Here is a 57,054-nt window from a genome sequence, read left to right on the forward strand (position 1 = left end):
GCAATGGCCTGGTGAAGAGAGCAGTTCCTCTGCAGGAGATTATAAGGTAAAAATTTCTATATTTCAATTTTCATAGCTATATTGGACATTCCATTATCGGGGAAGCGCTGTTTCCAAAGAGTGAATTTTATCGTCTTAGAGAAAGCTGCTCTGGCGATCTCCGCTTCGGGACGCCGGTACTGACGTTTGGAAAAAGCGAGAGAGAGACGTTTAAACAAAAGAGTGAAATGTCTAAGGGGGAGCCAGGACAACTCGGTAGAGAGCAAGCTCAAGAGAGCAGACTTTGCCTGAAGAGCCGGACCGGTCAGAGGTGGCAGCGACGCAACAGGCGTTAAGGAAGCGTTTCCCCTACCTTGCTAGCAGTCAGAGCTGGAGCAAGCGTTATCTCATGCTCATAAAGGAGGAAAACAAGCAGGATGCAAGCACCGCTGCTCGAAGTGCGCCAGCTCAGCCGGCGCTTCGGCACCTTCACCGCCGTCGATAGCGTTTCATTCGCGGTACCGGCGGGCCAGATTGTCGGCCTCCTTGGCCCCAACGGCGCCGGCAAAACAACCCTGCTCTCGATGCTCGTCGGCTTGCTGCCACCCACTACTGGCACCATCCTTCTCAATGGCGAAGAGCTTCAGCGCGTGCCCCCGCGCAAGAAGTCCTTCTTTGGCTTTGTCCCCGACTCCCAGGAAGTGATCGATCACCTGACGGGCCTCGAATATCTTCAGTTTCTACGCCGCATCTATCGTCTCTCTGAAGAACAGTGGAGCCTGGTCGGGGAATATCTGGCCCTGCTGCGCCTTGAAGAGAAGGCTCACCATCTCCTGGAGACCTATTCACACGGCCAGCGTAAAAAGCTGCAGATCATTGCCGCTTTGCTCCATCAACCACGTCTGCTCTTGCTCGATGAGCCGCTCTCGGGCCTTGATCCCGAGATCACCATTCTGGTCAAGCGTCTGTTGCGTCGTCTGCGAGAACGCGCAGTAGGCGTGCTGGTCTCCACACATGACCTGCTCATGGCTCAGGACCTCTGCGATGAGGTGATCCTGCTCCATCGGGGCCGGGTGGTGGCCCAGGGGGCGCCGCAGTCCTTGCTGGAGCACTATGCTGTTGCCAACCTGGAAGAGGCCTTTCTGCAGGCCCTTGGCCTGGGCCAACAGGATGAGGAGCTTGATCATGTTCTGGCACGTTTCTAGGTTAGTGATAACAACCTGGCGCCATCGCCTGGCCCAGCTGCTGCGCCGCATGCCAGGACTATGGCTGCTCCTCCCTCTCTTGCTGCTGGCACTCCCTTTAACTGGTTTGCTGGCTTATGGCTTCTTCCATGAGCTTGGTGAAAGCTTGCTGGTGGGTGATGGCCTGGTGCAGCAACTGAGGCCGCTGGTCATGCTCAGTCTGTGTAATCTCTTCCTCGTATTCTCCTTTATGATTCTGTCCCTGGTGATCATGCTGTCGCCCGACGATACGCGGCTGAGGCGCATGATGCTGCCGCTACCGCTCTCCTCGCTGCAGCTGCGTGTTGGTCTTCTGCTGCCCGGTCTGCTGATGCTGATGGTCATCCAGAGTCTGCTCTGGGGACCGGCATGGCTGGCGTTGGTGAACCTGGGTCTGATTACGCCTCTACAGCTGGTGCTGGCGCTCGTGCTCGCCCTTCTCTGCTATGATCTCCTGACGCTGGCTTTCCATCAGGCCATGCTCTATGGGGCGCTGCGCCTCTTCGGTAGAGAGCGTCCTGGCATACGCCTCAGCATACTCGGGCTGGGCCTGGTCGTGGGTCTGGTACTGCTGGATCTGCCCCTGTTCACGTTGACTTCGGTCCCGCCGGAGGGCCTGCCTGCCTGGACGCTGCTCCTGCCAGTTCGATGGATGGCGCTTGTGCTAGAGCCGCACCCGGAGGCGGTCCTCGCTGGTGTGGGCCTGCTATTGACGGGGGCGCTGTTGACAGGGGCGCTCTATGGCCTCCTACTGGTGCGCTGTGAGCGGTTAACGACGGGCACGCGAGGCCAGTGGGCGCCCTTGCGCTGGCTGCCCTTTACCCCACGGCTGTGGTGGGCGTCCTGTGCCTACGAGCTGAAAAGTCTCTGCCGTTATGACTACCTGGTGATCGATAGCGTGACGGTCTTCGGGATCTGGCTGGCCGCGCTGGTGGGTCTCCTGCTGACGCGCACGGCGAATCCTCTCCTCTTCTTGCTGCTGGCGCAGGTGGCCCCTCCCGTGTTCTTACCGTTACTGGCTAGCTTGAGCCAGACCTCGTGGGGGCGCGATCGTCAAGCCTATCGTGTGCTGGCAGCGACACCGCTAGAGCTGCACCTTTTGCTGTCCGCCAAGTTCTGGACTTGCCTGGTGCTCACCTTCGTCCTCTGGTCACTGGCGACGCTGGTGCTGCTGCTGGTAGCCGGGCACCCTGATCTCATGCTGCTCTGGCTGCCGCCTGCTCTCTTGCTACCGCCGCTCTGCTTCGTCATGGGAATTCTCTTGCCTTACTCGACTGATGATCCGCTGAGCACGCTGACAGTAGGAGCGGTACTTTTACTGATAGATGTGCCCCTCTCAATGTTATATCTCCATATACAGGAGATGTTGCATAGTCTGCCGGGTGGAACCATAGTCCAGATGCTGATCGAGATCGCCGCTGCCCTGCTTCTGGTGCTGGCGCTCTACAGAGGCAGTCTCTGGCTGGGAACTGCCCGCCTGCGGCAAGAGCGCGGTTGAAATCCGATGGCCGGAGTACAGGCTCTGGCCAAATCCTCGTGCGGAAGCTGATGAAATTTCTTATAGCTTTGCTGTGCTTGAGCTGGTCCACTGGACTGGCGCAAAGGAGATACTTGCAATGGTCATCCGGCTTGTCAGGTATTCGCTTGAGTGCCTCCTATTCGGGGTCTTCATGGCCCTGCTCCTGCTGCTCCTGGGAGTGGGTGGGCTGATCGTCTATGAGATCCTCACGGCCCAGTCGCTACATCTAGCACTCTTCTCGCTGCCGCTTGCAGAGCTGGAGGGAGGCCAATCTTTCCAGCTGGCGCTGCAGTTGAACAACATCTTACCCCTCGGGATCGTGTTGGCCCTCCTCTGTGCCTGCCTGGCCTGGCTCCTGGGGATCAGGAAGCGGCTTACGGGAGGCAGCACCAACTCAGATAGCTAGTTGCTCGCACCTTCGTGGTGGTCCTCTTGCGTTCTCCCGGCTGCAGTACGGGCTAACTGTACTGCAGCTTCCGCTGCGAGGGCTGGACTGGGCTTTGAGAAGCCCAGCCGAGACCGGGCCTCATCTTACTCCAATCCATTGCCCATTGCATCAACATGAGACGATAGTATACAATCTGTCACAGAATGAAGCCGTGGCCCCTCTTCATCAGTTACTGCCTCTGAGGCCAGCAAGGGCGCCATGACCAGGGCCGTCATCTGTGGCGATAAATGACTGGCCCAGGCAGTAGGACCCTCTTCAAAGAAGAAAGGGAGTAAGCATCATGAGCGACAGCCATCCTCCTATCAAGGAATTTCGCCTTGAACTGAGCGCTCTCACCTACACCGGTCACGATCTTGTTCGCCCCGAGTCGATCATCGCCCAGCCGGACGGCACCCTCTGGACCTCGGACGGGCGCGGCGGTGTCATGCGCATTGCTCCCGATGGCAGCCAGCAATTCTTCGGCGGGCTGGGAGGTGAGCCGAATGGTCTGGCGATGGCCCGCGATGGCTCACTCTACATCGCCAATATCGGCAACGGTCGCATCCAGCGCCTCTATCCCGATGGTCACAGCGAGGATGTCCTGACCGAGATCGATGGGGTGCCCACCACCTGCGCCAACTACGTCTTCATCGATAGCAAAGATCGCCTCTGGCTGGCCTTCTCGACGCGGGAACAGCAGTGGTGGCCCGCCGCAGCACAGCCGCGCCCCGATGGCTATATTGTGCTGCTAGATGAGAAGGGACCCCGTATCGTCTACGATGGCATCTATTTCACCAACGAGATCCGTCTCGACGCCAAAGAGGAGTTTCTCTATGTTGCCGAGACCATGAAGAACCGCATCCTGCGCTTCCGCGTTCAGCCCGATGGTAGCCTGACCGACAAGGAGGTCTTTGGCCCCGATGGCCTCGGCGTGGGGGCCGTGGTCGATGGCTTTGCCTTTGATGCCGAGGGCAACGTCTGGGTGACGACCCCGCTGCGCAACGGCCTGGGCATTATCACCACCGACGGCGACTATCACGTTGTCTTTGAGGAGGCTAACGAAGAGGTCCTCTCGACGTTCGAAGAGAAAGTGGCCAGCGGTACAGCCACCCCTGCCGACATGGCCGCCTGCGCCGGGCAGACGCTGCAGTCGCTGACCAGCATCACCTTTGGAGGGCCTGACCTGCGGACCGTCTACATAGGCTCGCTAGTGATGTCGCGCCTGCCCACCTTCCGCTCACCCGTACCTGGACTGCCGATGCGCCATTGGACAAGCTAACGGCACATACCTGCGCGCTGGCTAAGGTGACGGCTCGACCGCTCCCCGCTACAGAGCTGGCTGCCTGGAGCCAGCGCTGAGCGAAACAGAGAGAGCGTAGCGTGAGAGCCGGGAGAGGTGTGAGTGGTTGCTTAGACACTGGCCTCCCGGCCCTCGCGGGCAAAGATTTCTTTGAGGAACTGGCCGGTGTAAGAGCGCTCCTGCATGGCCACCTCCTCGGGCGTTCCCTCGGCGATTACCTCACCTCCGGCCTCGCCGCCCTCTGGTCCCAGATCGATGATCCAGTCCGCACATTTAATCACGTCGAGGTTGTGCTCGATCACCAGTACTGTATTGCCGGCGTCCACCAGGCGCTGGAGGACATTCAGCAGACGCTCGATATCGGCGAAGTGCAGGCCAGTCGTTGGTTCATCCAGTAGATAGAGGGTCCGGCCCGTAGCGCGGCGCGACAGCTCCGTCGCCAGCTTCACGCGCTGGGCCTCGCCGCCGGAGAGGGTCGTCGCTGGCTGACCCAGGCGGATATAGCCCAGACCAACATCGTAGAGCGTCTTTAGCTTGCTGTAGACCGTCGGCACGTGCTCGAAGAAGTGCATGGCGTCCTCGACGGTCATATCCAGCACTTCGGCGATGTTCTTCCCCTTATAGCGGATCTCCAGCGCCTCGCGATTATAGCGCTTCCCCTGACAGACCTCGCAGGGCACATAGACATCGGGCAAGAAGTTCATCTCGATGCGCACAATGCCCTCGCCCTTGCAGGCCTCGCAGCGTCCCCCCTTGACGTTGAAGGAGAAACGACCCGGCTGGTAACCGCGCAGACGCGCCTCGGGTACCTGGGCGAACAGATCACGGATGCCCGTAAAAGCATTCGTATAGGTTGCCGGATTCGAGCGCGGTGTGCGTCCGATCGGCGACTGATCGATGTCGATCACCTTGTCCAGGTATTCGATGCCCTCGATACGATCGTGGGCCCCCGGCTTCTCGTGGGCCCGGTTGAGCGCCTGCGCCAGTTTACGATAAAGAATATCGATCATCAGCGAGCTTTTGCCGGAGCCGGAGACGCCGGTAATGGCTACCAGCTTGCCCAGCGGGATGCGCACTGTAATATTCTTCAGGTTATTTTCGCGAGCGCCCACAATGGTCAGAAAGTGGCCATTGCCAGGCCGCCGTTGGGTGGGAGTGGCGATGCGGCGCCGGCCCGAGAGGTAGGCGCCTGTCAACGATTGCGGATGAGCGGCCACCTCGTCGAAAGTGCCTGCTGCCACAACCTGGCCACCGTGTTCGCCCGCGCCTGGGCCGATGTCGATAATGTAGTCGGCGGCGCGCATCGTATCCTCATCGTGCTCAATGACCAGCACCGTGTTGCCCAGATCGCGCAGGCGTAAAAGCGTCTGGATCAGACGATGGTTATCGCGCTGATGGAGACCGATGCTTGGCTCATCCAGGATATAGAGCACACCCATCAGCCCTGAACCGATCTGGGTCGCCAGGCGGATACGCTGGGCCTCGCCGCCCGAGAGGCTCATCGCTGTGCGGTCCAGAGTCAAGTAGTCCAGGCCCACGTCGACTAAAAACTGCAGGCGCGCGCGGATCTCCTTGAGGATCTGACGGGCGATCAACCGTTCGCGCTCGCTCAAGCGCACCTTGACCAGCGGCTCATTGGGAGGGATCGGGGCCAGTGGATCTGGCGCGCGCGGCTCGCCGTCCTCGCTGTGACCGCCAGTCAACGGCTGTACCCCCAGGGAAGGGGCCGGACCGGCATCCAGCTCCAGGAAGAAGCGCTGAGCCTGCTTCACCGAGAGGCGCGTCACCTGCACAATATTGCGCCCGCCGACCGTCACCGCCAGTGCCTCCGGCTTCAGACGGGCTCCCCGGCACTCGGGGCAGAGCCGCGTCGACATATACGATTCGATCTCCTCGCGGATCAGCTCGCTCTCCGTCTGACGATAGCGGCGCTCCAGCGTGGGGATCACCCCCTCAAAGGTCACCGTATACGAGCGCGTCTGGCCGTGCTGGGGCGTATAGCGAATCGTCAGAGGCTCCTGGGTACCGTAGAGGATCAATTGCTGCTGCTCGGGCGGTAGCTCGCGCCAGGGGCAATCGAGATCGATCTGAAAGCGCTTCGCCAGCGCCTCCAGCTTGGCCGACTCCCATTGGCTACCATTGATCATCTTGCTCCAGAGGGCAATGGCGCCCTCGTGGATTGTCAGGTCGGGATTCGTCACCAACAGCTCGGCGTCCAGCTCGCGCTGTGTTCCAAGGCCCGTGCAGGCCGGGCAGGCGCCGTGCGGGCTGTTGAAGCTGAAGGTGCGCGGCTCGATCTCTGGCAGGCTGATACCGCAGTAGACGCAGGCGAAGCGCTCTGAGAAAAGCACCTCCTCACCGCCGACAATGGAGACCAGGGCCACGCCGTTGCCCAGCTTGAGGGTGGTCTCCAACGAATCGGTCAGGCGCTGGCGGAAAGCCGCATCCACCTCATCCTGCTCGGCCAGGGGCGCCGCCTCCTCTTCTGCGGGAGCCGTTGCCTGCGCAGAGCCTGGCCCGCCCTCCTTGCCATCCTGGTCTACAGGGGAGCGCGAAGGCAAGGCATAGGGGACCGCTTCCTCAGCCACGCGACGCAGCGCTGGCCGCTCGCTTGTTGAAGGAGCCAGGAGCGCCTCCGACTGGCTATCTGTCTGACTGGAGGTCAGCAGGCTCGGGGCGGGGCGTCGTCCCGCCTTGCGAATTACCAGGCGATCGACCACCACCTCGATCGTGTGCTTCTTCTGCTTATCTAGCTCGATGTTCTCGCTTAGATCATAGATAGTGCCATCGACGCGGACGCGCACGTAGCCCGAGCGGCGCATCTCTTCGAAGATATGCTTATACTCGCCCTTGCGTCCCTGCACCAGCGGGGCCAGCAACATGATGCGCGCCCCGTCGGGCAGCTGCAAGATCGCGTCAACAATCTGCTGGACGGTCTGGCGGCTCACCTCGCGCCCGCAGCGCGGGCAATGAGGATGCCCGACGCGGGCATAGAGCAGGCGCAGATAGTCATAGATCTCCGTCACCGTGCCGACCGTCGACCGTGGGTTGTGGGTTGCCCCCTTCTGATCGATTGAGATCGCGGGTGACAGCCCATCAATGTGGTCGACATCGGGCTTATCCATCTTATCGAGGAACTGGCGAGCATAGGCCGAGAGCGACTCGACATAGCGGCGCTGGCCCTCGGCAAAGATGGTATCGAAAGCCAGGCTGCTCTTGCCGGAGCCTGACAACCCAGTGATGACCACCAGCTTGTCGCGAGGAATAGTGAGATCGATATTCTTCAGATTGTGTTCTCGTGCGCCACGGATAACAATCTTATCCACTGTTGCGATCCCCAAGCTTCTCTTTTCTTTTCTTTTCTCTGTGTTGTCTCTTTGGATGTAAAGTTGCCTGACTGTATCTTCAACAGATCGACTGCGCTGCGGTTGGCTCAAGAAGTCCTGTCCTGGGGAATGAGGTCCTGGTCCTGGGCAGGCGGGCGGGGGCTACGAGCCATTGGACTAAGACAAACGTTCCATATTGCTATCAGGGTACAACACAGGACCTGCTGCGTCAAGTCAGAAGGACCTGATCGTTTTTCGTCAGGGCGGCCTGGAAGCGGTCTGGCTCACGGCCCAGTTTTCTTCTTGGGCAGCCATTGATGACATGGTGTGAGGCCGTGGGTGGTAGCCAGAAATTCTCTTCTGCAGGCTGGCCAGGATATGCTATAATAACGCCCGTTGCGCAACCTGTCGCACAAGCCAGCTTCTTCGAGATGCAGCGCTTCGATGCGCTGAAAACGCAGAGAAGCGGCGGTGATTTCTATGAGGAATGGGGGTGTGCTATGTCTCGACCCGCCTGCTCCGCCTGTCGACGACGACTCATTCGCGGCCACGCCAGCCATGTGCCTCTCTCTCTTCTCATCTCCCTGGTAGCCCTTGCTATGATAGTAGTCGCCTGTGGAGGAGGGAGCAATAGCTCCGCTGCCGCCACACCGGGTGCAGGGGCGCGGGCCAGCGCCAGCCCGACTGCTGGTCTGATCACGGTGCCTGGAGGGGTGCAACTCAGGCTCTACCAGGGCGACGGCTTCAGCATCGGCTATCTACCAGAGTGGCAGGTCAGTCCCGCTGGCAGCAGTGTTGAATTCAGCCACGAGGCCGACAGCGCAACACTTTCAGTGCAGGTCGTTCCCAATCCCAATGCAGCCACCTCGCCAGAAGAGACCGTCAGCGTGAGCCTGGACACCTTTGAGAAAAGCGGCCTCTACAAGAACTTCAAGAGGGTGAGCCTGGCACCCACTGCTACTGTCGGAGGCCAGACCTGGCAGCAGCAGGGAGCCACGGGCGATGTCCAGATCCTGGGGCAGCAGATCCGCATGGAGATTGTTTTGCTGGCAACCAACCATCCCGCTCATGCAGCGCAGACCAGGCTCTTCAGCATCTACATTGTCGTGCCAGAGGCGCGCTATCAACAGCTCTCTCGGAGCGCATTTATCCCAATGCTCCAATCTTTTCACTTCCTCAACTAAAGGACCAACCAGCGTTGGGCCGCTCTGGCCTGCTGCCTGCCAGGCACAGCGGTGATCTCTCTGTCCAGGGGCATAGCCCGAAAGGAGGAGGGAAGATGATCAGGAGCAGAGTCGGGCGGGAGAGCCTGTCACGGCCTCTCACCTTGCGGGAGGGCGCTCCCGTACTCTAGAGTTGGCCATCACGGTGCCTTATAATAGTACTGGCTGAAATACCCTGAGCACACTGGCGTGTCTAGCGCCGGGAGTTCGCATGAATCCGGAGCTTGATTTCGAGAAGCGCTGGCGTCTGGTCCGTGAAGTGATCGAGACCCTCGTCCTCACGGGGCTGATGTTCTTCATCATTCGCTTTGCTATCCAGAATTTCTACGTTGAAGGCATGAGCATGGAGCCGAACCTCCATGACAAAGAGCTGATCCTCGTCGATAAGTGGTCGTACCTCTTCCATGCGCCAGCGCGCGGTGATGTGATTGTCTTCGTTGCCCCTCCCAATCCCAGTCAGGATTATGTAAAGCGTATCATCGGCATCCCAGGCGATGTGATCACGATTCAGGGAACAACGGTCATCGTCGACGGTGTGACCCTCCATGAGACCTACGTTGATCCGCGTCGGCAGGGCAACCCCTATCCTTCCTTTTCTAATCGTGTTGTGCCGCCCGATAGCTACTTTGTGTTAGGGGATAATCGGGCGGGCAGCTCGGACTCGCGCGACTGGGGGTTCGTGCCGCGTAAGAATATCATCGGACGCGCGGCCCTCGTCTACTGGCCCCTGGGACAGGATAATAATGGTTTCCTTCCCGATGTCTCCTCGGTCTTTGCCGAGGTCCACCAGCGCCAGAGCGCCAGCCAGCTGCCCCCGGCAGCGCTGACGCGGCTCTCTGCCTCCTCCCACCCCGTGCCAGTGCAGCCAGATCAGTTGCTGCTATCGCTGTTGCTCTTCCCCATGCCGCCTATCCTCGGACGTGGGCGACGGCGAGGAGGATGGGAGCAGGCGAACCATTGGCGCTGGAAGGGGGACCAAGGAGCAGGTCGACGGCGTGATTTTGGAGCGCGACGGCCAGCACCGGATGATGTAGACGCTGTTGGGCTGTGGCCAGGTGCTGGTTGACGATCGTGGTGAGATCGTCGTCGGAGAGAATCCAGCTGATGGGACCCTGGATGTGGAGGTCGCTGACGTGTAGCTGACCAGCGCTAACCTGGGGTACGGCGCTAATGCTGTTGGCCTGACCATAGAGCGTAAAGTTGAGGGTAATGGCGCTGGGAGTGACAGTAAAGTGAGCGTCCTGCATAGGGCTGCTGGGCGAGTGAGCCAGAGTGAGCAGGTTGTTAAGGAGGGTCTCGCTAAGACGTACAGGGCCGCCAGGCAGCTGGGCGGTGCGCGTAGGGTCGATCTCTTGAACGGCGTTATCGAGCGCCGTATTGATCTGCTCCCTGGCCAGCCGGTTCAGGGTGGGGCGAATGAGGAAGGCCCAGGAAGCCAGAAGCAGAATGAGCAGGATAGCAAGCGTGCCGAGACAGCCGAGGAGCCAGCGTCTGCCACGATGCCGCCGGCGTGCGGGAGTAGCGGCGGCGCCACGGCTGGCCAGTTGCTGCGGCACCCAAGCTGGAGCCGGTTCGCCGCCAGGGAAGGCGGGTTGAGGGCTGGCTGGCATGGCCAGAACGGCGCCGCAGGTGGGGCAGAACTGCGCTGCCGGGGCGATGGGAGCGGAACAATGCGGACATTGCACGGTGTTCACCTCGTCTCGGTTTTCGGCGTGACGGCGCATCGAGTTGCCTCCTCTGCTTGCCATCACTCCTCTCGCATAGAGCATATCATATCGAGTCTGTACCGACGAGGGCTAGGAGGAGGCACCCCCCTCCTTCTGATCAGAGTTGGGAGGAGTCGAGCGGCTGCCCAAAAAGTCCAGGCGTAGAATCTCGTCCATCGTCGCCAGCGTCCGCGCACGCAGGGCCGGGTCAGCTTCCAGCATGGCCCGCACCTCGGCGATGAGCGCCTGCTCCTGTTCTGCTGGTAGACGGTGATAGCCGTAGAGCTGGTGCACGGCGGCGGCAGCGGCACGGCGTAGCTTCTCCGCCTCATCCATCGCCGGCAATGGCTGCCGCTCGGCCACTGGCTGGTCTGTCAAACCTGGGGGAAGCTCGCCCAGGGCCGTCAACGGCTCCAAGCCATCGGCAAAAAATTCGGCCTCCTGACCGATCAGATGGGCCGCGTTAGGTGTCGCCCGCTCAATCCGCATCCTTACGGTCTGACGCTCCTCGTCCAGAGCGGTAATCGTCCCGGCTAGAAAAATCACCTCGACGCTCCCCCAATAAACCGCCTCGCCCAGATGAAGAATCATAACAGCTACTCCTCTCCGCAGTGTGCCATTTCGTCAGAGCACTGCCAGTGATGGTGCAATGCTCTCTTCTCTATACACTCGTCCGGCTATAGCCAGGGAGACGGAACAAAAAGCCTCTGGAGATTAGAAACGTCAGAGGACCGCCTCTTTCCAGCGAGAATGAGAGGAGGAGCGGGTGCCTCCCTGCACCCTACCCCGGGCGGCGAGCGTTAAAGCCCAGGTGCCAGGCTCAGTCGTTGTCGCCGCCGTTTTCCTGCACGGTCACTGTGAAATGCTGGCTGGGGAACTGCTTGCAGGCGATCGTATAGGTCCCTGCCTCCTTGAAGAAGATCAGCTGATGTTCATTGCGGCGCAGCTCCACGTTACCCATGCCCGGATCAGGTTGAGCAAAGAAGGTCAGATCGTAGTCGGAGAGGTTCGATAGTATAATGCTTTGCCCCTCTTTCAGGGTGACCGCGGTGGGCACGAAGAAATAGGTGTCGCTCGCGCGCGTATAGTCCGCATCAAAGCTGACTGTCGCCACCGGTTCGAAACCGCAGGTGACTCCAGGCGTCATCGAGACCTGCACGGTCAGCTGAGCTGAAGGGTGCTCCTGCGAGGAGAGGGTGAAGGTGCCAGCCTTGGGGAAGGGCACATACTCTGTTTCTCTCGGGTCAACCACGGTGAAGCGTATGCCAGCATCCGGCTTGCTCGTTAAAGTAAACGTCTCCTGCGTCTTATTGACGATTGTGAGCGTATCACCCATCTTGAGCGAGACACTGCGCTGATCGAAAGTGCCGTTGCCTTGAATCATCACACTGACCGGCTGATCGCACGTCCTACTGACATTGGCAGTGCTTGCTGCCTGAACCGGGATGCCATCATTGGGATAAGGGGTCACCCTGCTCCCTGGAGCGGCATTTACGACGATCGCCTGGTGCATACCAGCCTCATAGTGACCGCCGTAATGACAGCTGAATTCAAGCATACCCGCAGGGGCGGTGTGATCAAAGGTAAAGTCGAGCGTTTTGCTCTCGCCAGGGGCGATATTGTAGATATAGACCAGGGCACGCTGATAGACTTCATCCATCACCATCGTCTCGGTGTTCATGGGATGCATGATGAGAAAGTCGTGGTGATGCTGGCCCTGGTTGGTCACCACAAAGTGGTAAGGAACCCCAGTCACAAAGGTGGTCTGCGGCGAATGCACAAAGAAATCGCCGATGGTAATCTTGATGGTCTGGGGCCCTGGAGAGTTTGAGGAACTTGTGCCAGAGGTGGCTCTGCCACAGGCAGCCAGGAATACCAACAGTAGCGGCAGACAGAGTACCAGGAGACGCAAGAACCCATGTTGTTTCATCATCGACCCTCCTGTGAACTCGCCGTCTCTCAAGAAGAGCAAGGCCCCAACTCAGCGTCGAGCGCAGGAGATGCAGGCGTCCTCGTTGGCGTTCCACCTGTATCGAGGCGGGCAACTCCGCACTGAGAAACGTCTTGAGAGATAGCTAGCTAAATCTATGTATGAAAATATGTAATTTTACTAATACCAATTCTATCCAAAGATTCAGCTTCTACCGTGTGAAAAGGGGCTTCATGGTGGTAAAGTACCAGGGGCTGGTGAAGAAAAGAGCAGAGGAGACTCTGACGGGGGGCGCTCTCGCCCCTTGGAGCTGATAGTAGCGGTGGAGGTGTCAGCGACTTCTGGCTCGGGCTGGAGGGACGCAGGAGGGGCGGGGGGATCTGCCGGGCTGCCGGGTACTGCGGTACCGGGCATAGTTTCGCCGTTCCCTCGTGTTTGTATGGTATGGTATGCTAAAGCCATCTTATTTTTTTGACGCCCCGGTTCAGTACTGATTACCCTGACCTGCTCGTACAGAGGTGGAAAGAACAGGGAAGCGGTGCACTGGGGGCCGACATCAAGAGAACTCATTATCAGCGAGTATTGACAGGTATCCGTAGGCATCTATGCACGAAAAAAGTATTCAGACGCTTGAATATCCCAAAATTCTGGAGCGAGTAGCCCGGGAGGCCAGTTTCTCCGCCAGCAAAGAGCTGGTGCTGGCCCTGCAGCCAGCGACCAGTCTCGAAGAGGTGCGGGAACGGCAGGCCTACACCAGCGAAGCGGTGCGTCTGCTCGACGTCCAGGCCAATGCCAGTGTGGGGCCGGCGCGTGACATCCGGGCGCTGATTGCGCGCGCTGCTCGTGAGGGGGTACTGACGCCCACCGAACTGGTGGAGGTGCTCAATACCCTGCGCAGCGCGGCCCAGGTGGCGCGTCTGCTGGAGAAGCTTGATCCCGACGAGTTCCCGCTTCTGCGGAGCCTGGGGGAGGCCATTCCTGAGCGGCCTCACCTCATCCGGCGCATTGAAGAAACCGTCAACGAAGACGGTGAGATCCTCGATAGTGCCAGCCCTCTGCTGAGACGCCTGCGCTTCGACATTCGCAGCGCCACCCAGCGCCTGCAAGAGCGGCTGCGCACCATTGTCAACGAACTGGCGCCCGCTCTCCAGGAGCCGATCATTACCATTCGCAACGAGCGCTACGTCGTCCCAGTCAAAGTCGAAAACCGCAATCTCGTGCGGGGCATTGTTCATGACCAATCGAGCAGTGGCGCCACGCTCTTCGTCGAGCCGCTGGTCATCGTCGAAATGAACAACCATCTGCGCCAGTTGCAGATCGAAGAGCGGCAGGAGATCGAGCGTATCTTACGCACACTCTCTCACGAGATTGGGCGTGAGGCCGAGGCACTGACGGCGATGGTCGAGCGCCTGGCAGAATTCGACCTGCACCTGGCCAAAGCCCGCTACAGTCGCCAGCTGCGCTGTAGCGAGCCGCGCCTCAACAATGAGGGGCGCATCGAGCTGCGCGGTGCCCGTCACCCGTTGCTGAGCGGGCGTGTTGTCCCGATCGACTTCCGCATTGGGCGCGACTTCTTCATGGTCGTCATCACCGGGCCGAATACCGGCGGCAAGACCGTTGCCCTCAAAACGGTGGGTTTGCTGACCCTCATGGCTCAGGCCGGGCTGCATATTCCTGCCGAAGACGGCTCCGAAATTGCCGTTTTTGAGGAGGTCTTTGCCGACATTGGCGACGAGCAGAGCATCGAGCAGAACCTGAGCACCTTCTCCTCGCACCTGAGCCGAATCATCGAGATCATCCGCCAGATCGAAGACTGGCATGAGCGCAGCCGGCCCGCTATCGGCGGCAAAGGCGCGCATGAGCTGATCGCCAGCAGCGTCGGAGGCAGCGAGCAGGTGCCGCCCATTTTGGTCCTGCTCGACGAGGTGGGGGCTGGCACCGATCCCAGCGAAGGCTCGGCTCTGGCCCGGGCCATCCTCAGCTTCCTTTTGGAGCGACGCATCACCACGGTAGCCACAACGCACTACACCGAGCTGAAAGCCTTCGCCCATGAGCAGCCTGGGGCTGTGAACGCCTCGGTCGAATTTGACGTCGAGACGCTTTCGCCGACCTACCATCTCAGTATTGGCCTACCGGGCCGCAGCAATGCCCTGGCCATCGCCAGTCGCCTGGGCCTCGATGAGGAGATCATCGCGCGGGCGAGGGAATTCCTGGGCAGCGCCGGCGTGCGCATGGAGACGCTGCTAGAGGGCCTGCAGCACGAGCGCAAGGCCGTGGCCGATGAGCGCTTCCGTCTGAGCATGGAGCGTGCTGAGGCCGAGCATCAGCGCCGTCAGCTTGAAGAGGAGCGCCGTCTCCTGGAACGCGAGCGCGTGCGCATCCTCAATGAGGCGCGGGCCCGCGCACGGCGTGAGGTCGAGGAGGTACAGGCTCAGCTGGCGCGTATCAAGCTAGACGTGCACCGCGTCAATCTGACGCGCGAGCGTCTCGATCAGGCGCGGCGCCAGGTGCGTCAGCTGGACGAGAAGCTGGAGCTGCTTCCCGAGCCGGCTCAGAGCCAGCCGCGAGAGGAGCGGGAGGAGCTAAGCGAGGGACCATTGCAGGTTGGTGATCTGGTGCGGGTGCTCAATTTCGGTCAGAATGCCGAGCTGGTGAGCCTGGCGCCCGAGCGAGGCGAGGCTGAGGTTCAGATGGGAGCTTTGCGCTTCCGCGTGCCGCTGGAGAACCTGCGGCGTCTCGGCGGACGGCAGGCGGCTGAGCATCAGAGCCGTCGTCAGGCTCCGGCAATCGTACTGCCGCGCGCCGAGGACCGTTCCGAGGTCTCCATGCAGCTGGACATCCGCGGCTGGCGCGTCGAGGAGGCGCTGGAGCAGCTGGAAAGCTACCTCAACGATGCCGCCCTGGCTGGCCTGGGGGCGGTGCGCATTGTCCACGGCAAAGGGACCGGCGCTTTGCGCTCAGCGGTGCGTGAGCGCCTGGCCAAGCACCCGCTCGTCAAGTCCTATCAGCCGGCGCCGGCGCGCGAAGGCGGCGATGGCGTGACGATTGTCAGCCTGAGCGCCTGAGTCAGCGGTGCCCGGCGCCAGCTGGCATAAGGGCAGACAGCGGGCAGTCCGTCCCGTTCTTAGCTGGTTGCAGCGCCGAAGTGCTGCAGCAGGGCCGTGAGCAGCTTCTCCGGGCCGAAGCGCAGCACATCGGTGGTTGGCAGGCCCGTTTCATCTTCGGTGCGGCGGATGGCCTCCTCGGCCTGCTGCAAGGAGAGGCCGCGCGTAATCAGGGAGATACCCACCACTTTGCTGTTGTGCTGACGGTGCAGCCAGTTGACTACCTCTTCGTTCATCTGAATCAGGCGCGACAGAGGCGGCAACGGGCAATGCGGATAACCCTCGATCGTGGTAGCTCCGGCCTGGTGGCAAAAGATCATGGCGTCGGGGAGCGAGCCATGCAGCAGGCCCAGCGTCACCGGTGAGTAGCCGGGGTGGTTGATCGAACCCTGGCCCTCCACAAAGACCCAATCGTGTTGAGCCGCCAGTTCCAGCGTCATTTCCTCGACCATGCCGGCGATAAAATCGCTGATGATGCGGTCGACGGGCAGGCCGCGCCCGGCGATCATAATCCCTGTTTGTCCGGTGGCGAAGAAGGCGCTGTTTAGCCCACGGGCGCGGGCGGCGCGATCGAGTTCAATAGCGACAGTCATCTTGCCAGTGGCGCAGTCGGAGCCAACGGTGAGCACCGTGTGGCTGCCGGGGCGATGCGGCTTGTAGGCGGCTACAACTTTCTTATCAGGCGGGCGGCGCACATCCCAGATGGTCACGCCGCGCCGTTCGGCGGCGGCTCGCAACTCGGGGTCGTCGGCGATGAAATAATGGAGGCCGCTGATGATCTCCAGGCCAGCCTCAATGGCGGTGAGCAGCTGAGCGCGCCAGGCCCGCGGCAGGTCACCCCCGATCGGAGCTACGCCGATGATGAGCGTTGTGGGCTGGTAGCGCAAGGCTTCGTGGATATCTTGCACCACAGGAATGCCGCGCCCGAGGTCTCCACCCAGCGCCTGGGCGGCATCTTGTCCGGCCCGTGTGCTGTCAATCACAGCTACCACCGGGTCCTGGCTGTAGCGGATGATGCCCGTGGCTGTCTTACCATAGTGCCACTCGAAATGGCCCTCGGCCATGATCACGATGCGTCGCGTCGGAGACATAAGGGGACTCCTTGCTGTCGTTAGGATAGGCTAGCGTAGAAGCGCGTGCCGAGACCGCTTGCTCTCCATTATATCAGAGGAGGTCGCCACCGGTCGCCCTGCGCGCTCTCACGCTCTCTGGCTGCCTATCTGTCTGTCAGCCTGCCTGCACTGGAGAGAGCGCCAGCCGGCCAGAAGGCAGGAGAGGGCTGGCAACAACCTCTAGACTCCTTTGCCCGAGCATGGTATCATGTCCTCTGATATCTGCTGATATCTGCGCAGCGCAGCGAACTCATTCTTCGCTCGGAGCAGAAGGGAGCACGATGAATTTTAACCTGATTAGCTGGCTCTTCACTGATCCCTGGACGGCGGGACAGAACGCTGGCCTGGGAGGCCCCGAAGCCTTCCATTTCTATGTGCCCTGGCTCATTTTCTGTACCGCCGGCCTGCTGATCTGCTTCTACTACGCAGTCGAGGGCCGCAAGCGCTTCTTTAAGAACCAGGCCGTGATCAAGTATATGCTGGACCGCTATTTGAGCTGGTTTGCGGCCATCTGCCTGGTTGGCTATCCGCTGATCTTTGCCCGTGCTTATCTGGATCAGTACTTCTTTGCCTGGCGTGTCTGGCGCTATCTCTGGCTGCTCTGGCTGGTAGGCTGGGCGATCTGGTGGGTGGTCTATCTGGTGCGCAAGTTCCCCCAAGAACAGGCGAGTTTTTTGGCCTATCGACAGCGCCAGCAGTACATTCCGAAGAGCAGCCGCCGCAAGGCCAAGGCGCGCGCGGCCTCTCGCTGAGGAGTGCTGCGCTGAGTGACGGCCAACGCCAGCGCCTTTTTGCTTCGCTTGCTCACTCGCTTGTGAGTTAGTTTGCTCGCCAGCGTAATAGAAAGCCACCGCATCGGGCCTGCCCTCGTGCTCTCGCCACGGCTGGGCGTGGGCTTGGGGGAGGCTTTTTTTGGCTGGAAAGCTATGGAGTCCGGGCCGACCTGGAGCAACCCGCCATGACCTATGCCCACCTACTGATGATGAAGAAGCTGCGTCCTGCCGTGCCTCAACGAGCCTCTGCGCCCAGCCAGCCAGCCGCGGCCTGTCTGATCCTGGCCGGCGGGCGCAGTCAGCGCATGGGATATGACAAAGCCCTGCTCCCGCTGCCGGCGGCTGAGGCGAAAGGCCAGACTTTCCTCGGGCGCCTGGCTCATCTGGCTCTGACGCAGACACCGGAAGTGCTTGTCGTGGTGCGCGATCAAAGCTCTGCCGCGCGCTATGCTGACCAGCTCCCAGCGGCGGCGCGTCTGGTTGTCGATCTTGTCCCCGATCAGGGTCCCTTGATGGGCCTCTATAGCGGCCTGCTCGCTATGCAGGCTCCGCAGGCTGTGGTGCTGGCCGTCGACCTGCCACTGCTTCATCCTCAGTTGCTGACCTGGCTGCTCGGCCTGCCTGCTGATGACGAACGGCTTGCTGTTCCCCTGGTGGGACAGCGTCCGCAGGTCTTGCTGGCACGCTATCCTCGCTCCCTGGTGAGCACCATCGCCGCCCTGCTGGCCCGGGGCCAGCGCAATCCCCGCAGTCTGCTCGCTGTTGCCCCTGTGCGCTGGCTTAGCGAGGAAGAGCTGCGGCCCCTCGACCCCGAGCTGCGCTCGTTCCTCAACGTCAACACTATCCAGGACTGGCAGATCCTCGAAGAGCGGCTGAGCGAGGGCCGCGGCCAGTGAGTCAGTGGAGGCAGGGGAGAGCGCAGGCAGACGGCTACAGCCTCGCTGTGCGCAAATGTGGCTCGCTCAGCTGTGGCCATCGACTGACGAGGGTCGCTGACGCTCTTCCGGTGCTGGCCCTACCACTGGGACGCTGTTGGTGGCAGTCCTGGCGCGGCGATTGGCCAAAGCCCGCAGCTCCTCCTCAAAGCCACGCAAGCTGAGCCAGGCGCGCGTCTCGCCAGTGACGACCACATCCACCTGGCGCAGGGACGCTAGATCGGCTGCACCACTCAGCTGCATAGCGATTTTCAGCTCCGTCAGTGTCTGCTCCAGCAGCTCGCAGACGCGCTCGTAGCTCTCGCTGGCCGCCTTCAGAAAGGGGAAACCCATCCCGACCAGCGTCGCGCCCAGCGCTATGGCTCGCGCTACGTCCAGCCCGCTGCGCACACCGCCGGTGGCGATCAACGGCAGGCCAGCTACCCCAGCTTCCACCAGAGCGATGGGCGTCGGAATCCCCCAGTCGCGGTAGAGCTGTCCGATTTGTTGGGCCTGCGCCTCACCGTGGACACGGGCCCGCGCGGCCTCCAGTGCCGACATGCTGCTGCCGCCGGCCCCGCCTACATCGATTGCGGCCACCCCGCAGGAGCGCAGCAGCAGAGCCTGCTCACGGCAGACGCCGGCTCCTGTCTCCTTGGCGATGACCGGCACCGCGATCTCCGCGGTCAACCGCCGCAGGGCTGTGGCCACACCGCGCATGCGCCGGTCGCCCTCGACCTGGGTCGCCTCCTGGAGTGCGTTCATGTGAACCGCCAGGGCATCGGCCTGGACCATGACAATGGCCTTCTCAACCTGAGAGAGCGTGAAGGCGGGATGGCGTTCCTGGTCGATCAGCTGCGGTGCGCCGATGTTGGCAATAACAAAGGCATGGGGTGCCTCCTCACGGACAACAGCGTAGGTTGGGACCAGGTCAGGATTGACCAGCGCAGCTCGCTGGCTGCCTACTCCTAGTGCCAGCCCGTAGCGCTCCGCCGCCCGTGCCAGGTTGCGGTTGATAGTCACAGCCTCGGGGTGGCCGCCGGTGAGAGCGGAAATGACCACTGGGCTGGCCAGGCGTCGCCCCAGAAAGGTGGCTGTTGTGTCGACCTCCTGCAAGTCAATCTCGGGCAGCGCCTGGTGGACCAGGTGAATATCACCCCAACCGGCCCGCTGGCTGACACCAATCCCTTCCTCTAAAGCCACGGTGATATGTTCAAGCTTGCGCTGTTTGATCTCGTCTGTCATGTGCTGCTTTGCGCCTCCTTGAAAATAGCTCGTCTTCCTCTCCAGAAAAAAGCTCCTGTCAGATAGACGAGAGGAGGCAGGAAGATGAGTAATCCCTCCAGGGCTTGCCCGAGAGCACTGCCGATCCCTAGCAAGGCGAAGCTGAGCAACGCAGTAAGTGAGAAGAGGAGCGCGCCCCCGCTCAGAGCATCCCCGCGACGCAGGGTTGCCAGTCCCAGGACGGGCAGGGCATACCAGGGCCAGAAATTGAAGCTGAGCAGCAGCAACCAGGCTCCGAGCGCTAATAAGCATGAGGTGATAAGCGAGGATAGGGATTGTGAGATGAGTGGCGGGCAATCGCGTCGAGAGCGGAACCGAGCGGACATACTGGCCAGGAGCCAGATGAAGAGCAGAGTGAAGCAGAAGAGGGCCCCACCTTTGACCGTTAGCTCGGCAGGTTGAGCTGGCTGACGGTGACGCGGCGAGTCCAGCAGGACGGCTAGAGGCGTATAAAGCCAGCGAAGAGGAGGAACCAGCAGCGCCAGGGGCGAGCGAGCAAAGGAGTACCAGCCAGAGGCAGCCATGATAGCGCGATAGCTGTCGGCCCCGCGCCACAAAGGCAGCGCTAGCAGCAGCACCACGACGGCTGGTAACAGCAAGCGCCAGGTCCAGGCCCAGAGCCTGCTCCACCTGGAGCCTGCTGCTGCTCTCTGCCAGAGCGAGAAGCCAGCCAGCAGCGGCCACAGCGGAAGAGCCAGCGGACTGAGAGCGACCGCCAGCCCGAGGGCCACCAAGGCCCCTCCCTCGGCCAGCAGAGCAACGGCCCGTGAGCGTTCCCCCTGCTCTCCGGCCAGCAGCCCCCAGAGGGCGAGCAGCAGCAGCGTCAAGAGCAGGCCCTCGCTGTGTCCATCGCCGGCCAGAGCCAAGAGCGCCAGTGGATTCCAGGCATAAAGCAGGCTGCCGGTAAAGCGCGCGTGCGGTGAGGCCCCCAGCCGTCCCAGCAGGGACCAGATCAAAAGGGTATTGAGCAGGTGAGCTAGCAGCAGCAGGCCCTTGAGCAAGAGCAGGCCCAGCGCTGGCGAAGAGGCCCCCGGCAGGAGGGCGAGCAGGGCGCAGAGCCATTCCCAGAGGGGACCGTAGACCAGGGGGCTATGGCGAGTGAGCGGTGTGAGCCAGGACCAGTATGGATCGGAGACGAGCGCGGGCGGAGTCGTTCGCCAGGGAGCAAGACCGTAGAGAGCGATCAGGCGCCCACTAAATAAAGAGGCGAAGGCCGTGTCGCTAAAGAGCGTCGGCAAGCACAAAAGCGTCAGACCGAAGAGTAAGGAAGGTCCCAGCACCAGGCCCAGCATCGAGCCTGAGCCGCCCGGATGATCGCCAGTCAGGGAGCGCCAACCGGCCAGGGCGTAGCAGGCTGTCAGCGCCAGCAAGAGGGTCAGCAGCAGGCTTATGGCGCCAACCCGCGAAGGGGGAAGGGCCAGGTTGGTCCAGGATTGCAGGGCCTGCAGCGGCGTCGGGACCAGTCCCAGGCCCGCAATCGGACGCAGCGCCAGCAAGAGGAGCACATACAGCCCCTCACTCACAAGGGCGAGGCCGAGCAGCACAGGCCAGTGGCGCCGAGAGATGACCTGCGGCTGCTCGACCGTTGAGGCAAGCAATGTTTTAGTCACACGCCAGATCCTTCACCGGGCAGAAATCGATAGCGATGCGTGACGCAGCAAAGTGCCCGGTGCCTCCCTGCCTAAGATAATCCCAGACGTTGGAAGGCCGTGTCAATATAGGGAAGATAGTAATCGATCTGCATCAACTGCTGCAGCTCCTCGGGCGAGAGGTAGCGCGTCACCTCGGGGTCGCTGCTCAGCGCCTCCAGGAGGGCCGGGCCGCGGATCGGGCCGTCACTGGCCAGGCGCCAGACCTGCTGAGCATTGCGCTGAACCATCTTGTAAGCCTCCTGGCGTCCGACCCCCTTATCGATCAGCGCCAGCAGCACCCGCTGCGAGAAGATCAGGCCGCCGGTCATCTGGAGATTGGCCTGCATGCGGCGCGTGTCCACCTCCAGGCCGGCCATCACCTGGGTGAAAATATGGAGCATATAGTGCAGCAGCGTAAAGGCATCTGGCAGAATGATGCGCTCCGTCGAAGAATGACTGATATCGCGCTCGTGCCAGAGTGCCACATTCTCCAGCGCGGTCACCGCGAAGCCGCGCAAGACGCGGGCCAGGCCGCAGAGGCGCTCGCATAGCTCAGGATTGCGCTTATGCGGCATCGCCGACGATCCCTGCTGACCCGAGGCAAACGGCTCAAAAACCTCGCCGACCTCGGTTCGCTGCAGATGGCGAATCTCCTGCGCCATCTGTTCCAGGCAGGCGCCGACCAGCGCCATTGCCGTCATCAACTGAGCGTGGCGGTCGCGTGTCACAATCTGGCTGGAGACCGGTGCTACCCCGATACCCAGCTCGGCGCACACGAACTCCTCGATCTGTGGGGGAACCGTTGCATGCGTGCCCACTGCACCAGAAATCTTGCCAACAGCGGCCTCGGCCAGAGCGGCCTCCAGACGCTGGCGGGCGCGGCGCAGCTCATCGACCCACAGCGCCAGCTTCAACCCGAAGGTGAGCGGCTCGGCATGGATACCGTGCGTGCGCCCGACCATCAACGTATACTTATGGGTGAGAGCCTGCTGCTCGACCGTGGCCAGCAAGCGATCGAGGCTGACCAGCAGCAACGCGCCGCCCTCCTTGATCTGCACGGCCAGCGTCGTATCCAGGATATCGGAAGACGTCAGGCCCAGATGGATAAAGCGCCCCTCTGGTCCCAACTGCTCCTGAATCGAGCGCAGGAACGAGATCACGTCGTGGTGCGTCTCGCGCTCGATCTCGCGCATGCGCTCGGCATTGTAACTGGCCTGGCGGATCTTCTCCAGCGCCTCGGCAGGAATCACGCCTTCGCGCGCCCAGCCCTCGCAAACCAGCAGCTCCACACGTAGCCACGTATCTGTTTTATGCCGGTCCGACCAGATGGCGGCCATCTCCGGCAGGGTGTAGCGTTCGATCATTGGGCAAGTGCCTCCTCTTCTAACCGCTCTCACGGGCGGAAATAGATCACCTTGTCCAAGTGCAGTGTACCACATGAGCGGGCCAGAGCGGGCCGGCAGCAACGGGCTAGCAGTGACGGAGGCTATCGAGAGAATCGGGCATAAATCCCGCCAGATTTGTGTTACTATGATAAAATAGTCCCGGGCATCCATCCCCACGGCGCAAGACAGGGTGACCCATCCTGTCCGGGGGAAGGAGAGGGAAAGGGAAAGCTCCCCATCTGCGGGAGCGGGCTGGCAGGGGCTGGCCGCGGTCTCGCTAGCGCAGGAGAAGCCCCGTCAGATCGAGCGAGCGGGGCCGCCGCGCCTTGACGTACTCCATTCCTCTCGCTACAATCGTGTCGCTACCAGCGTACGCGATACCAGTGTGCTCGCCAGTAATCCTACGTGTCAATATGACTAGGGAGTCTGTGTCATGAAGAAGGGGATTCATCCAACCTATGTCGAGGCCACAGTCGTCTGTTCCTGTGGCAATACCTTCCAGACCATGAGCGTCAAGCCGGTGCTCAAGGTCGACATCTGCTCAAAGTGCCATCCGTTCTTCACGGGTCAGCAGCGCATCCTCGATACAGCTGGCCGTGTGGAGCGCTTCCGCAAGCGCTTTAACCTGCAGGAAGAAGAAGCAGCCATGAAGTGAGGGCAGTTGGCAGATGGAACGGGCCGATCGCCTACCTGCCGTCGCGCGCTCCCGTCTCATTTGGCTCAGCGAGATTGAGCTGAACTGAGGAGGGCTGCGTGCGCTCCCTGGGCAGGCGATCGGCTTTGCTGTCTGCCGCCCTATCCGCGCACACGGTGTTATATCATGCAGGAGCAGCGGGAGCGAGTGCTGCTTGCTTCTCTGTTCTGGGCTATGCTATACTCGGCCTACCGGCTCCTGCCAGGGAGCCGGGCAGTGAACGGAAGGGGGAGCGTGCCCCAGTGAGTCAACGCTGTATTGTGTTTCTGATCTCCGATACGGGAGGAGGCCATCGTAGTGCGGCCCTGGCCATCAGCAGCGCCATTCAGCTGCTACAGGAGCGCGCAGCGAGCAATGGAGACAGCGGGCGAGTAGAGCGAAACGAGGCGAAAACAACGGCGGATGCCCGACCAGACCCGGGCAATGGAGCTGATGGCAGGGCCAGGGCCGGATCAGGCGCAGGAGAGGCTGGTACGCAGCTCAGGCTTGAGATTGTCGAAGCCTTTGAGGAATGTGGAGCCTTCCCCCTGCGCCAGTTTGCCAGGCTGTATGGTCCGGCCAGTCGTTACACGCCTGGCCTCTATGGGCTGATCTTCCATCTTTCCAATCATCCCGGACGCATCAACGAAGTGCAGCACCTTCTCAGCCCTCTGATGCTCAAGAGACTGGAGCGGCGCCTCAGCGAGCTGCGACCTGACGTCATTGTCTCAGTTCATCCTTTGCTCAACTATGTCACTGTGGCCGCGCTGCGGCATCTGGCGCGCCCGGTGCCCTTCCTTGTCGTTGTCACCGATCTCATCTCAGCTCATCATTCCTGGTTTACTGAAGGCGCCACAGCCTACGTCGTTCCCACCGAAGAGACCAGGCAGCTCTATCTGGCACGTGGGCTGGACCCGGAGCGCGTCCATCTCCTCGGCATGCCGATTCACCCGCGCTTTACCCTGCCCGTAGCCAGCCGTGAAGAGCTGCGGGCGCAGCTTGGACTGGAGCCGGAGCGTCCGGTGGTGCTGCTGGTCGGAGGGGGCGAGGGCAGCGGCGGCCTGCGCACCGCGGTTGAAGCCATCTCCCAGGCGCGGCTACCGGTGCAGCTGCTGGTCGTCACAGGGCGCAATCGGCGCCTCTATACACAGTTGCAGAAAGAGCAGAGGAAGTGGCAGGTGCCCGCCAAAATCATGGGCTTTGTGACCAATATGCCCGAACTGATGCATGCTGCTGATGTCATCGTCACCAAGGCTGGCCCAGGCAGCATTTGCGAGGCTCTCTCTTGTAACCTGCCCATCATCCTCAGCGGCTACGTTCCTGGTCAAGAGGAGGGCAACGTCACTTTCGTTGAGCGCAACGGCGTGGGAGTCCTGGCGCGGGAGCCACACCAGTTGGTGCAGGCGCTGCAAGAGTTGCTGGAGCCGGGATCGACCCTTCTGCAGCAGCGAATCGAGAACGCGCGGCGCCTGAGCCGTCCACAGGCGGCCTTTGACATCGCCCGCCTCATTCTCAGCTACCTGCCGCCGCCAGGCCAGCCTGGCCCCTGGGAAGATCGGCAGGTTGTGACCCAGGTTGCTACTGCCAAAGTGAAGGGAAGATGATGGCCAAGCGCTTCAAAGCGAGTTTCTCCAAATTTTACTACGGTGGACAGGCCGTCATGGAGGGCGTCATGATGCGCGGACGCACCTCGGTCGCGATGGCCGTGCGCCGCCCTGATGGCAGTATCTACCTCTACGAGGAGCCGCTGCAGCCGCGGCTCTATCGCAATCCCCTGTTTCGTCTTCCGTTTCTGCGAGGCCTCTTGCTCCTGTGGGAGACGCTGGTTCTGGGGACGCGCATGATGGCGCTCTCGACCAACATCGCACTGGGGCTGGAGGAGTCGGCCAGGAATGGCGAGACTGCGGAGGAGCAGAAGCCGGCGCGAGCTGGGGGGGTGACTATGGCCGGTACGCTGGTGATCTCGCTCGGCTTCGCTATCGCGCTCTTCTTCCTGCTACCGGTCTTTCTCGCCGGTCTGGTGCCGCTGCCTCCTGGGAGCGGCTGGCTTAATCTCTTGCTGGAGGGGTTGATCCGCCTGGTGCTCCTCATCGGCTATTTGCTCCTGATCGGGCGCCTGGCCGAGATCCAGCGCGTTTTCGGCTACCACGGGGCTGAGCATAAGGCCATCAATGCGATGGAGCAGGGCGAGCCGCTCGATGTGCCCCACGTGCGCACCGCCTCGCGAGTGCACACGCGCTGCGGCACCGGTTTCCTGCTCCTGGTCGTTGTTGTCTCAATTGTGGTCTTTGCCCTGTTTGGCTTCCCCTCCCTCTGGTTGCGGTTTCTCTCCCGCGTGCTGCTTGTGCCCGTCATCGCGGCTGTCGCCTACGAACTTTTGCGTCTGGGAGCGGCCTGGTACCATCTGGCGCCGGTACGCTTGCTGTTAACTCCTAGCCTGGCGCTTCAGGGTTTGACGACGCGCGAGCCTGATGATAGCATGATAGAGTGTGCAATCGTGGCGCTAGAGCGCGTTATGCAGCGCGACGCTGCCGAAGAGCGAGGACAGGCCGCTGACTTGCCACCGTTAGTGGCCTCGCTCTAGCCCAGGCGAAGCGGTGCGTCTGACCTGATTGGTCCAGGTCCAGTTCAGGCACCGTGGAGGCTCTGACTGCCCCTGGTGGCCAGGGCGTCGCGCAGGAGGGCTGCGGTGGGAGGAGACGAGGTGAAGCGATAAGGATGAAAATGAAGATGAGGGGGCATTTCTTATAGAGAGCATGGAGCAGAAGCAGACGAGCGAACAGCTAAAAGAAGGCAATACACCGCAGCAGCCGCTCGTGGGGAGTCCTGTCTACGCTGATCCACCGGCGCCGACGGTGACGGCGATCCCGCAAGCCGATGAGACCCCACATCTCCAATTCTCGCGCTGGCGCTGGGCCTTGACCGGGGTTATTCGCGTCCTCTATCGTCGCTGGACGCGCATTGCGGCCCGTCTCTTCCCGGAGAACTCGCCGAGCGAGCGGCTGGCGCGTGCCCTGCATATTCCTCTCCCTGATCAGCTCAACCTGAGTTGGATCACGGATCAGCTGGCAGTTGGGGGGCGTATCCACCCACAAGACATCAAGGCGCTGGCGCGTCTGGGCGTCACCCATGTCGTCGATACGCGTGCTGAGTATGTCGATGATCGCCAGGCCCTGGCCAGGGCTGGTATTGAACTGCTCCATTTGCCCACGCCCGATACGCAGCCGCTCTCGCTAGAGCAGCTGCTGGAGGGGGCCCGCTGGGTCAACGAGCGCATCCAGCGCGGCGGGCGTGTGCTCGTCCATTGTGAGCATGGGGTAGGTCGCAGCGCCCTGCTGGCCTGCGCCGTTCTCGTCTATGGGGGCATGCATGCGCGCGATGCCCTGGCGCTGGTGCAGCAGCGGCGCTGGCAGGCGGCCCCGAATCACAAGCAAGTCGAGCGGCTGCGCGAATTCGAATCGCTGGTGCGGGCCGCGCGGAGCAAGTAGCGCTCGATGGCGTGGGCCACACCATCCTCGCTGTTGCTGGTGGTTGTTGCGCGGGCGGCCTGTTTGACTGCGGCGCTGGCCTGACCCATTGCTATCCCGAAGCCAACCCGCGAGAGCATGCCTATATCGTTCTCGTTGTCGCCGATGGCCATGACCTCGGTCAGCGGGATGTGTAGCCGCTCGGCCAGGGCGGCCACCGCAGTGGCCTTAGAGCAGCCGGCGCGCAACAGGGACAGCTCCCCACACTGGTAGTTGCCGCGCTCCAACAGGAGCCAGGAGCAGTCAAGCGCGGCCACGGCTGGCACCAGCAGGCGGAGCCGCTCCGGGGCCTCCAGGGCCACCAGGCGCAGCACTGGCTTGCTCGGCCTCAGCAGCTGCTCACGCGGCAGCCGACGCAACTCGGCGGCGTGGACCGTAAAGTAAATCTGTTGCCAGGGAGAATCCAGCTCGGCGGGGCCGGTCCATACTTCCTCGTGCAGAGGGTCGCCGAGCGGCTGAATCACCGGCTGCAAGCCTTCGGCCAGGAAGAGCGAGATGCCCTGTTGGGCGACCTGATCCGGTAGCGGGTTGCTATAGAGGACGCGCCCGCTGGGATGCTCAACGATCAGGGCGCCGTCGTAGAGAATCAGCGGCGCAGTTAAGGCCAGCTCGTGCGCAATGCTGGCGGTGTTGCCATAGCGGCGGGCGGTGGCCAGGGTCACGATGACGCCGGCAGCCCGGGCCTCGGCAATGGCGGCGCGCGTTCCCGCCGTAATCTCGCCCCCGGGCGTCAGCAGCGTGCCGTCGATATCGATCACCAGCAGCTTGCAGGTCGGTTGAGCTGGTGGCGTGGTCATCAATGCTTGTTCTCCCTCTTTCCACATATTCCAGAGACAGATAGAAAAAAATGGGTGTGGGCAGGAAAGCACAACACAAATGAGAAAGCGACGGGAATAAAGCGCCCGTCGCTTGCACAGCACGCTGTCTGGCTTCCCTGAAAGACAGACCTATTATAGGCGCCGCTTTGGGGGAATGCAAGCACAGGGGGCCATTGCTAGGGCAAGAGTACTGGCCCGTCTGAGCGGCCCGCCACTCCCTGACTGCTTGCGCTTGCCTGGCTGGCTGGTCCTATGCCGGTCCTGCCAGTGCCAGGCTATGACAGGGTGAGACTGGCTCTCCCGGCCAGGAAGCTGGTAGAATCGAAGCATGAGCACAAAGGAACAAGCAACAGATTCGCTCGCACTTGAGCGTCAAGGAGCGCTGGCGGAGGCGGAGGAAGTGGCGGCGCTGGTGGGGCCAGAGGTGGCGCAGCCGGGGATGTGGCAGCCCTGGCGCGATCACCGTGGCCTGCCGCTTCTACCCGACGAAGAACCCGTCAGCACGGTGCGCGATAGCCTCTATGATCTGATCCCTCTTGGTCCGCGCGAAATCAAGCTGATCAGCAGTGCCCCCTTCTTGCGTCTACAGAAGGTCAAGCAGTTGGGCTTTGTCTATCGCATCTGGCCGGGGGCGACGCATACACGCTATGAGCATAGCCTGGGTTGCTACCATCTGGCCGTGCGCGCCGTACGGGCGCTGCTTCAGCGCGGCAGCAACGGTGGCCTCTACGGCGTCTCCCTCAAGAGTGTGCAGACGCTCATTGTGGCGGCCCTGCTCCACGATATCGGGCACTATCCGTTTTCGCACGTCATTGAGGAGCTGGGCCATCCGATCATTGCCCATGAGCGCGTCGGACGCTCGATCATTGAGAATAGTGAGATTGCTGCGATCCTGGAAGAGGAGTACCAGCTCTCTCCCGAACGGGTGGCGGACTTTATCGATCCGCCGCCGGGCAAGCGCTTGCCCGAGGATGACGAGCTGCTACACAGTCTGCTGAGTGGGGCTTTGGATGTCGACAAGCTGGACTATCTGCCGCGAGATGCGCGCGCCTGCAATGTGCCCTATGGAGGCGTCGATGTGGCGCGGCTGCAGGGGGCGCTGCGTGTCCATCCCAATGTTCAGGGGCAGCGGCGCATCGTTGTGACGCATAAGGGGATTAGTCCACTGCATTCGTTGCTGCACGCCCGCCAGGAGATGTTTGACAATATCTATTGGCACCATACCAATCGGGCCTTTCAGGTCATGCTGATGCGGGCTGTGCAGGAGGCGCTTCTGACGGGGGCACTGAGCGCCGAGCGGTTGACCGGGCTAGACGATGCCTCCCTGCTGACTCTGCTGGCTGAGCCACAGATGCCGCCAGCCTCACGGGCGCTAACGGAAGCTCTGGAGCTGCGCCGACCCTATAAGGATGCGCTGGAGATCAGTCGCCCGGCGGGTCAGCTCTTCCAGCGTCTGGATGCTCTCTACTGGGATGCCCAGCGCCGGCGACGCGTTGAGCAGGCTCTGGCAGCGGAATTAGCGCGGGCTTTGGAGACGGAGATCGCCGACTACGAGGTGCTGATCGATATTCCGCGCCCGGTCAATTGGGAGATGGATGTCTGGGTCTGGTTCGCCAATCCGCCGGTAGGGATGGAGGCCCTGGTGACCTGGGTCCAGGCGACGGGCCTGCAGCCAGATGATCTGGCGCGCTACGAGCTACATCAGCGGCGCATTCGGGTGCTGGTGCCCGAGCGTCTGCGAGCGCCGCTGCGCGCTCATCGCCAGGATCTGCTGCTCCCCTTGCTGCAGCGACTGCTGGCGATGTAGTCGAGTAAGAGCAGCCCGAGCAGCTAGGGCGCCTGAGCAGCTAGGGCGCCTGACCTGCACTGAGAGCCAGAAATAGCCGCGGCCTGCCCGAGCTGGCCAGGCCAGAGCCGGGAGGGCGCGCGTCCTCAGCGCAGGCGACGCTCTTTGTGCTGATACATCAGGCGTACGGCTTTTTCGTGAATGCGCTGGGCCGGACGATAATCGGGGGCCAGCTGCAAGGCGTAGCTGGCGACGCGAGCCGCCTCGCGGTAGCGGCCCAGGCGATAAAGATTATCGGCCTTGATGGTCCAGAAGCGCACATTATGCGGATCAAGCTCCAGCACGCGCTCGATGGCCTCGATGGCTTCCTCGAAGCGTCCCAAACTGCGCAAGGCTCGCATGTGCATCTCCCAGGCCAGCAGGCTACCAGGGGTCAGGTGTGTCAGCTGGCTGGTGACCTCGAACAGCTCTTCCATCTCGCCGAGAGCGCGCAGGACCTGAGCCAGCAGCGACAACGAGAGAGGATCGTTCGGGGCGAGCTGCAGAGCGCGATGCATCAGTTCGCGCGCTTCCTGGGGGCGGCCCAGGCGCCGTAGTAGCTCGCCTTTCATCTGAAGAACAAAGAGATAGTCGGGGTCGCGGACCAGGCTCTGATTGAAGGCTTCGAGGGCCTCGGAGAGCCGATTGAGATTGAGCAGAGCCGTACCCTTGTTGGCCCAGGCGCGGGCGTCATTGGGATCAAGCTCCAGCGCGCGCTCGGCGCTGCGCAGGGCCTCGGGAAAACGCTGCTGGAGGATTTGCAGGCCGCTGCGGTTGAGCCAGGCGAGCGCCAGCTGGTGATTGAGCAACAGGGCCTGATCATTGGCGATCGTGGCCTCGGAGAGGCGCTCCAGCTTTTGCAGAGCCCGCGCCTTGCATGCCAGGGCCAGGGCAGAATGAGGCTGCAGCTCCAGCGCCTGCTCGCTGACGGCCAGCATCTGCTCATAGGCTCCGCTGCCGTCGAGGGCGAGGGCCAGCCCGATTAAGGCCTCCTCATCTTCTGGATTGAGTGCCAGCAGCTGCTGATAGCTGGCAGCGGCGGCCTGCCAGTTACGGTGCTGGAGCTGTTCTCTGGCCTCATAACAGAGGTCCTCGACGGTTGAATGCCTTTGTCCCCCTTGGGGTGTTTGCTTCTCTGCCATTCCTTTTCTGCCTTGAAGGCTGCCACCTCTCTGTCCTGCAAGCAGAGTGCGCAGCCTCGCTATCTGTAGGTGCCATTATCTCATGAGAAGGAGCGTCCGGGCAAGAGGGATCTCCGGCATTGCTTGCGCTCTCATCCTGCTGCTGGCTTACAAATCCTTTACACATCTCTGAGGAATCTCTGACGATCTCCCGCTATAGTACAGGGCAGAAACACAAAGGCGCGAACCCGGTTGTGATCGACATCATCCTCTATGAGCGTACATAGCAGAGGCAGCGTGGCCGGGGACCGCCTGATAGACGGCCTGGTGCGCACGAAGCGACGAGCGAGCAAGCTTCGTGCCCTGCTTTGCCTGCCCACTGTCTCGCCAGGAACCTTCTCTTTAGTAGTATTATAGAAAGCAGTGTCGGGAGAGAGTATCGACGGAGGTTGCAGGCTCATGTATAATCCGCACGCAGAAGACGAAGCAGGGATGACCGATCCCTACAATCAGCAAGTAGTGGCTGCTCAATATCGCCCGAGTGAAGGTGCAGCGGGAACGGGTGGGCCGGGTGATCCGGCGATGTCTGCGGGCAGCCCGTATTATGGAGGAGGCGGACCGCTTATGCCACCGGCGTCGCCGCCTCGACGCGGCTCCTCGTTCCGCGCTGTGCTGATCACCCTGGTCCTGGCCGTGGTCCTCGGTGGACTGCTCTTCGCCGCCGGCTGGCAGTTTGGCAATGCCAACGGTGTCGCCTCGGCGACGTTGCAGACGGGCAGTAGCAGCAGCACTACCACCACCAAGGTGGTGACGACCGACGAGCAGGCGCGAGAGGCCGCCATTGCCAAGGTCCAGCCTGCTGTGGTGCAGATCAATGTCTCGACGGCCTCGGGCGCCTCGGGCATCGGCTCCGGCGTCATCATTGACAAGCGCGGCTACATCGTGACCAACTACCATGTGGTGGAAAGCGCCCAGCAGATTGAGGTCGTGATGGCCGATGGCACCCACCTGACAGCCCAGGTGGCCGGCACTGATCCCGCCGACGATCTGGCGGTAGTCAAGATCAATCCGCCAAGCAACATCACCGTTGCCACCCTGGGCGACTCTTCGAAGTTGCAGGTGGGGCAGGAAGTGCTTGCCATCGGGAACCCTCTCGGCGAGACGCAGACGGTGACCCACGGCATCATCAGCGCGCTGGGTCGCACGGTCTCTGAGGAGGGCCAGGGAACGGCGGTGATCGCCAACGCTATTCAGACCGATGCCCCGATCAACCCGGGCAATAGCGGCGGAGCGCTGGTCGATCTCTCGGGCAATGTCATTGGTATCCCAACGGTGGCGGCTATTGATCCCGAGTTCAATACGCCAGCCAACGGCGTTGGTTTTGCCATTCCCTCGAATCGGGTGCGCTTCATTGTGCAGCAGATTATTGCAACGGGGCAGGTGACACATACAGGGCGGGCGGCCCTGGGCGTGCGGGTGGCCTCAGTCACACCCCAGTTGGCCGCTCAGGATAATCTGGCCGTTGACTATGGCTCCTTGATCGTCTCAGTCACGGCCAATGGGCCAGCGGCCCGCGCGGGCCTGCGGGCGGGCGATATCATCGTGGCTATCGATGGCCAGAAAGTCACCGATAACCAGTCGCTCAGCGATATCCTGGTGAATAAGAGTCCTGGCCAGACCGCCAAGGTAACGGTCTACCGTGGCAACCAGCAGCTAACAGTCACCGTGACCCTGGGCGAGCTGCAGGCCGGCAGCTAGGCTGAGCTGAGCTGAGCCTGGCTGGTGCCGCACCTGGTTCCCTGGCCAGGCTGAGGTGATGCGCCGGCTCGGCAGACCATCCTGTGGAGTGCAGACAGTGGGGAGGGAGCAGGCGAGAGGTTGAGTGCATCTCTCTTGCTCGCTCCCTCCTTGTGTTTTGTTGGCTCATCAGGAGCAGACAGACAGACGAATAGATGCCCGAAACGAGCCGAACCGGGTCCAGGTCGGTGACGAGTTAGCCGGAACGCTGTGTTAAGATGAGACTGGCTGCTGACTGGAGGCCGGGACTTCAGGCGCGGTAGTGCTGGCCGGCGCTGGCTGTCGAGGTCGGCGCCCGGTGAGCAGAACGCCGCAGAAGAAGACGATCCAGCCCAGGGCCATAAAGAGCCAGAAAGTGCTTTCCAGTCCCATGAAGCGCGCGAAGCTGCCAGCGGCGGCGTTGAGCAGCTCCCCGACCAGAATCAGGATGTTGCCCCAAAAGATGTTACTGGTCTGCAGGCCACGGATCGAAGGCTGGCGCCGTAGCAGCTTCCAGAGCGAGTAGAGTAGCACGCCGACGACAGCCACTACGCCAGCGGTGTTCAGGATGATAATGGTAGCGACACCCGCGCCGAGCTGGAGAACGCCACGCCCCGAGCTGCCGATGACATGGCTGAGGGCTTGCTGATCAACGCCCGCCGTGGCCAGTGAGATGATGGCCAGCAGGCTAACAAGGGCGAGCGCAATCAGACAGGCCAGGGTCACGCGCCGGCTGCTGACGAGCGCGATGCTGCCCAGGCCGAGCCAGGCTGAGGTCAGGGCAGCACCGAAAATATAGTAGATGCGGAAGAGGATGATCCCCAGGGCGCTTGTCGGCTGCGCAGGAATCATCAGGACGTAGGCCAGCGTGGCCACAAAGGCCATCGCCAGTGCCAGGGACCAGTAGAGCTGATGGGGCCGATGACGTTGCAGATATTGGGCAAGGACGACGCCAGCAAAGGCGGCGGTGACAATGACGTTAACGATGGCAAAGCTCACTAGAAGAACTGTCTCCATAGATGGCCTCCCGCAGGCAGTGCCCCATTGAGAGCGGTGAACCCTGCAAAATCTTGATTGGATCGTGTAGATTATACAAAAACCTATGCAAACTTGCACTGCCTGCCGCCCTCTCTCCTCGCTGGCTGGTCTCCCCGTCGACCGCCTGTGAGCTGGCTGTGATGCTGACGCGCGCTCCTCATGCCCTGCCTGGCCTGCCTTCCTCAGAGGGCAATGATGGCCTGGCGGAGATAGCCGCGGGCGCAGGCCAGCCGGCGAAACGTGCGCCGCTCTTCCGGAGGGGCAAGGAGTCTGAGGCGGATGGCGTTCCACTCCCAGCGTAGGGCCTCGTAGAGCTGGAAGCTGGCGACTTCGCGCTCGAAGGCGCGGAAGAGTTCTCGGGCCTGGGCGAGGTAGGTCGTGAGGATGAGAGCCTCCAGGCTCTTGACAATGAAGCCGCCCCGAGCCCAGTGCCAGCTCCCATCGAGGAGGATCAGCTCGGGGCGCTGCCAGACCTCCAGCGTCAACTGGCTGAGCCGACTGGAGGCGCTAGGAGTGGTGAAGAGGGCGAGCTGGAGGCGGAGCTGCTGCAGATCCCCATCGCGCAGCAGGCGCCCGCGCAGATGGCGCGCCAGCTCTTGGGCCTCCTCCAGGGCGCCACGGTCCTGGCGCAACAGGGCGCGTTCGCCCCAGAGCACCGCCAGATAGGCACAGGCAATTTCTTCGTAGGGGAAACCTCGGGCCAGCTCCCGTGCGGCATGCGCCAGGCGCAACGCTTCGTTGAGACGACCAGCCCTCTGGGCCAGGGTCGCTGCCCGGATCAGGAGACGGGCCGAGCTTTCGACATCGCTGCTGGCCAGGATCAGCGTGGGGTCCTCGCTGGTCCCAGGAGCCGTAAGGGCTGAGGCCAGGAAGGGCGAAGCCACGAGCATGGTTCTTCTGAGCATAAAGGCGTTCCTTTCTTTCGAGAAAACCTGCATCAAGGCATGACAACAATGATCGATCAGTAAGAGATGCTCCAATGGCCTGGCCCCGCTCGGGCGCCCTCCCGCGACCTTCGCCATCAGAGGCTCTCTGCTCTGCTAGAGAATCTCCAAACGTGCTTGCTCCGTCCCCAGAGGCGTCGTGGCCAGCGGATGACGCATGACCCCATAAAGGCGGCGCTCCTGCCACATGGCTTCATGACGGACAACAAAAGGCAGGCCGTTCTCATAGCAGCAAACCAGATAGTAGTTCCCCGGTTGATATGGCTCCTCTTCGATGCTGTGGACGCGAACATTGGCCGCCTGGTCCTGCCGGATGCGCTCCGCTAGCTCCTCTGCCTCGCTCCTGGTCATGGTCCGTCCTCCTTCTTCCATATGTGGAATATCACTTATGACCTTTCTAATCAACAATATCACAAGTGACATAGATTTTTCAAGAGACCTCCCCTGTATAATCAAGGCAGATTAGCGCAAGAGAAAGGCCCTATGGTTCGTCTGAAAGTCAAAGAAATCCTGGCGCAGCGTGGCATCAGCATGAGCAAGCTCTCGCGGATGTCGGACATCTCCTTTAGCACCATTAACCGTATTTGCAATGACCCGAGCTATAGCCCAACGGTACACACACTAGAGCAACTGGCAAAAGCGCTGGGACTACATGTCGCGGATCTGCTAGAAGAAGTGCCGGACCCTCCCGAAGGAGAGACTTGAGTGGGCAGGCAGGGAGAAAAGCGTGGTACCAGGACCAGAGCTTGCACGAGGGGAGCGACCCGGCCTATAGTATGGAAGAGGACGAAGCGAAGAGGCAGACCCTCCTGAGCGAAGCGTAGCACACCCCTCAAGGTTGAAGGCATGGCACAGAAACGAGGAGTCATCAGCAAAGAGCAGACAGAGAGACAACTCGCGCGAGAGCAGCGGCGCGAATTTGAAGCCGAGCTAGCCGCCCACTACGAGCAGCAGGTGGGGAGGCCGCGCGATCGGCGGCGCCTGATTTTTATGGGGGTTCTGATCCTTGTGGCCCTGCTGGCCGGAGGCTACATTGTGCTGACCCTCCTGCCTGCTCCGGCCCAGACGCCGAGCGCGGGCATTGCCGTTGGGCAGCCGGCGCCGGACTTCACCCTGCCTGTCTATGGTGGGAGCGGTGGCCCGACCATCAGCCTCAAAGCTCTGCGTGGCCATCCGGTCGTCATCAACTTCTGGTCGGAATCCTGCGACCCCTGTCGGCGCGAAGTACCGCTACTCCAGCGCACCTATGAACAATATGGAGCGCACGGCGCCTTTGTCCTGTTGGGCATCAACCAGGCCGATCCCAAAGAAGACATCGCCAGCTTTGGGCGAGCCTTCAAGGTCACCTATCCCTTGCTCTTCGACGCCGGCGGCAACGTTAACGCCGCCTACCATATCACAGCCATCCCCACTACCTACTTTATCGATCGCCAGGGCATCGTCCGCGCCGTAGCCATTACCGAACTCAGCGAGCAGAGCCTGCGTCAGGGCCTGGCCGACATCGGGGTTCAGCTTCCCTGAAGACCGGGTCTCTCTCTAATGAGCTGCCTGTCTGTTGGCCTCATCTTGGTCGTGGCCGGGCCAGGAGGGCGAGCGGGCCTTACGCGTCATCAGCAGGCCGATCAGAGCGACGATCAAGAGCAAGCCCCCCAGCAGCAGGCGCTCCGCAGGTGTGCTCAGAGCCGCTTCCGGGAGAGCAGCGAGGTTGCGATCCGGCTGCTTCTCGGCAGTGGAGCTGGCGGACGCGGGCGTCCCCGTCGAGCCTGGTCGAACCCCGCGCGGCCCCTCCGTCGCAGCGGCAGGCGTACGAACGGGGCCTTCTTGCTGAGCGAAAGGTGGCGTCGCGGAGGCCTCCGCCGCCCTCTGGACTGCTGTGCTCATAGTGCTCGACGAGCCTCCCCTCAACGAGGTCAGCAACCCAGAGAGCAGCAGCGCCAGGGCGATCACCGCCGCCAGAGCGCTGAGGACCCGTACAACGCGGCGCAGATTCTGGCGTCTCGCGCCAGCTCCGTCTGTGGGCCGTAGCTGACGTCTCTGAGGCGAGAGCGCTGAGGGTAAGGGAGCTGAGAGGGCCACAGGCTCCTCCGCAGCCGCCGATGTGTCAGATGTCACGCTCTCCTGCCATTCGGGCGTGGAGGAGGTGCGCAACAGCTCAGGAGTCAACGTAAAAGCGCGCGGCGGCGTCGCACGCGGCAGTGCTCGCAGCAGATCGCGCGTCAGGCGCAGACTCGCCAACTCTGAACGGCATGACGCACAGTGGGGCAGGTGAGCAGCGCAGAAGGCCTCTTCCTCGGAAGAGAGGGCCCCGTCCAGATAGGCTGAAAGCTGCTCAAGTGTCAGATGCTCCTGATGATCCTGTGCCACGACTCTCTCACTCCAGTGCCAGAAAAATGCCCCTCTGCAGACAAGTCTGCCTCGCAGTGGCGCTGCCCCTTCCTCATCTCCTCAGCGGCACACCTGCCGTGACGTAGTGTAGAGTAGAGCCAGCACCTCTTAGGGTGAACGAAACTGGCGCGGCAAAAGTTCCTGATAGCGGGCCAGGTAGGTCCGCAGACGGGCGCGGCCCCGCGCGATACGCGAGCGCACCGTCCCCAGCGTCGTATGCGTTACCGTCGCGATCTCCTCGTAGGGGAGTCCCTCGATATCACAGAGGATCACCGCCAGGCGTTGCTCAGGGGGAAGCTCGGCCAGGCCGCGCTGGATGAGTTCCTGTAGCTCCTGATGGAGCAGGTACAGCTCCGGGTTGGCCTCCAGCGCTGGTGAAGCCAGCTGAGCCAGAGTGACCGGCGACTGCGGATCATCCTCGTCGCGGGCCGCCTCCAACGACTCATCTGGGTGACGGCGTTGGCGGCGCCAGTGGTCGTAGACCAGGTTGGTGGTGATGCGCAACAGCCAGGAGCGAAAAGCCGTCCCGCCGCGGAAGGTTGCCAGATGGCGGAAAGCCGAAAGAAAGGTGTCCTGTGCAATATCGGCGGCGAGGTCCGCATCGCCCAGCATACGCAGAGCCACATTATAGACGCTGGACTGATAGCGCAGGACCAACTCGTTAAAGGCGCTCACGTCGCCGCTCTGACTCCGGGCGAGCAGCTCCACCTCATCTGCGTCTGGCCGTGCGTGCATCAAGCAGCCTCTCCTCCTGGTCAGATCCTCTCCAGTGTAGCATAAAAAGGCAACAGCGACTACATCCTCATCATCTTCTTCTAGACAGAGGGCAGCCTTGCAGCTTCTCCCTGCATCGCCGGGCCAGGCCAGCGGAGCCGGGGCCGGCCACAGCAGCATGGATCGCTCGATCAGCAAGAGATCAAAAATTGCTGGTGCCGGCCTCTTGACAGAACGGCCCTGTCCCGGTACACTTATCAGCGTAATGAATATTTTTTCAGTGCTGAATAATTATTCAGAGACGAGGAGACAGCGATCATGAGCAACGGCCTCCAGTTTGGCGCAGGCATCTGGCTCTTCGGCCAGTTCATCGACCGTTATGCCACCAACGCTTACGGGCCGCCGGTAGGAACCATTGAGGCCATCGAGCGGGCCGGGCGTGTTGGAGGGCTGGTCGGACTAGACATCAACTATCCCTTTCCCGAAGAGGACCTGAGCCTGGAGCAAGTCAAAGAGGCGCTGGAGCGCAACGGTCTGCGCGCGATTGCCGTGACCCCAGTCATCTATGACCAGCGCTTCGCGCGTGGCAGCTTCACCCATCCTGATCCCGCGGTGCGGCAGCAGGCCATTGATCTAGGCAAGCGAGCCACGGATGTCGCTCGTGTCCTTGGCGCCGATTACGTCAAATTCTGGCCTGGGCAAGACGGCTATGACTATCCCTTCCAGGCCGATCACCTGCAGCTCTGGGACTTCACCGTCAACGGCATTCGGGCGGTCGCTGAGGCCAACCCCGACATGCAATACGCCATCGAATACAAAGCCAAGGAACCGCGAGTTCATCTCGTCCTCAGCTCCTCAGCGCGCACCCTGCTGGCCATTCAAGAGATGGGTGTCAATAACGTCGGCATCGTCATGGACCTTGGCCACTCCCTCTTCGCCAAGGAGACGCCGGCGGAAGCGCTCCAGTTGATCGCACGTCATGGCAAACTGACAAGCATCGAAGTCAATGACAACTGGCGCGAATGGGACGACGACCTGGCCGTGGCCTCCATTCACCTCATCGAAACTATTGAATTTCTGCAAGCAGTTGAGCGCATTGGCTGGCAGCGTCCTATCCTGCTGGATCAGTTTCCCTTCCGCGAAGATCCTGTTGAGGCGGCGCGTGTCAGCATCAAGCGTATCCAGGCTCTTGAGCGCCTGCGCCGGCGGCTCGACCAGGCGGCCCTCAAGGAAGCCCAAGAGAAGCAAGACGCCTTGCAGGCGCAGCAGCTCATCTTTGCGGCCCTGCTAGGACTGGACGGAGGCGAAGAGTAAGCATGACCCAGGATCGTGAGGACCAGCTTGCGGCCCTGCGCAGGAAAGCCAACCTTTTACGGCAGCGAGACCTGGTGATGATCCAGCGCGCTGGCATGGGGCACATCGGCGGCGACTTCTCCGCGCTTGACATCCTGGTCACGCTCTACTTTGCCGTCCTGCGCGTGGACCCGCAGCATCCCGATGCTCCTGATCGTGATCGCTTCATCCTGAGCAAGGGGCATTGTGCTGGGGCCCTCTACAACACCATTGCCGAAGTGGGTTTCTTCCCAACGAGCGAGCTAGAGACCTTCATGAAGCCCCTCTCGCGTCTCAACGGCCACCCAGATCGCACCAAGGTGCCAGGGGTTGAAGCCAGCACTGGCCCGCTAGGTCACGGCCTCCCCATAGGGGTCGGGGCAGCCCTGGCGGCCAGACTTGACGGGGCCGCCTGGCGTACCTATGTGCTCACCGGGGACGGCGAGCTGCAGGAGGGCAGCAACTGGGAGGCGGCGATGGCCGCGGCCCACTACGGACTGGACAATCTCACCGTCATCATCGATCGTAACCGACTGCAGCAAGGAGCGCCAACCGAGGACACCATCCGGCTGGAGCCGCTGGCCGACAAGTGGCGCGCCTTCGGTTGGGCGGTGCGCGAGGTTGACGGGCACGACTACGCGGCACTCCTGGAGATGCTACAGAGCGAGAGCTGGGAGCCTGGGCGTCCGCGCTGCCTGATTGCCTACACACACAAAGGTCAAGGGGTTTCCTTTATGTGCGACAATGTTGACTGGCACCATCGAGTACCGACGCCCGAAGAGGCCGAGCGGGCTTTACAGGAGCTGCGGGAGGCGGTGTACGGATGAGCCAGCTCTACGACTGTCGTGATGCCTTTGCCCAGGCGCTCGAAGAGGCGGCGCGCAACGACCCGCGTATTGTCGTCGTCATCAATGATTCCCTTGGCTCCAGCAAGCTCAAAGGCTTCAAGACGGCCTTTCCGCAGCGGCTGGTCAACGTGGGCATTGCCGAGCAAAACATGGTTGGGGTGGCTGCCGGCCTGGCCAACGGCGGCAAGATTCCCTTTGTCAGCGGGGCCTCGCCCTTTCTGACAGCGCGCGCCCTGGAACAGATCAAGGTTGACCTGGCCTACTCTCAGGCCAATGTCAAGCTCTGTGGCATGAGCAGCGGCCTGGCCTACGGCGAGCTGGGGCCGACCCATCACTCAATCGAAGATCTGGCCTGGACACGCGCCATCGCCAATCTCACCGTCATCGTGCCTGCCGATCCTCTGGAGACCGCTCAAGCTGTGCACGAAGCCGCTCGTCTCTCAGGCCCCTTCTTTCTGCGCATCAGCCGTATGCCCGTGCCGCAGGTCCATCCGGCGGACTATCGCTTCCGCCTCGGCAAAGCGAGCTGGCTGCGTCAGGGAAGCGATGTCGCGCTGATCGCCACTGGGGTAATGGTCGCTCGGGCCCTGGAGGCCGCCGCGTTGCTGGCCAACGACGGCATTGAGGCGGCAGTGATCAACATGGCGACCATTCGCCCGCTGGATCGCGAGGCGGTAATCGAGGCCGCGCGGCGCAGTGGCGCCATCGTCACCGTCGAAGAGCATACCGTCTATGGCGGACTGGGAGGAGCGGTCGCCGAGGTTGTGGTGACCACCTATCCCGTGCCGATGCGTATCCTGGGCGTGCCCGGCGTCTTCGCGCCCACCGGCTCGCCCGAGTACCTCTTAGAACATTTCGGCCTGACGCCTGCTGGCATTCGGGCCGCAGCGTTAGAGCTTCTCAAGGCGAGAGCAGAGCAATGAAGCAGACGGCGATCCTGGCCATTGATCAGGGAACCACCAACACCAAAGCGTTGCTGGTCGATGCCGCGGGCAACGTTCTCGCGCGGGCCAGCCGCCCTGTACAGCGGCGCTACCCGCGCCCAGCCTGGGTCGAGCAGGACCCGCTGGAACTCTGGCAGAGTGTGATAGAGGCCAGTGCGGCCTGTCTGGAGCAGGGCGGTTCCAACGTAGAGCTGGTGGCCGTGGCCATCAGCAACCAGCGCGAGTCGGTCTTGCTCTGGGAGCGGGCCAGCGGTCGGCCCCTGGGGCCATGTGTGAGCTGGCAGTGTCAGCGCTCGCGTCAGCTCTGCCAGTCCCTACAGGATCGGGGGCTGGAGCCATTCATTCGCGAGCGCAGCGGCCTCACTATTGACCCCATGTTCTCCGGGACAAAGATCCGCTGGCTGTTGGAAGAGCAGGATCTCCTGGCGCGGGCTGAGGCTGGCGAACTGTGCGCAGGCACCATCGATAGCTGGCTCTGCTGGCAGCTCAGCGGGGGAGCGGCTCATGTCTGCGACATGACCAACGCCTCGCGTACGCAGCTCTTCAATCTGCAGCGGTGTGACTGGGACGAGGAGCTGCTGCAGCTGCTCGGTGTACCGGCGGCCATTCTGCCAGTCGTTGAGCCTTCGGCGGCCATTCACGCCCGAACCGTGGCCTGTGGAGCCATCCCGGAGGGTCTACCGCTGGCGTCCCTGATCGGCGACTCACACGCTGCCCTCTTTGGCCAGGCCGGCTTTCTGCCGGGCGCCGTCAAAGCCACCTATGGTACTGGCTCATCGCTTATGACGCCGATCCCGGAGCTGCGTCTCTCGCAGAGCGGGCTTTCGACCACTATCGCCTGGGCCATTGGCGAGCGCGTCACCTATGCCCTCGAAGGCAATATTTATGTCACCGGGGCCGCCGTCGAGTGGCTAGGGCGCTTCCTTGGCCTCAGCGATCCCGTCGTCGAGTTAGCGGCCCTGGCCGCCAGCGCGTCCGATAGCGGCGGCCTCTACTTTGTCCCCGCCCTCAGCGGCTTAGGAGCGCCCTACTGGGACAAAGAGGCGCGCGGCCTCATCTGTGGTCTGACGCAGGCCAGCACCCTGCCGCAGCTAGCGCGGGCCACCGTCGAGGCCATTGCCTATCAGGTGCGTGCCGTCTTTGACGCCATGCAGGCCGAAGCGGGCGTTGAACTCCAGGTATTACTTGCCGATGGTGGTGCCACTCGTAACGACCTGCTCATGCAATTTCAGGCCGACATCATTGGCAGACCGGTGCTGCGCTGTGAATCGGCTGATGTTTCCGCGCTGGGAGCCGCCTATCTGGCCGGTCTGGCGGTGGGTCTCTGGGCAAGCGAGGAGGAGATCGCTGCCCTGCCGCGTCCCCGTCAGCGCTTCGCGCCGACCCTGCCTGCAGAGGAGCGCGAGGCCCACTACAGCGGCTGGCAAGAGGCGGTCGCGCGCGCCACGCTGCACCGATCCGCAGAGCGCCGGTAGGAAGGATCTTGTCCGGCGTAAGGAGTAACGCACGTTATGGCACGCATTGACGATCTGCGCTTGATGGCCAAGGTTGCCAGTCTCTACTATGAGCGCGGCCTCTCGCAGGTAGAAATTGCCGAGCGGCTGCAGCTCTCGCAGTCCAACGTCTCACGCCTGCTCAAGCGGGCTCAGCAAGAGCAGATTGTGCGTATTACGGTGAGCATGCCGCGAGGGGTCTATACCGACCTTGAAAATCAGCTAGAGGCGCTCTATGGACTCAAAGAGGCTATTGTCGCAGATTGCCCAGAAGATGCTAACAACGAACAAATACTGCAGGCCATCGGAGGAGCGGCGGCCTTCTGGCTGGAGTCCAAAATCACGCCAGGAGAGATCGTCGGGATCTCCTCCTGGAGCGCCTCGCTGCTGGCGATGGTAGACGCCATGCATCCGCTGACGCAGCCCTCGCGGGCCAAAGTGGTTCAGATCCTGGGCGGCATCGGCAACCCGGCGGCGGAGGTCCACGCCACGCAGCTGACGCGTCGCCTGGCTGAACTCCTGCACGGAGAGGCCGTCTTTCTGCCAGCGCCGGGCGTCGTCAGCTCACCGGAGGCTCGCCAGATCTTCTTTGAAGATCCATTTGTGCGCGAGGCCTACCAGCTCTTCGACAGCGTCACGGTGGCGCTGGTCGGCATCGGCGCTGTCGAGCCTTCGGCACTGCTGGCCAGTAGCGGCAATATCTTTTCGCTCGAAGAGCTACACATACTCCGTGAGCACGGAGCCGTTGGTGACATCGTGCTGCGCTTCTTCGACGCCCAGGGGCGTCCGGTTGTGACACCGCTTGACGAGCGGGTGATAGGGATGCGCCTGGAACAATTGCAGCGCGTCAAGTATGCGGTTGGGGTCGCCGGCGGCGAGCGGAAGCAGGCAGCCATTCGGGGTGCCCTCGAAGGGCGCTGGATCAATGTTCTGATCACCGATCACCTGACGGCGCGCTGGCTGGTAGAGCAGAGACAAGAGCAAGCTGCTCCCCCGGAGAGCGGCGGTGGTGCCAGTGCTGCCGCGCACTAACTAGACCAGAGCGAGAGCAGGCGACCTGCCATGCGTGCAGGAATGCGAAACCCAACAACGACCGACCATTGCCCGGTTGGGAGGACTCTATGTACGACCATGCTCAGAGAGTGAGCCGCACGAAGCAGGACAACCGGCCACGGATGGCCTCCAGACGGCGCAGCCGTGGCCGGCTGCCGTTGCTGTGGGGTGGGCTGGCCTTACTGGTCTGTCTGCTCCTCTCGGCCTGCAGCCTGTACACGGTGCGCCCGCTGAACGCCTCCAGCAGCAGCGCTGGTGGCAGCGGCCCCCAGACCTTCGACCCCACGAGCTATGTCAACCAGATCTGGGACAGTCGGGTCGTACCGACCGTCGTGCAGCAGGCCCACGACGCCAGCGAAGTGCTGGCCGCTCTCAAGGCCAACCAGCAGACGGCCCAGCAGCGCTATGGCCATCAGGAAGGTGACGGCCCATATACCTTCATGGTCAAAGGCGTCGGGCGCGTCATCAGTGTCAATACCTCCTCGCGCAACGGCACGCTTGACCTGGACCTGCCTCCCTACGATGGCAAGGCCGACCTCTCGCTGCAGATCGGGCCGGTCATTCTGGGCACCGCCATCCGCGACGGCGTCGGTTTTATCCATTTCAGCCAATTCGTCAACCAGATCCAGTATGCCCAGGTGGCCGATGCCCTCAACGCCCGGGCTGTCCAGGTGGCGCAGAGCATCCACCCCACCCAGCTCAAGGGGAAGCTCATCCAGTTCTATGGCATCTTTGCCCTGACTGATCCGCAATTCATTCTGGTGGCTCCGGTCAAACTCCAGGTGGAGGGTTCCGGCTCATGAGTGCAGCTGATCGCGAGATGGCCCCCGATGTGGTGCTGCGGGCCGAGGGCATCACCAAGATCTACGGTGGCACGGTGGCCCTTGACAACGTCGACTTCACCGTCTATCGCGGCAAGGTCAACGTCCTGATCGGCGAAAACGGGGCGGGCAAGTCGACCTTAATGAAGATCATCGCGGGGGCGGAGACCGCCACCCGTGGTCGCCTGCTTCTGGAAGGACAGCCAGTCCATTTCAAGTCACCGCGCGAGGCGGCCCGCGCTGGCATCGGCATCATCTATCAGGAGCTGAACCTCTTTCCCAACCTGAGCGTGGCCGAAAACATCTTTCTCGATCATGAAGCCATGCGTCGCCACGGCTTCCTGGTCGATCGGCGCCGCCAGCAAGAAGCGGCCAGACGGCTCCTGGAGCGGCTGGAGCAGCCCATTGATCCCCAGGCGTTCGTGGGGAATCTGCGTTTAGGGCAGCAGCAGATTGTCGAGATTGCCAAGGCGCTGGCGCGCGACGTGCGCATTCTGATCATGGACGAACCGACCTCGGCCCTGACCACCGCCGAAGTGGAGATCCTCTTTCGGGTCATCCGTGAGCTGAAGGAGCAGGGGGTCTCGATCATCTATATCTCGCACAAGCTGGAGGAGCTGCTGCGCATTGGCGACTACGTGACGATCCTGCGCGATAGCCATCGCGTGGCTGAGGCGCCCGTCAGTGAGATCGACGTCAACTGGATCGTGGAGCAGATGATTGGGCGCAGCGTCAGCGACACCTATGTCCATCAGGAGCATGCGCTTGGTCAGGAGCTGCTACGGGTCGAGCATCTGAGCCTGCCGCGGCCTGGGGGTGGGCTGCTGCTGGACGATGTTTCATTCCAGGTGCGTGCTGGTGAGATTGTGGCGCTCTACGGCCTGCTGGGGGCGGGCCGTACCGAACTGCTGGAGTGTCTGATGGGCCTCCATCCAGAAGCCAGTGGCACCCTCTGGATCGCCGGCCAGCCGGTGCGCGGGCGCACAGTCGGCGAGCGCATCGCCGAGGGGCTGGTGCTCGTGCCCGAGGATCGTCAGCGTGAGGGGCTGGTGCCGACGCTCTCGGTGGCCCACAACATGGTCCTGGCGAGCCTGCGCCGCTATCTGAGTGGCCTGGCGCTCTCGCGTAAGAAGGAGCTGACGGCGGTCCGTCGTCTGATCAGTGACCTGGGCATTAAAACCCCCTCGCCGCAGACGTTGATCGAGGCCCTCAGTGGGGGCAATCAGCAGAAAGTTGTCGTGGCCCGGGGGCTATTAACGGAGCCGCGGGTTCTCCTCCTGGATGAGCCGACCCGAGGCATTGACATTGGGGCCAAGGCCGATCTGTTCCGCCTGATGAATCGTCTGGCCGGCGAGGGGCTGGGCATCCTCTTCGTCTCCTCCGAGCTGCGGGAAGTCATGAGCGCCGCTGACCGCATCCTGGTCCTGGCGCGCGGACGCCTGACCGGCGAGTTTCGCCGTGAGGAAGCCAGCGAAGAGGCGCTGGTGGCCGCTGCCTCGCTGGGTCAGGGGCCAGCCTCTGAGCAGGCAGAAACCGGCGAGTGGGCAGCCGGTGGCGGGCTGCAGACGGGGACCACGGACGGCAGCCAGGTCGCCACGCCCACCGCCTCGGCCACGAAAGAACGGCGCGATCAGCCGCATCCACACGCCTAGAAGAGGGAGACCATGCGCAATCCGTCATCGGTGACCAGCCGCGAGCCGGCGGCCCGCCGCAGCTTCACCCTGCAGCGGCGGCAGATTCAGACCTTACTCTTTCAGTTGCGCGCCTTTGTGGCGCTCATCATCCTGGTGATCATTTTCTCGATGCTCTCGCCCGACTTTCTGACGCTCAACGATCTGACCATTGTGGCCGAGCATGTCTCGATCAATGCGCTTCTGGCCATTGGGCAGTCGTTTGTCATCCTGACAGCGGGGATCGACCTCTCGGTCGGCTCGATCGTGGGACTCACGGCGATGGTGGCCGGCTATTTGATCAGTCAAGGGCTCCCGCTGCCCATGTTTGGCGTGGTGGTCTATTTCAACGTCTGGGTGGTGATCTTGATTGGCCTGCTGGTGGGGATCGTGCTGGGTCTGGTCAACGGGCTGGTCATCACGCGCCTGAGCGTGGCCCCCTTCATTGCCACCCTGGGCATGCTCTACGCGGCCCGTGGTCTGGCCTTGCTGACCTCCAATGGGGCGACCTTCCCCGACCTGGGAGGCGATCCCTCGCTGGGCAACACGGGCTTCCCTTTCCTGGGAACGGGGAACGTCCTGGGGGTGCCAATGCCGATCTGGCTGATGATCCTGTTTGGCGTGGTCGCCTCCTTTGTGGCGAGCCGCACGCCTTTCGGGCGTCAAGTCTATGCCATCGGCGGCAACGAGCGGGCGGCCCAGCTCTCGGGCATACGGGTTCACCGCGTCAAGCTATTGGTCTATGTGATCTCCGGCTTCTGCGCGGCCATGACGGGCCTGGTCATTGCCTCGCAGCTGCAGGCGGCCCAGCCGGCGACGGGCGAGAGCTATGAATTGAATGCCATCGCGGCGGTGGTGTTGGGAGGGACCTCGCTCTTCGGTGGGCGGGGGACGATCCTGGGCAGCATCATCGGCGCGTTTGTGATCGGTGTCCTCAGCGATGGCCTGGTGCTGATCGGCGTCTCCGAGTTCTGGCAGATGGTCATCAAGGGAGCCGTGATTGTCCTGGCGGTCATCATCGATCAGCTGCAACAGCGATGGCAGAAGCGTGCCGCCCTGGCCTGAACCAAGGGCTAGCGGTGGGTGAGCGAGAAGGGAAAGAAGACCCTGGGAAGGAGGGAGAGCAGCGCTGGTCCCAACAAGGGATCGGCAGAGGACAACAAACATCAGGCCGTGCAGCCTTCTCAGCAGCCGGGCACAAGGAAGCTGCCTGGACGAACGACAACACAGCGCGCGCCCACTCCTTATGGCTCGCGGTGTGGCTCACCTGGCTGATAGGAAGGGGTTGCTCTCGCCCCACTCTCTTGAGAACGAGGTGCAACGGGAGCAGCTGACAGGATCTCTCAAAGAAGAGTGCCGAAAGGAAGGGAAACGACTATGCTTCGACGAATGCTTTATCTGCTGACAGTGCTGATGCTGGTCAGCCTCAGCCTGGCTGCCTGTGGCAGCTCGGGCCAGTCATCGTCGACAACTTCTGGCAGCTCCGGGGGGAAAAAACTGATCTTCGTTATCACCCCAGCCTACGACAATATTTTCTTCAAAGCGGAGGCCGATGCCGCTGTGGCCCGCGCCAAGGCGCTCGGCTACGATACGGTGGCGGCCACGCACGATGATGATGTCAACAAGCAGAATCAGCTGATCGACACGGCCATCGCGCGTCATGCGGCGGCCATCATTCTGGACAATGCGGGCGCGGATGCAACCGTGGCCGCGGTGCGCAAGGCCAAGAACGCCGGCGTGCCTGTCTTCCTCATCGATCGCGAGATGAATGCCACGGGGGTGGCCGTAGCCCAAATTGTCTCCAATAACTATCAGGGGGCGACGCTGGGGGCCCAGGAGTTCGTGAAGCTGATGGGCGAGCAGGGCAACTATGTGGAGCTGCTCGGCAAGCAGTCAGATACGAACGCGGCCATCCGCTCGCGCGGCTATCACGATGTCATCGATCAGTATCCACAGATGAAGATGGTAGCCCAGCAGAGCGCCGACTGGGATCAGACGGAGGCCTTCCAGAAGATGCAGACCATTCTGCAGGCGCATCCCGATATCAAGGGGGTGATCTCGGGCAACGATACGATGGCGCTGGGTGCCTGGGCGGCGCTGCAGGCGGCCCATAAGACCAATGTGATCGTGGTGGGCTTCGATGGCAGCCCCGATGTGATTGCCTCTATCAAGCAGGGAGGCATCAAAGCGACGGTGTTGCAGCCTGCGGTGCATATTGCGCAACTGGCCGTGGATGAGGCCGATAAGTACCTCAAGACCGGTTCTACAGGACAACCGGAGAAGCAGTCGATCGATTGTATTCTGGTAACGGCGCAGAACGCCGATCAGTTCGGGGTTTTCGGACCGAAGTGAGCGAGTGAGTGTCTGAAAGGGGGGCCGGCAGCTACTGCCTGTGTGCAGTGGCCTGTCGGCCCTCTCTTGCTGAGGAGGCTAAGGGACCTGCCGCCAGCGACGAGCGGCGCCTACAAAGCGCCGGGCCGCCTCGGGATAGCCGCTAAAGGAGAGGTGCAGATAGCTGGCCAGCAGGTTGCCGCGGGCGAAGCCCTCGGGCTGCTGGTGCTGCCCATCGGGCGAGCTGAGCATATAGGCGGCCTCCGCGGGGTCCGGCCCCGCATCCAGACGCGAATAGTGGAACTCATGCCCGCGTACCTGGACCCCGGGCGGCAGTAGCAGGCTCTCATGCTGTGCCCGAGCCAGACGATAGCCGATCCGCAGATCCGTGTAGCTGCCTCCCAGGATGCTCTCGCGCTCGATAACTCCCAGCATAGGGTAGCTTTCGCCGCTGGCTGTGCGGATGTGGTGACAGAGGTACATCAGCCCTCCACATTCGGCATAGCAGGGTAAGCCTGCCGCCAACAGCTCGGCGAGCTGGCGGCGCAGCCTTTCGTTGGCGGCCAGGGACGCGGCGTGCTCCTCGGGAAAGCCGCCGCCCAGATAGAGAGCGGAGCAACCCGCTGGTAGCTGGTGATCGCGCAGCGGGCTGAAAGGCACCAGCTCGGCCCCGGCCTGGCGTAGTAGATCGAGCGTGTCAGGATAGTAGAAGCTGAAAGCTTCATCATAGGCCAGAGCCAGGCGTACCCGCTCCTCGCCTGGGGCAGTGACTATCTCGGCCTCGGCCTCGCTCGTGGCCAGGGGAGGCGCCTGTCGCGCCAGGGTCAGCACCTGTTCCACATCGCAGGACTGGCGCAAGAGCGCTAACAGGGCGTTGAGGCGTTCGCCGCTGAGGGCCTGCTCGTTGGCTGGCAGCAAGCCAAGATGGCGCTCGGGCCAGGGGGCCTCGTCCAGTGCGGGGAACGCTGCCAGCAGAGGCAGACCGGGGGAGGAGGCCAGGGCCTCACGCAGCAGGCGCGCATGTCCAGGACCCGCCACACGATTGGCGATCACCCCGACGAGTGCTAGCTGAGGGGCGAACTGCTGGAAGCCCAGCACGACCGCCGCGGCACTGCGCGCCTGGGCCCAGGCGTCCAAGACCAGGATGATGGGCGTCTGCAGCAGGCGGGCTATCTCCGCAGCGCTGCCGGCATCGCTGTGGGCCTCACGCCCGTCGTAGAGACCCATCATGCCCTCGATAATGGCCAGATCGGCATCGCGACAGGCCGAGGCGACGATGGCCTCCAGGCGTGCTGGCGGCATCAACCAGGTATCGAGATTGTAGCAGGGCCGTCCGGCGGCCTGGGAGAGATGTGAAGCATCTAGATAATCGGGGCCAACCTTAAACGGCTGCACGCGCCAGCCCCGCGCCCGCAACTCGGCGATCAGCAGGTAGCTGATCAAGGTCTTGCCGACGCCGCTGGCAGTACCGGCGATCAGTAAACGTGGCAGATCGACAGACATCGTCAAACCTCCTTCGCTGCGCACACGGGCCGGAGATCGCTCATGGATGGACTCAGCCCCGCCAGGGCCTCGGCCCAGCCTGGCCTACCTGTCTGGGACATCTCTGGGACATCCCACAGCCCTCGCCCCGGTTCAGCGTCACTGACGACAGCTAATCACCTGCTCTTGTGGCCAGTCAAGCGCGATCCGGCCCTCCTTGCTCACTGGCTCTTGCCGATAGCGCAACCTATCTCAGAATGTAGGAAAATATACCGATACCTGTCACCATCAGCGCTCTGACTCCGTTGTCCTATTACGTGAGAACAATGGGTGCTTTATCTATGTTGTTGGAAGTGATCGGTCAGTCTCCTCCCTGGCGCTGGTTACGGGCTGCTGCTGGTTGGCTGCTGCGTCTTCTTCACAACCTGCCGGTGCTACTAGAGAGTGATCTCCGCGGCAATACCATTCCAGTGCTCGACGGTGTGCGGGCGCTGGCCTGCCTGGCGGTGCTCGTGTTTCACGTCAACTGGACGACCTATCATCAGCATCTCTGGCAGCCGCTGCACTATCCGCTGGTGGGTTCTTTATTGCTGGTCGGCAGCACAGGGGTGACTCTCTTCTTTATTCTGTCGGGCTTTCTGCTGTTCCTGCCCTATGTTGGAGCGTTGTTGAGTGAAGAGCGACCGTGGCCCTCGGGGCGACGCTTCTATCTGCGGCGGGCTTTGCGTATCTGGCCGGCCTACTATGTGTCGCTCTTGATCTTGATCACGCTCTGGCAGCCACAATACTGGCAGCCGGCTCACTGGCGCGAGTTACTGCTGTTTGTGACCTTTTTCATGGACTCGACGCCGGAGACCTTTCGCAAGATCAATGGTCCCTACTGGACGCTGGCCATCGAATGGCAGTTTTATTTGCTGCTGCCCTTGCTGGCGCTGGGGGTCTCGCTGCTGCTCAGACGCCTGCCGCAGCGTCGGCGTTTTCCATTGATCTGTCTCACGCTGGCTCTGGTCATTGTCTACGCCCTGCTGGTGCGTCACTGGGGTGATTATTACGTCGATCATCCCGAGGCCAGCCTGCCGCTGGTGCCGCGCACGGTTCTCAACGTGGTCCTCTTCTTTGTCTACGGCATGAGCGGCAAGTTTCTGGAGGACTTTGCCATCGGGATGCTGATCGCCGCCTGCTACACCTATGGACGCATGATCCGGCCCGCTGGCGTCTTGATGAGGGGCTTGCGGCGCTGGAGCCTGGTGCTCTGGGGCCTTGGGCTGGTCCTGTTTGTGGGCATGGCTCTCTGGCACCTCAACCATGATCTGGGAGCCTTTGCCTGGCTGGATGGCCTTTTGCCCCTCTATGATACCCTGAGCGAGTTTGGCTTTGCCCTGGCCTACGGCTCATGTCTGACCGGCCTGCTCTTCGGGCCATCCTTGCTGCGCTCCATCTTCTCCTGGCGCTACCTGCGCTGGCTCGGCCTGGTATCCTATAGTCTCTACATCTGGCATCTGCCACTGATCGCCTACTTTAGCGTCCATATCCAGCCGTGGCTCACCGGACTCAATCACTGGTTGATCTACGGCTGCTACTGGCTATGGGTCTTGGTGACGGTGCTGCCGCTAGCCTTCCTCTCGTACCTGCTCATCGAGCGCCCTTTTCTCAAGCTCGGTCAGCGCCGGCTCAGAGGAGGCGGCGGGGGTGGTCAGGTGCTGGCTCCCAGGCAAGGGCAGCAGCTAACCACCTCGCACATGCGTTAGAACCAGGAAGAGCAGCCAGCCATCTGGCTGCTCTTCTCGCTTATCGACACAGCTCGCTCACCGTTCACTGAGCTGGCCAAGGCGGCCAGCCCGCCTGTGGTGGACAGCAAGACGGGCCGGCGCCTGCTAGCTCGATTTACGTTGACACTGATGGGAAGGCAAGATTATAATACTTTACACAACCCATATGATTTGTTGTGGCGAAGTAGTCTGCTTCGCTGTGGAAGCAGCGGTTGCCCGACACGTCGGACGTTGAGCTCCGCCTACTGCTCAAGCGAAGCATACGTCCCCAAAAGGAGCTTCTATGCCTACCACCGAAGGTCTCGAAGATGTCGTTGCCGCCCATACCCGTATCTGTGATCTGGATGGTCAGCGCGGCAAACTGACATATTACGGTGTCGACGTTCACGACCTGGCCGCTCATTCCTCGTTCGAAGAAACAGCTTACCTGCTCTGGCATGGGACGCTGCCGACCCGCGCACAGCTAGAGGCCCTCAGTGCGGAACTGCGTGCTAACCGCGCCTTGCCAGGACGGCTGATCGATCTGATGCGCTTACTGCCTCCCTCGACGCCCCCGATGGATGTTCTCCGAACCGTCGTTTCCGCGCTCTCCACCACCGACCCCGATCTCAGTGATCGCTCCCAGGAAGCCAATCTACGGCGAGCAGTGCGCCTGACAGCGCTTCTGCCCTCGATCGTAGCCAGTTGGGATCATATTCGCAATGGGAGAGAGCCGGTAGCGCCGCTGGAGGATGGGAGCCTGGCGGAGAACTTCCTCTATATGCTCAGGGGGGAGCGGCCCGATTCATATGATGCCCATGTGCTGGATGTGGCATTGATTCTGCATGCCGACCATGAGCTGAATGCCTCGACCTTCTCGGCTCGCGTGGCAGCAAGCACGCTTGCTGATATGTACGCGGCAATCACGGCGGCGATAGGCACGCTCTCCGGCCCGCTGCATGGTGGTGCCAATGAGCAGGTGATGCGCATGTTCCAGCGCATCGGTGATGTGAGCCGCGCTCAGGAGTATATCCGGGGCATGCTGGAGCGCAAGGAGCGCATCATGGGCTTTGGCCACCGCGTCTATCGCACCGAGGACCCGCGCGGCAAGCATATGGATGCCTTCGCCGTGGAGCTGAGCCGGCGCAAGGGCGACACACGCTGGGTGGAGATGTCGCGCGTCATCGAATCCTATGTCAAAGAGCAGAAGGGCCTGCACGCCAATGTCGATTTCTACTCGGCGACGGTCTACTACTTGCTGGGCATTCCTGTCGATCTGGACACGCCCGTCTTCGCTTGCAGCCGTGTTGTTGGCTGGACGGCCCACGTCATGGAGCAGTACGCCAACAACCGCCTGATCCGCCCACGCGGCGAGTACATCGGCCCCAAAGATGTCCCTTATGTACCAATCGAGCAGCGCGAGCAGGCTCAGGTAAGCTAAGAGAGCCAGGCAGGCACCAGATATCTGGGTGCTCGCCAATCTACTGCACGCCGCAAGAAGAGTCCACACTGCGGTTCCATCGGGAGCAATCGCTAGCAGATTGCTCCCTTTTCTTTTGGGGCGCCGGGCCTGGCCTTGACAGAAGCTCTGATCCGCAACTATACTCATTACGAATAGGCTACCACTGGGAGGAAGGGCGACTACGCGAGATACACGCCTGGCCGTTGCTGTCCATATTCTGACCTTGCTCGCTCAGCAAAGCGAGGCAGATCCCCTGACGTCCGAGCGCATTGCCGGCAGCGTCAATACGAACCCGGTCTTTATTCGCCGCATTCTGGGCCTGCTCAGCCGGGCCGGATTGGTGGCCTCGCAGCCGGGAGTCGGTGGTGGCTGGCGCTTGCGACGCGATGCCGCCAGCATCAGCTTGCTGGATGTCTATGAGGCCGTCGGAGCTGGCCCCCTGCTGGCTTTGCATCATCGCATGCCGAATCCCGACTGCCTGATCGGGCGCAATATTCAGCGCACTCTGCTGAACTACTTCGGCGAGGCGGAGGCGGCTTTCAAGCAGGCGCTGGCGCGCCAGACTATCGCCCAGGTGCTGGAGACCGCTCAGGAAGGGGAGCTGTCGTCGCCGGCCTAGTGGAGTCCTTTTTTTCGCTTGCATTGAGAACTGTCACAGTTACAGATTGAGTAAGCCAGACCGGCGCCCTGAAGCCCTACGGGAGCGGGCGCAGGGTTCTTCAGCCACTGAAAGGAGCGACCTTTTCATGAAGATCGTCGTCTTTGGGGCAACAGGTAACATTGGTCAGCGTATCATCCAGGAGGCTCTCAACCGGGGTCACGAAGTCAAAGGGGTGGCGCGTCGCCCCGAGCATTTCACTCTGAGTCATCCGCGCCTCAGCTTTGAGGCGGGCAACGTTCTTGACCCTGCCGATGTCGCGCGGCTGGTCCGCGGCTACGACGTGGTGATCAGTGCGGTGGGGCCGGCGCGTGATCGAGAGGAAGACCCGCGTATGGTCGTGCAGGCGGCTCAGGCTCTCATCGAGGGGCTGAAGCGGGCGGGCGTCAAGCGCTTAGTGGTAGTGGGCGGCGCTGGCAGTCTGGAAGTGGCGCCCGGTGTGCGCCTGATGGACACGCCTGACTTCCCACCGGGATGGCGTCCCATTGCTTCCGCCGCTGCCGAGGCTCTGGAGATCTATCGCCAGCAGGGGGCTGATCTCGACTGGACCTACTTCAGTCCGGCGGCCTTTATCGAGCCGGGCCAGCGCACGGGACGCTATCGCGTGGGAACCGAGCAGCTGGTAACTAATGAGAAGGGCGAGAGCCGCATCTCAATGGAGGATTACGCGGTGGCGCTGCTCGACGAAGTGGAGCAGCCTCGCTTTGTGCGCCAGCGCTTCACCGTGGCCTACTAGCGGCGCAGGTGAGGCCGCAGGGCAGTCTCAGGGCAGCGCGTGGGCTGGGTGCCGATGCTGCTCTCGCTCTAGGGCAGCAGAGGCTTCAGCGCGCGCTGCATCTCTTGATAGGTCTGGTAGCGAGCAGCAGGCTCCTCCTGTAAGGCTCGCGCCAGAATCGCCTCCAGCTCTGGCGAGACCGCGGGATTGAGCTGGCGCACCGGTGGGTAGGCCGGATAGTGCGGCGGCCCCTGGTTGGTAAGGACGTGGTGGATGCTGGCCGCCAGCATGTAGATGCAGGTACGCCGGTCGTAGCGCCGATCCTTGATCGGCAGGTAGGGTGAGAGCGCCAGCTTGCGCGTCGTGCGATGCTGACTGCGGCTACCGGGTGGGCTGTCGAGCGGTGGAGGTGGGATCTGGAAGCCGGTGAGCATGGTGCGCCTGCGTTGGCGCTCGATGATGATGTTCGCGGGCGAGATATCGAAGTGATAGAGCGGTGGCTGCTGCTGCTCCAGAGCGGCCAGAATATTGAGCACGCTATAGAGCCAGGTCACCGCTTCGCGCTCGGGCAGGGGACGCAGCAACTTCTGCAGGCGCTCCTCCAGGCTCTCGCCGTCGATGTAGGTCAGGACCAGATAGTAGTGGCGGCCCTCGGCGAAGCGCTCGCGCACCTGGGGTACGAGCGGGTGGCGCAGACGGGCCAGGGCCTCGCTGGCGCGGTCGTAGTAGGCCAGCTCCTGGGCGCGCCGGGCCAGCGGGAAGTCGGTGCATTCCCAGCGTTTGAGCACTACCTCTGCACCATTGGCCTGGTTATCGGTGGCGACCATTGTGGTGACGCGCGTCTCCTCGCGGCTTTTGAGGACGCGCTTGATGTCGTAGCGTCCCTGGCGGATACTGATGCCGAGTAAAGGACTGTGGCGGACGAGCGTCGGTGGAATGGTCAGGCGCCCGCAGGCCGAGCAGCAGCGCTGGCCGAAGCGCACCGGGGCATGGCAGTAGGGACAGGTGCGGTCGTCGTAGTCGGCGCCGCAGTTGCTACAGCGCTGAGCACCGCTGCGGTTCTGGAACCCGCAGCGCTCGCAGACATAGCGCTGCAAGGCGGTCGCGACGGCCTCGGCGTAGGCGCTGGCGAATTGCTGCGTGTCATGGTAGCGTTGATGATAATCCTTGGACAGGGCCCGCAGGAGAACGGCGGCGACCTCGGCGGGCAGGCGCGGATTCCACTGCTGTGGCGGCGGCGGCGGCTCGTGCAGGTGGGCGCGCCACATCTCTTCCAGACGGCTAAAGGCAAAGGGCAGACGCCCCGTGAGCAACTCGTAGCAGCAGATGGCCAGGGCGTACTGGTCGCTCTCGCGGCGCGGGTTGCCCTGCCACTGCTCGGGGGCCATGTAGGCGGCGGTACCGGTCACCTCGCCGAGCGAGGCGTGGGTTTGCATGCCCAGGTAGAAAGTGGTACCGAAATCTGAGAGCAAGAGTTGCCCATTGCGTCCGATGAGCAGGTTGCCTGGCTTGACGTCCTGGTGGATCAGTCCATTCTGGTGCACGTAGTAAAGGGCCTGGGCTGCCTGCTCTACATAAGGGAGCAGCTCCTCAGCGAAGGCAGGGCGCCGGCTGCCGTCGGCCTTGCGGAAGAGATCGTAGATGGTCTGCGGCGCGTACTCCATTACCAGATAGGGGCGCTCGTCCTCTAGCTGGCCGAAGCTGTAGACGGGGAGAATGTTGGGATGCTGCAGGGTAGCGATGCGCCGCGCCTCGTCAAAGAAGCTACCGAGGGCCTTGTCGTTGAGCTGGTCAAAGCGCAGGACCTTGAGGGCCAGCGTGCGGCTGAGCGGCTCCGATTCGCGCACCTGGTAGACATGACCGTAGCTGCCCGAACCAATGAAGGCCGTAATCTGGTAGTTGCCGACGCGCGCTCCCTCGATAAGAAACTCGCAGCGACGGCAGGAGACGGCGCTCTCGGGATTGTCGTGTCCTCCGCGTGGATTGAGACAACGAGCCACCATGCTTCCTTTCGCCCGGGCCGAGCTGACTGAGCCGATGAAAGACACTGCGCAGATCGCTCAGTGAGCCACTTCCTGAAGCACGATTGTCGTCTGCGCTGTGCTCTGTGCTGGGCTGTTTGCTCTTCACTATATATCTACGCCGACGTTCTCTGCAAGTTGCCTTGCCTGCTCTCCTATCGAGGAGAGACAAGTACTGATCCGGCCTCATTCAGCACTGGTGCTGGCCTGACTGGACTGTCCTCTCTGCCGAATGGCAAGGTCAGCCAGGGCATCTCAACTTTACAGACAGACCGCCTGGCCTGTCAGGACAATGGCAGGCTGCTGCCCTATCGCCAAAGTCAGATGAGATGATCGATAGTCTGGCTTCCTGGCTAGCGTCGGTATGGGGTGCTGCGGGGCTGGCTCCCCAGTCGCCAGCTCAGCCTGCCCTCTTACTTACTTGAAGAGCTGGTCGATATAGCGAACGGCTTCCCTCAGACCCTGCCCCGTCTCATCGCGATAAGCCCTGATAGCTTCAAGACGCTTCCCCTGGGCGACGTATTCGGCCACGCGGGGCGAGACGCCGGAGGCGATCAGCTGCTCGCGTATGAGCGCGCACTCCTCGGGGGTGCGCACGGGGGTGGCATGTCGTCCAAGGAGCAGGGAGATGAGTGCTATCAGTGTGCCCAGAAGGGCGAGGGCGATACTGATCCAGAATGTCATTGTCTTCTCTCTCGTTAAGCGTGGAGAACAGCCTCCTGATGCTCTATTCAGACTGTTTTCTGATCTGTACTCCTGTTGGCTCACAGAGAGCCTCCCATCATGATAGACGTCGCTGAACCCTGCTGCTCCAAGGAT

Annotated in this window: 47 protein-coding genes and 1 pseudogene; 30 read left to right on the forward strand and 18 right to left on the reverse strand. The window is 62.0% G+C overall.

What is annotated here, in order from left to right:
* The first annotated feature begins 416 nt into the window (after positions 1–416).
* The 4 genes from IRZ31_RS01250 to IRZ31_RS01265 all read left to right on the forward strand — a co-directional run bounded on the left by IRZ31_RS01250 (position 417) and on the right by IRZ31_RS01265 (position 4,427).
* Positions 417–1,184, forward strand: coding sequence for an ABC transporter ATP-binding protein (locus tag IRZ31_RS01250; protein ID WP_297148689.1), 768 nt, complete (start codon positions 417–419; stop codon positions 1,182–1,184).
* Entirely contained in the window at positions 1,165–2,700 is a 1,536-nt protein-coding gene (locus tag IRZ31_RS01255) for a hypothetical protein (RefSeq protein WP_297148692.1), read from the forward strand. Before IRZ31_RS01250 ends, IRZ31_RS01255 begins: the two co-directional genes overlap by 20 nt.
* Before the next feature lie 118 nt (positions 2,701–2,818).
* Positions 2,819–3,127, forward strand: a complete 309-nt coding sequence (locus IRZ31_RS01260) for a hypothetical protein (RefSeq protein WP_297148695.1) — start codon at positions 2,819–2,821, stop codon at positions 3,125–3,127.
* 322 nt (positions 3,128–3,449) lie between these two features.
* On the forward strand, positions 3,450–4,427 hold the full coding sequence (locus IRZ31_RS01265) for an SMP-30/gluconolactonase/LRE family protein (protein WP_297148697.1): 978 nt from the start codon (positions 3,450–3,452) through the stop codon (positions 4,425–4,427).
* Positions 4,428–4,558: 131 nt separating this feature from the next.
* Here the strand turns inward: IRZ31_RS01265 and uvrA are convergent, their stop codons facing one another.
* Complete coding sequence (uvrA, locus tag IRZ31_RS01270; protein WP_297148700.1) at positions 4,559–7,774, reverse strand: excinuclease ABC subunit UvrA; 3,216 nt, start codon at positions 7,772–7,774, stop codon at positions 4,559–4,561.
* Between the two features lie 500 nt (positions 7,775–8,274).
* Here uvrA and IRZ31_RS01275 point away from each other — a divergent pair, with 500 nt between their 5' ends.
* Both IRZ31_RS01275 and lepB read left to right on the forward strand, forming a co-directional pair.
* The gene (locus IRZ31_RS01275) at positions 8,275–8,958 is read left to right on the forward strand and encodes a hypothetical protein (protein ID WP_297148703.1); all 684 of its coding nucleotides are present in this window, start codon (positions 8,275–8,277) and stop codon (positions 8,956–8,958) included.
* Positions 8,959–9,208: 250 nt separating this feature from the next.
* Complete coding sequence (gene lepB, locus IRZ31_RS01280; RefSeq protein WP_297148705.1) at positions 9,209–10,063, forward strand: signal peptidase I; 855 nt, start codon at positions 9,209–9,211, stop codon at positions 10,061–10,063.
* A gap of 553 nt (positions 10,064–10,616) precedes the next feature.
* On the opposite strand, the pseudogene IRZ31_RS21325 reads toward lepB, so the two are convergent.
* The 3 genes and pseudogenes from IRZ31_RS21325 to IRZ31_RS01290 all read right to left on the reverse strand — a co-directional run.
* Positions 10,617–10,766 (reverse strand): annotated as a pseudogene (locus IRZ31_RS21325) (zinc-ribbon domain-containing protein); the annotation flags it as partial.
* 27 nt (positions 10,767–10,793) lie between these two features.
* Entirely contained in the window at positions 10,794–11,294 is a 501-nt protein-coding gene (locus IRZ31_RS01285) for a hypothetical protein (protein WP_297148708.1), read from the reverse strand.
* Positions 11,295–11,523: 229 nt separating this feature from the next.
* Complete coding sequence (locus IRZ31_RS01290) at positions 11,524–12,636, reverse strand: hypothetical protein (RefSeq protein WP_297148710.1); 1,113 nt, start codon at positions 12,634–12,636, stop codon at positions 11,524–11,526.
* Positions 12,637–13,238: 602 nt separating this feature from the next.
* Between IRZ31_RS01290 and IRZ31_RS01295 the strand changes: the two genes are divergently transcribed.
* Positions 13,239–15,698: an endonuclease MutS2 gene (locus IRZ31_RS01295; RefSeq protein WP_297148712.1), complete on the forward strand. Its 2,460-nt coding sequence runs from the start codon at positions 13,239–13,241 to the stop codon at positions 15,696–15,698.
* A 59-nt stretch (positions 15,699–15,757) separates the two neighbouring features.
* On the opposite strand, the gene IRZ31_RS01300 is transcribed toward IRZ31_RS01295, so the two are convergent.
* Positions 15,758–16,828: a DUF1611 domain-containing protein gene (locus tag IRZ31_RS01300; RefSeq protein ID WP_297148713.1), complete on the reverse strand. Its 1,071-nt coding sequence runs from the start codon at positions 16,826–16,828 to the stop codon at positions 15,758–15,760.
* Positions 16,829–17,130: 302 nt separating this feature from the next.
* Here IRZ31_RS01300 and IRZ31_RS01305 point away from each other — a divergent pair, with 302 nt between their 5' ends.
* The gene (locus IRZ31_RS01305) at positions 17,131–17,601 is read left to right on the forward strand and encodes a hypothetical protein (RefSeq protein WP_297148715.1); all 471 of its coding nucleotides are present in this window, start codon (positions 17,131–17,133) and stop codon (positions 17,599–17,601) included.
* A 206-nt stretch (positions 17,602–17,807) separates the two neighbouring features.
* A complete protein-coding gene (locus IRZ31_RS01310; RefSeq protein WP_297148717.1) occupies positions 17,808–18,518 on the forward strand; it encodes a molybdenum cofactor guanylyltransferase in 711 nt (236 codons plus the stop codon).
* A gap of 66 nt (positions 18,519–18,584) precedes the next feature.
* Here IRZ31_RS01310 and fni read toward each other — a convergent pair whose 3' ends face one another.
* The 3 genes from fni to purB form a co-directional block, all read right to left on the reverse strand.
* Positions 18,585–19,781, reverse strand: a complete 1,197-nt coding sequence (fni, locus tag IRZ31_RS01315; RefSeq protein ID WP_297148719.1) for a type 2 isopentenyl-diphosphate Delta-isomerase — start codon at positions 19,779–19,781, stop codon at positions 18,585–18,587.
* A complete protein-coding gene (locus IRZ31_RS01320) occupies positions 19,778–21,430 on the reverse strand; it encodes a hypothetical protein (RefSeq protein ID WP_297148721.1) in 1,653 nt (550 codons plus the stop codon). The genes fni and IRZ31_RS01320 overlap by 4 nt, the downstream gene beginning before the upstream one ends.
* 71 nt (positions 21,431–21,501) lie before the next feature.
* Positions 21,502–22,815: an adenylosuccinate lyase gene (purB, locus tag IRZ31_RS01325; RefSeq protein WP_297148723.1), complete on the reverse strand. Its 1,314-nt coding sequence runs from the start codon at positions 22,813–22,815 to the stop codon at positions 21,502–21,504.
* 454 nt (positions 22,816–23,269) lie between these two features.
* On the opposite strand from purB, the gene rpmE reads away from it, so the two are divergent.
* From rpmE to IRZ31_RS01345, 4 genes are all read left to right on the forward strand, one after another.
* Positions 23,270–23,491, forward strand: a complete 222-nt coding sequence (gene rpmE / locus IRZ31_RS01330) for a 50S ribosomal protein L31 (RefSeq protein ID WP_052889984.1) — start codon at positions 23,270–23,272, stop codon at positions 23,489–23,491.
* Positions 23,492–23,772: 281 nt separating this feature from the next.
* Positions 23,773–25,113, forward strand: a complete 1,341-nt coding sequence (locus IRZ31_RS01335; protein WP_297148729.1) for a glycosyltransferase — start codon at positions 23,773–23,775, stop codon at positions 25,111–25,113.
* Entirely contained in the window at positions 25,110–26,093 is a 984-nt protein-coding gene (locus IRZ31_RS01340; protein ID WP_297148732.1) for a DUF1385 domain-containing protein, read from the forward strand. Before IRZ31_RS01335 ends, IRZ31_RS01340 begins: the two co-directional genes overlap by 4 nt.
* Positions 26,094–26,265: 172 nt before the next feature.
* The gene (locus tag IRZ31_RS01345) at positions 26,266–26,997 is read left to right on the forward strand and encodes a dual specificity protein phosphatase (protein WP_297148735.1); all 732 of its coding nucleotides are present in this window, start codon (positions 26,266–26,268) and stop codon (positions 26,995–26,997) included.
* Here the strand turns inward: IRZ31_RS01345 and IRZ31_RS01350 are convergent.
* A complete protein-coding gene (locus IRZ31_RS01350; protein ID WP_297148737.1) occupies positions 26,934–27,833 on the reverse strand; it encodes a Cof-type HAD-IIB family hydrolase in 900 nt (299 codons plus the stop codon). The genes IRZ31_RS01345 and IRZ31_RS01350 overlap by 64 nt on opposite strands.
* A 349-nt stretch (positions 27,834–28,182) precedes the next feature.
* Here IRZ31_RS01350 and IRZ31_RS01355 point away from each other — a divergent pair, with 349 nt between their 5' ends.
* Positions 28,183–29,661 carry an HD domain-containing protein gene (locus IRZ31_RS01355; RefSeq protein WP_297148739.1) on the forward strand — a complete coding sequence of 493 codons (1,479 nt, stop codon included), beginning with the start codon at positions 28,183–28,185 and terminating at the stop codon, positions 29,659–29,661.
* Between the two features lie 125 nt (positions 29,662–29,786).
* Here the strand turns inward: IRZ31_RS01355 and IRZ31_RS01360 are convergent, their stop codons facing one another.
* The gene (locus IRZ31_RS01360; protein WP_297148741.1) at positions 29,787–30,821 is read right to left on the reverse strand and encodes a tetratricopeptide repeat protein; all 1,035 of its coding nucleotides are present in this window, start codon (positions 30,819–30,821) and stop codon (positions 29,787–29,789) included.
* Between the two features lie 438 nt (positions 30,822–31,259).
* On the opposite strand from IRZ31_RS01360, the gene IRZ31_RS01365 reads away from it, so the two are divergent.
* Positions 31,260–32,558 (forward strand): trypsin-like peptidase domain-containing protein, encoded by a 1,299-nt coding sequence (locus IRZ31_RS01365; protein ID WP_297148743.1) that lies wholly within the window; start codon positions 31,260–31,262, stop codon positions 32,556–32,558.
* Between the two features lie 252 nt (positions 32,559–32,810).
* Here the strand turns inward: IRZ31_RS01365 and IRZ31_RS01370 are convergent, their stop codons facing one another.
* The 3 genes from IRZ31_RS01370 to IRZ31_RS01380 all read right to left on the reverse strand — a co-directional run bounded on the left by IRZ31_RS01370 (position 32,811) and on the right by IRZ31_RS01380 (position 34,909).
* On the reverse strand, positions 32,811–33,593 hold the full coding sequence (locus IRZ31_RS01370) for a hypothetical protein (RefSeq protein WP_297148745.1): 783 nt from the start codon (positions 33,591–33,593) through the stop codon (positions 32,811–32,813).
* 203 nt (positions 33,594–33,796) lie between these two features.
* Positions 33,797–34,636 carry a hypothetical protein gene (locus IRZ31_RS01375; protein ID WP_297148747.1) on the reverse strand — a complete coding sequence of 280 codons (840 nt, stop codon included), beginning with the start codon at positions 34,634–34,636 and terminating at the stop codon, positions 33,797–33,799.
* Positions 34,637–34,654: 18 nt separating this feature from the next.
* Positions 34,655–34,909, reverse strand: coding sequence for a hypothetical protein (locus IRZ31_RS01380; protein ID WP_297148749.1), 255 nt, complete (start codon positions 34,907–34,909; stop codon positions 34,655–34,657).
* Positions 34,910–35,041: 132 nt separating this feature from the next.
* Between IRZ31_RS01380 and IRZ31_RS01385 the strand changes: the two genes are divergently transcribed.
* Both IRZ31_RS01385 and IRZ31_RS01390 read left to right on the forward strand, forming a co-directional pair.
* A complete protein-coding gene (locus IRZ31_RS01385) occupies positions 35,042–35,263 on the forward strand; it encodes a helix-turn-helix transcriptional regulator (protein WP_297148751.1) in 222 nt (73 codons plus the stop codon).
* Between the two features lie 141 nt (positions 35,264–35,404).
* Positions 35,405–36,079: a TlpA disulfide reductase family protein gene (locus tag IRZ31_RS01390; RefSeq protein WP_297148752.1), complete on the forward strand. Its 675-nt coding sequence runs from the start codon at positions 35,405–35,407 to the stop codon at positions 36,077–36,079.
* A gap of 15 nt (positions 36,080–36,094) precedes the next feature.
* Here IRZ31_RS01390 and IRZ31_RS01395 read toward each other — a convergent pair whose 3' ends face one another.
* Both IRZ31_RS01395 and IRZ31_RS01400 read right to left on the reverse strand, forming a co-directional pair.
* Positions 36,095–36,922 (reverse strand): zf-HC2 domain-containing protein, encoded by an 828-nt coding sequence (locus IRZ31_RS01395; protein ID WP_297148754.1) that lies wholly within the window; start codon positions 36,920–36,922, stop codon positions 36,095–36,097.
* Positions 36,923–37,051: 129 nt separating this feature from the next.
* The gene (locus tag IRZ31_RS01400; RefSeq protein WP_297148756.1) at positions 37,052–37,678 is read right to left on the reverse strand and encodes a sigma-70 family RNA polymerase sigma factor; all 627 of its coding nucleotides are present in this window, start codon (positions 37,676–37,678) and stop codon (positions 37,052–37,054) included.
* 297 nt (positions 37,679–37,975) lie between these two features.
* Between IRZ31_RS01400 and IRZ31_RS01405 the strand changes: the two genes are divergently transcribed.
* From IRZ31_RS01405 to IRZ31_RS01445, 9 genes are all read left to right on the forward strand, one after another.
* The gene (locus tag IRZ31_RS01405) at positions 37,976–38,971 is read left to right on the forward strand and encodes a TIM barrel protein (protein WP_297148757.1); all 996 of its coding nucleotides are present in this window, start codon (positions 37,976–37,978) and stop codon (positions 38,969–38,971) included.
* Between the two features lie 2 nt (positions 38,972–38,973).
* Positions 38,974–39,816, forward strand: a complete 843-nt coding sequence (locus tag IRZ31_RS01410) for a transketolase (protein ID WP_297148759.1) — start codon at positions 38,974–38,976, stop codon at positions 39,814–39,816.
* On the forward strand, positions 39,813–40,760 hold the full coding sequence (locus IRZ31_RS01415; protein WP_297148761.1) for a transketolase family protein: 948 nt from the start codon (positions 39,813–39,815) through the stop codon (positions 40,758–40,760). Before IRZ31_RS01410 ends, IRZ31_RS01415 begins: the two co-directional genes overlap by 4 nt.
* On the forward strand, positions 40,757–42,256 hold the full coding sequence (gene glpK, locus IRZ31_RS01420) for a glycerol kinase GlpK (RefSeq protein WP_297148764.1): 1,500 nt from the start codon (positions 40,757–40,759) through the stop codon (positions 42,254–42,256). The genes IRZ31_RS01415 and glpK overlap by 4 nt, the downstream gene beginning before the upstream one ends.
* A 36-nt stretch (positions 42,257–42,292) precedes the next feature.
* Positions 42,293–43,306, forward strand: coding sequence for a sugar-binding transcriptional regulator (locus IRZ31_RS01425; protein ID WP_297148766.1), 1,014 nt, complete (start codon positions 42,293–42,295; stop codon positions 43,304–43,306).
* 89 nt (positions 43,307–43,395) lie between these two features.
* The gene (locus tag IRZ31_RS01430; protein ID WP_297148768.1) at positions 43,396–44,130 is read left to right on the forward strand and encodes a DUF2291 domain-containing protein; all 735 of its coding nucleotides are present in this window, start codon (positions 43,396–43,398) and stop codon (positions 44,128–44,130) included.
* Positions 44,127–45,800 (forward strand): sugar ABC transporter ATP-binding protein, encoded by a 1,674-nt coding sequence (locus tag IRZ31_RS01435; RefSeq protein ID WP_297148770.1) that lies wholly within the window; start codon positions 44,127–44,129, stop codon positions 45,798–45,800. The genes IRZ31_RS01430 and IRZ31_RS01435 overlap by 4 nt, the downstream gene beginning before the upstream one ends.
* A 12-nt stretch (positions 45,801–45,812) precedes the next feature.
* A complete protein-coding gene (locus IRZ31_RS01440; protein WP_297148771.1) occupies positions 45,813–46,883 on the forward strand; it encodes an ABC transporter permease in 1,071 nt (356 codons plus the stop codon).
* A 312-nt stretch (positions 46,884–47,195) separates the two neighbouring features.
* On the forward strand, positions 47,196–48,170 hold the full coding sequence (locus IRZ31_RS01445) for a D-ribose ABC transporter substrate-binding protein (protein WP_297148773.1): 975 nt from the start codon (positions 47,196–47,198) through the stop codon (positions 48,168–48,170).
* A gap of 78 nt (positions 48,171–48,248) precedes the next feature.
* On the opposite strand, the gene IRZ31_RS01450 is transcribed toward IRZ31_RS01445, so the two are convergent.
* Positions 48,249–49,652, reverse strand: coding sequence for a cobyrinate a,c-diamide synthase (locus IRZ31_RS01450; protein WP_297148776.1), 1,404 nt, complete (start codon positions 49,650–49,652; stop codon positions 48,249–48,251).
* Between the two features lie 320 nt (positions 49,653–49,972).
* On the opposite strand from IRZ31_RS01450, the gene IRZ31_RS01455 reads away from it, so the two are divergent.
* The 4 genes from IRZ31_RS01455 (at position 49,973) to IRZ31_RS01470 (ending at position 54,235) form a co-directional block, all read left to right on the forward strand.
* Entirely contained in the window at positions 49,973–51,379 is a 1,407-nt protein-coding gene (locus IRZ31_RS01455) for an acyltransferase (protein WP_297148779.1), read from the forward strand.
* Positions 51,380–51,683: 304 nt separating this feature from the next.
* Positions 51,684–52,820 carry a citrate synthase gene (locus IRZ31_RS01460; RefSeq protein ID WP_297148781.1) on the forward strand — a complete coding sequence of 379 codons (1,137 nt, stop codon included), beginning with the start codon at positions 51,684–51,686 and terminating at the stop codon, positions 52,818–52,820.
* A 217-nt stretch (positions 52,821–53,037) separates the two neighbouring features.
* On the forward strand, positions 53,038–53,460 hold the full coding sequence (locus IRZ31_RS01465; RefSeq protein WP_297148798.1) for an Rrf2 family transcriptional regulator: 423 nt from the start codon (positions 53,038–53,040) through the stop codon (positions 53,458–53,460).
* 127 nt (positions 53,461–53,587) lie between these two features.
* Positions 53,588–54,235: an NAD(P)-dependent oxidoreductase gene (locus IRZ31_RS01470; RefSeq protein WP_297148783.1), complete on the forward strand. Its 648-nt coding sequence runs from the start codon at positions 53,588–53,590 to the stop codon at positions 54,233–54,235.
* Between the two features lie 68 nt (positions 54,236–54,303).
* Here IRZ31_RS01470 and IRZ31_RS01475 read toward each other — a convergent pair whose 3' ends face one another.
* Positions 54,304–56,217 (reverse strand): protein kinase, encoded by a 1,914-nt coding sequence (locus IRZ31_RS01475; protein ID WP_112432915.1) that lies wholly within the window; start codon positions 56,215–56,217, stop codon positions 54,304–54,306.
* 435 nt (positions 56,218–56,652) lie between these two features.
* Positions 56,653–56,919: a hypothetical protein gene (locus tag IRZ31_RS01480; RefSeq protein ID WP_297148787.1), complete on the reverse strand. Its 267-nt coding sequence runs from the start codon at positions 56,917–56,919 to the stop codon at positions 56,653–56,655.
* Positions 56,920–57,054 lie beyond the last annotated feature (135 nt).

Source organism: Thermogemmatispora sp. (genome assembly GCF_019683635.1).
Classification (GTDB): domain Bacteria; phylum Chloroflexota; class Ktedonobacteria; order Ktedonobacterales; family Ktedonobacteraceae; genus Thermogemmatispora.

Excerpts from the sequence above, each read along its gene's own strand:
- IRZ31_RS01345 (WP_297148735.1), top strand. The coding sequence starts at position 26,266 with ATGGAGCAGAAGCAGACGAGCGAACAGCTAAAAGAAGGCAATACACCG.
- IRZ31_RS01455 (WP_297148779.1), top strand. The coding sequence starts at position 49,973 with ATGTTGTTGGAAGTGATCGGTCAGTCTCCTCCCTGGCGCTGGTTACGG.
- IRZ31_RS01380 (WP_297148749.1), bottom strand. The coding sequence starts at position 34,909 with ATGACCAGGAGCGAGGCAGAGGAGCTAGCGGAGCGCATCCGGCAGGAC.
- IRZ31_RS01265 (WP_297148697.1), top strand. The coding sequence starts at position 3,450 with ATGAGCGACAGCCATCCTCCTATCAAGGAATTTCGCCTTGAACTGAGC.
- IRZ31_RS01480 (WP_297148787.1), bottom strand. The coding sequence starts at position 56,919 with ATGACATTCTGGATCAGTATCGCCCTCGCCCTTCTGGGCACACTGATA.
- fni (WP_297148719.1), bottom strand. The coding sequence starts at position 19,781 with ATGACAGACGAGATCAAACAGCGCAAGCTTGAACATATCACCGTGGCT.
- IRZ31_RS01295 (WP_297148712.1), top strand. The coding sequence starts at position 13,239 with ATGCACGAAAAAAGTATTCAGACGCTTGAATATCCCAAAATTCTGGAG.
- IRZ31_RS01275 (WP_297148703.1), top strand. The coding sequence starts at position 8,275 with ATGTCTCGACCCGCCTGCTCCGCCTGTCGACGACGACTCATTCGCGGC.
- IRZ31_RS01470 (WP_297148783.1), top strand. The coding sequence starts at position 53,588 with ATGAAGATCGTCGTCTTTGGGGCAACAGGTAACATTGGTCAGCGTATC.
- IRZ31_RS01250 (WP_297148689.1), top strand. The coding sequence starts at position 417 with ATGCAAGCACCGCTGCTCGAAGTGCGCCAGCTCAGCCGGCGCTTCGGC.
- IRZ31_RS01425 (WP_297148766.1), top strand. The coding sequence starts at position 42,293 with ATGGCACGCATTGACGATCTGCGCTTGATGGCCAAGGTTGCCAGTCTC.
- IRZ31_RS01440 (WP_297148771.1), top strand. The coding sequence starts at position 45,813 with ATGCGCAATCCGTCATCGGTGACCAGCCGCGAGCCGGCGGCCCGCCGC.
- IRZ31_RS01350 (WP_297148737.1), bottom strand. The coding sequence starts at position 27,833 with ATGACCACGCCACCAGCTCAACCGACCTGCAAGCTGCTGGTGATCGAT.
- IRZ31_RS01300 (WP_297148713.1), bottom strand. The coding sequence starts at position 16,828 with ATGTCTCCGACGCGACGCATCGTGATCATGGCCGAGGGCCATTTCGAG.
- IRZ31_RS01285 (WP_297148708.1), bottom strand. The coding sequence starts at position 11,294 with ATGATTCTTCATCTGGGCGAGGCGGTTTATTGGGGGAGCGTCGAGGTG.
- IRZ31_RS01410 (WP_297148759.1), top strand. The coding sequence starts at position 38,974 with ATGACCCAGGATCGTGAGGACCAGCTTGCGGCCCTGCGCAGGAAAGCC.
- IRZ31_RS01450 (WP_297148776.1), bottom strand. The coding sequence starts at position 49,652 with ATGTCTGTCGATCTGCCACGTTTACTGATCGCCGGTACTGCCAGCGGC.
- IRZ31_RS01430 (WP_297148768.1), top strand. The coding sequence starts at position 43,396 with ATGTACGACCATGCTCAGAGAGTGAGCCGCACGAAGCAGGACAACCGG.
- IRZ31_RS01475 (WP_112432915.1), bottom strand. The coding sequence starts at position 56,217 with ATGGTGGCTCGTTGTCTCAATCCACGCGGAGGACACGACAATCCCGAG.
- IRZ31_RS01445 (WP_297148773.1), top strand. The coding sequence starts at position 47,196 with ATGCTTCGACGAATGCTTTATCTGCTGACAGTGCTGATGCTGGTCAGC.
- IRZ31_RS01405 (WP_297148757.1), top strand. The coding sequence starts at position 37,976 with ATGAGCAACGGCCTCCAGTTTGGCGCAGGCATCTGGCTCTTCGGCCAG.
- glpK (WP_297148764.1), top strand. The coding sequence starts at position 40,757 with ATGAAGCAGACGGCGATCCTGGCCATTGATCAGGGAACCACCAACACC.
- IRZ31_RS01355 (WP_297148739.1), top strand. The coding sequence starts at position 28,183 with ATGAGCACAAAGGAACAAGCAACAGATTCGCTCGCACTTGAGCGTCAA.
- rpmE (WP_052889984.1), top strand. The coding sequence starts at position 23,270 with ATGAAGAAGGGGATTCATCCAACCTATGTCGAGGCCACAGTCGTCTGT.
- lepB (WP_297148705.1), top strand. The coding sequence starts at position 9,209 with ATGAATCCGGAGCTTGATTTCGAGAAGCGCTGGCGTCTGGTCCGTGAA.
- IRZ31_RS01375 (WP_297148747.1), bottom strand. The coding sequence starts at position 34,636 with ATGGCGAAGGTCGCGGGAGGGCGCCCGAGCGGGGCCAGGCCATTGGAG.
- IRZ31_RS01255 (WP_297148692.1), top strand. The coding sequence starts at position 1,165 with ATGTTCTGGCACGTTTCTAGGTTAGTGATAACAACCTGGCGCCATCGC.
- IRZ31_RS01415 (WP_297148761.1), top strand. The coding sequence starts at position 39,813 with ATGAGCCAGCTCTACGACTGTCGTGATGCCTTTGCCCAGGCGCTCGAA.
- IRZ31_RS01360 (WP_297148741.1), bottom strand. The coding sequence starts at position 30,821 with ATGGCAGAGAAGCAAACACCCCAAGGGGGACAAAGGCATTCAACCGTC.
- IRZ31_RS01365 (WP_297148743.1), top strand. The coding sequence starts at position 31,260 with ATGTATAATCCGCACGCAGAAGACGAAGCAGGGATGACCGATCCCTAC.
- IRZ31_RS01435 (WP_297148770.1), top strand. The coding sequence starts at position 44,127 with ATGAGTGCAGCTGATCGCGAGATGGCCCCCGATGTGGTGCTGCGGGCC.
- IRZ31_RS01260 (WP_297148695.1), top strand. The coding sequence starts at position 2,819 with ATGGTCATCCGGCTTGTCAGGTATTCGCTTGAGTGCCTCCTATTCGGG.
- IRZ31_RS01390 (WP_297148752.1), top strand. The coding sequence starts at position 35,405 with ATGGCACAGAAACGAGGAGTCATCAGCAAAGAGCAGACAGAGAGACAA.
- IRZ31_RS01400 (WP_297148756.1), bottom strand. The coding sequence starts at position 37,678 with ATGCACGCACGGCCAGACGCAGATGAGGTGGAGCTGCTCGCCCGGAGT.
- IRZ31_RS01370 (WP_297148745.1), bottom strand. The coding sequence starts at position 33,593 with ATGGAGACAGTTCTTCTAGTGAGCTTTGCCATCGTTAACGTCATTGTC.
- IRZ31_RS01385 (WP_297148751.1), top strand. The coding sequence starts at position 35,042 with ATGGTTCGTCTGAAAGTCAAAGAAATCCTGGCGCAGCGTGGCATCAGC.
- IRZ31_RS01290 (WP_297148710.1), bottom strand. The coding sequence starts at position 12,636 with ATGATGAAACAACATGGGTTCTTGCGTCTCCTGGTACTCTGTCTGCCG.
- IRZ31_RS01340 (WP_297148732.1), top strand. The coding sequence starts at position 25,110 with ATGATGGCCAAGCGCTTCAAAGCGAGTTTCTCCAAATTTTACTACGGT.
- purB (WP_297148723.1), bottom strand. The coding sequence starts at position 22,815 with ATGATCGAACGCTACACCCTGCCGGAGATGGCCGCCATCTGGTCGGAC.
- IRZ31_RS01305 (WP_297148715.1), top strand. The coding sequence starts at position 17,131 with ATGAATTTTAACCTGATTAGCTGGCTCTTCACTGATCCCTGGACGGCG.
- IRZ31_RS01460 (WP_297148781.1), top strand. The coding sequence starts at position 51,684 with ATGCCTACCACCGAAGGTCTCGAAGATGTCGTTGCCGCCCATACCCGT.
- IRZ31_RS01310 (WP_297148717.1), top strand. The coding sequence starts at position 17,808 with ATGACCTATGCCCACCTACTGATGATGAAGAAGCTGCGTCCTGCCGTG.